At 46.9% G+C, this 57,649-nt stretch carries 25 protein-coding genes; 1 reads left to right on the top strand and 24 read right to left on the bottom strand.

The window, feature by feature from the left end; genetic code table 11:
- Window positions 1-80 precede the first annotated feature (80 nt).
- From K8S19_03175 to K8S19_03060, 24 genes are all read right to left on the bottom strand, one after another.
- Window positions 81-1,310 (bottom strand): T9SS type A sorting domain-containing protein, encoded by a 1,230-nt coding sequence (locus K8S19_03175; GenBank protein MCD4812678.1) that lies wholly within the window; start codon window positions 1,308-1,310, stop codon window positions 81-83.
- A gap of 307 nt (window positions 1,311-1,617) precedes the next feature.
- Window positions 1,618-8,631 (bottom strand): T9SS type A sorting domain-containing protein, encoded by a 7,014-nt coding sequence (locus K8S19_03170; protein MCD4812677.1) that lies wholly within the window; start codon window positions 8,629-8,631, stop codon window positions 1,618-1,620.
- Window positions 8,632-8,995: 364 nt separating this feature from the next.
- The gene (locus tag K8S19_03165) at window positions 8,996-9,943 is read right to left on the bottom strand and encodes a PorV/PorQ family protein (protein MCD4812676.1); all 948 of its coding nucleotides are present in this window, start codon (window positions 9,941-9,943) and stop codon (window positions 8,996-8,998) included.
- A 180-nt stretch (window positions 9,944-10,123) separates the two neighbouring features.
- Window positions 10,124-18,736 carry an SBBP repeat-containing protein gene (locus K8S19_03160; protein MCD4812675.1) on the bottom strand — a complete coding sequence of 2,871 codons (8,613 nt, stop codon included), beginning with the start codon at window positions 18,734-18,736 and terminating at the stop codon, window positions 10,124-10,126.
- 145 nt (window positions 18,737-18,881) lie between these two features.
- A complete protein-coding gene (locus K8S19_03155; GenBank protein ID MCD4812674.1) occupies window positions 18,882-19,460 on the bottom strand; it encodes an RNA polymerase sigma factor in 579 nt (192 codons plus the stop codon).
- A 228-nt stretch (window positions 19,461-19,688) separates the two neighbouring features.
- Window positions 19,689-21,071, bottom strand: a complete 1,383-nt coding sequence (locus tag K8S19_03150) for a sigma-54 dependent transcriptional regulator (GenBank protein ID MCD4812673.1) — start codon at window positions 21,069-21,071, stop codon at window positions 19,689-19,691.
- Window positions 21,068-22,324, bottom strand: coding sequence for a HAMP domain-containing histidine kinase (locus K8S19_03145; protein MCD4812672.1), 1,257 nt, complete (start codon window positions 22,322-22,324; stop codon window positions 21,068-21,070). Before K8S19_03145 ends, K8S19_03150 begins: the two co-directional genes overlap by 4 nt.
- A gap of 28 nt (window positions 22,325-22,352) precedes the next feature.
- Window positions 22,353-24,323 carry a PhnD/SsuA/transferrin family substrate-binding protein gene (locus K8S19_03140; GenBank protein MCD4812671.1) on the bottom strand — a complete coding sequence of 657 codons (1,971 nt, stop codon included), beginning with the start codon at window positions 24,321-24,323 and terminating at the stop codon, window positions 22,353-22,355.
- Window positions 24,320-27,091 (bottom strand): T9SS type A sorting domain-containing protein, encoded by a 2,772-nt coding sequence (locus tag K8S19_03135; GenBank protein ID MCD4812670.1) that lies wholly within the window; start codon window positions 27,089-27,091, stop codon window positions 24,320-24,322. The genes K8S19_03140 and K8S19_03135 overlap by 4 nt, the downstream gene beginning before the upstream one ends.
- Before the next feature lie 183 nt (window positions 27,092-27,274).
- Window positions 27,275-28,213 carry a PorV/PorQ family protein gene (locus K8S19_03130; GenBank protein ID MCD4812669.1) on the bottom strand — a complete coding sequence of 313 codons (939 nt, stop codon included), beginning with the start codon at window positions 28,211-28,213 and terminating at the stop codon, window positions 27,275-27,277.
- 234 nt (window positions 28,214-28,447) lie between these two features.
- Window positions 28,448-30,487, bottom strand: a complete 2,040-nt coding sequence (locus K8S19_03125; GenBank protein ID MCD4812668.1) for a hypothetical protein — start codon at window positions 30,485-30,487, stop codon at window positions 28,448-28,450.
- A 178-nt stretch (window positions 30,488-30,665) separates the two neighbouring features.
- Window positions 30,666-33,128 carry an AMP-binding protein gene (locus tag K8S19_03120; GenBank protein ID MCD4812667.1) on the bottom strand — a complete coding sequence of 821 codons (2,463 nt, stop codon included), beginning with the start codon at window positions 33,126-33,128 and terminating at the stop codon, window positions 30,666-30,668.
- A gap of 261 nt (window positions 33,129-33,389) precedes the next feature.
- Window positions 33,390-34,391, bottom strand: coding sequence for a Fic family protein (locus tag K8S19_03115; GenBank protein MCD4812666.1), 1,002 nt, complete (start codon window positions 34,389-34,391; stop codon window positions 33,390-33,392).
- A 262-nt stretch (window positions 34,392-34,653) separates the two neighbouring features.
- Window positions 34,654-40,842: a T9SS type A sorting domain-containing protein gene (locus K8S19_03110; GenBank protein ID MCD4812665.1), complete on the bottom strand. Its 6,189-nt coding sequence runs from the start codon at window positions 40,840-40,842 to the stop codon at window positions 34,654-34,656.
- 279 nt (window positions 40,843-41,121) lie between these two features.
- Window positions 41,122-41,472, bottom strand: a complete 351-nt coding sequence (locus K8S19_03105; GenBank protein MCD4812664.1) for a hypothetical protein — start codon at window positions 41,470-41,472, stop codon at window positions 41,122-41,124.
- A 1-nt stretch (window position 41,473) separates the two neighbouring features.
- On the bottom strand, window positions 41,474-41,827 hold the full coding sequence (locus K8S19_03100) for a hypothetical protein (GenBank protein ID MCD4812663.1): 354 nt from the start codon (window positions 41,825-41,827) through the stop codon (window positions 41,474-41,476).
- A 6-nt stretch (window positions 41,828-41,833) separates the two neighbouring features.
- Window positions 41,834-43,534 (bottom strand): hypothetical protein, encoded by a 1,701-nt coding sequence (locus K8S19_03095; protein ID MCD4812662.1) that lies wholly within the window; start codon window positions 43,532-43,534, stop codon window positions 41,834-41,836.
- 159 nt (window positions 43,535-43,693) lie between these two features.
- Complete coding sequence (locus K8S19_03090; protein MCD4812661.1) at window positions 43,694-46,645, bottom strand: DEAD/DEAH box helicase; 2,952 nt, start codon at window positions 46,643-46,645, stop codon at window positions 43,694-43,696.
- Between the two features lie 75 nt (window positions 46,646-46,720).
- Window positions 46,721-47,077 carry a hypothetical protein gene (locus tag K8S19_03085; GenBank protein MCD4812660.1) on the bottom strand — a complete coding sequence of 119 codons (357 nt, stop codon included), beginning with the start codon at window positions 47,075-47,077 and terminating at the stop codon, window positions 46,721-46,723.
- Between the two features lie 211 nt (window positions 47,078-47,288).
- Entirely contained in the window at window positions 47,289-50,747 is a 3,459-nt protein-coding gene (locus K8S19_03080) for a cellulase family glycosylhydrolase (GenBank protein MCD4812659.1), read from the bottom strand.
- Window positions 50,748-51,561: 814 nt separating this feature from the next.
- Entirely contained in the window at window positions 51,562-52,740 is a 1,179-nt protein-coding gene (locus K8S19_03075; protein MCD4812658.1) for an ATP-binding protein, read from the bottom strand.
- Window positions 52,741-53,011: 271 nt separating this feature from the next.
- Complete coding sequence (locus K8S19_03070; GenBank protein ID MCD4812657.1) at window positions 53,012-53,404, bottom strand: collagen-like protein; 393 nt, start codon at window positions 53,402-53,404, stop codon at window positions 53,012-53,014.
- Window positions 53,405-53,829: 425 nt separating this feature from the next.
- Window positions 53,830-54,090 carry a hypothetical protein gene (locus K8S19_03065; GenBank protein ID MCD4812656.1) on the bottom strand — a complete coding sequence of 87 codons (261 nt, stop codon included), beginning with the start codon at window positions 54,088-54,090 and terminating at the stop codon, window positions 53,830-53,832.
- Between the two features lie 381 nt (window positions 54,091-54,471).
- Window positions 54,472-56,148, bottom strand: coding sequence for an FMN-binding glutamate synthase family protein (locus K8S19_03060; protein ID MCD4812655.1), 1,677 nt, complete (start codon window positions 56,146-56,148; stop codon window positions 54,472-54,474).
- A gap of 366 nt (window positions 56,149-56,514) precedes the next feature.
- Between K8S19_03060 and K8S19_03055 the strand changes: the two genes are divergently transcribed.
- Window positions 56,515-57,522: an NrpR regulatory domain-containing protein gene (locus tag K8S19_03055; GenBank protein ID MCD4812654.1), complete on the top strand. Its 1,008-nt coding sequence runs from the start codon at window positions 56,515-56,517 to the stop codon at window positions 57,520-57,522.
- The last annotated feature ends 127 nt before the right edge of the window (window positions 57,523-57,649 follow it).

Here is a 57,649-nt window from a genome sequence, read left to right as displayed (position 1 = left end):
CCTCTCGTTTCCCGATTGCTTCAACTCCATTCTAACCTTTCCTCCTGATTGGAGGTCCGACATTATTTATACCCTTACAATCAACGTATTAAAGCCACTTTCTTCTTCTGGTTCAAAATCACCTTGCCGCTGCCATCCGTAATCACGATCCGACAGAAATAAATACCCGGTGCCACATTGACGGCGTTCCAGGCCGTGCTCAATGTCTGACCGGTGCCGCCATTGACATGCTCGGTGATATTGGCCACGCGCTCACCGGTCAGCTTGTAGATGTCAATGACCACTTTGCCTGCACCGCTGATGGTATAGGCAAAATTCACCTTACTGCGGGCCGGATTGGGATAGACTGCTACCTGTTTTTCTTCCACAAACGGTGTGCTTGTCGGGATCAGGGTGGGTGTGGATGTCAGGGTTATACTGGGAACGGAAGTACTGGCTATCACTGGGGTAGGTGTCATGGTCCTGGTTTTTGTGATCGGCCAGGTCGGTGTACACGTCAACGTGGATGTTGGCGTGGAACTCGCTGTCGGACTGGGTGTTACGGTCGGTGAGTAGTAAGGCGTATTTGTTGAAGTCGGTGTATTCGTAAAAGTAAGTGTATGGATCTGGGTCTGTGTATTCGTGGCTGAAGGCGTAAAGGTTGTCGTTATGGTTCGGGTGGGTGTGACCGTGACTGAGGGTGTCGCAGTATTGGTAAACGTCAGGGTGACAGTTGGCGTGGGTGTGGGTGGTGGTTCACGTATAGCGACAAAATCCACTTCAAAAGCAGTTCCAGGCAGACCTTCCACAGTCAACTGAATATAATATTGATGCATCCCGGTCCAACCCATGACCGTGGCGTAATTGAAAACGAATATCCCGGTGTTGCTCTGGCTTGAACACAAATCCCTATACTGCCAAGCACCATTTATTTCCTGAATGCCGATCTTCCAGGCGGTTGACGGAGAAACAAAAATCACCCGCACTTCCACATGGCTATAAACGCTTGTATTGCAGTAAATCTCCGGCGATTCAACTTTTCCCCAGGTGCTGTCCGCGGTGCGGGATACCGCTGCAATGGAAAATTGTTCTGTATAAGCGATGTCCGCATTATAGTTGGGAAACACGGTATCATCCCGCCAACCTGGCGGCTGCGCACCAGGCAAGCCATATTCAAAATCATCCCGCCAAAATTGATATGAAGGTGTGCTGGTAGGCGAAAGTGTTGGGGTTGGCGTCGCGGTCTCAGTAAGGGTAGGACTGGCGGTCCAGCCCGGGAGAGAGAGACCCATTATAAAGATTGTGAACAGGAGCAATACCCATCGGTTCATTGTATCCCTCCAGCAAAACATGTTTTTCATTATTTTGCGGGTTCACCTTAAGTATATCGTTTAATTGACCAAAAGTATATTCGATCCCCCTCCTATCAAGTTAGACTGGATAAAACCCAAATAATTTCAATGTTTTTTCAATAATTTTTTCTGATTTTTTTAAGTGAGGAACACCCAACAAGTGATCAGGCGTCCTGATCAGCAAGCATTCTTGCAGTCAGAATGTTATCCCGGTATATGGCATTGATGTTTATTGTATTAAAGCCACCCTGCACCACGTTGAATGCAGGGTGGCTGATGAGCGTTTTTACTGAATCAAAGCTACTTTCTTCTTCTGGCTCAAAATTACCCTACCACTGTTGTCCGTGATCACAATCCGGCAGAAGTAGATACCCGGGGCCACATCAACCGCATTCCAGGCCGTGCTCAACGTCTGACCCGTGCCGCCATTAACATGCTCGGTGATTGTGGTTACACGCTCACCGGTCAGTTTGTAGATATCAATCCGCACCTTGCCCGCACCCTCAATGGTATAGGCAAAGTTCACCTTACCGCGCGCGGGGTTGGGATAGGCGGTCACCTGTTTTTCTTCCACAAACGGTGTCCCGGTCGGAATCAAAGTTGATGTGGCGGCCAATGTCGGCTCCGGCTCAACTGTGGGTGTATCAGAGGATGGTGTGGCCGTGGGATCCGGTGTGAGTGTACCTGTCATCGTTGGAGAAGGCGTGAATGTTGGGGTCAGCGTCACAGATGGTGTTACTGATGTCGGTTCAGGTGTTGGTGTTGACGTCCACACCAAAATACCTGCTGCCATCGCAGCCTCTATTTCCTGCTCCAGCAATTCATTACCCACGGTCTCAGCTTCGCCATCAGTCTCAAAATTCATACTCTCAAATTCTTTTTCATCAACGACATCTACCGTGGCTGCACCAACCCACCATTCAGGAACAACAATGATCGGGAAATAGCGTTTGCCACCCAGGCCTTGGTTATCCACCCGGATGATATTGACACGCCACACCTCATTCCCGGCAGTAAAGACCGTACTGGCAGGTTCTCCGTTTGGCCCGGTGGTTGCATAGGCATCAACACTGCCATTGAACCGACCTGTACCGTGGCGCACATAATAATGCATCGCGATATTAGGTTGTCTAACCCAGTTGTAAAGGGAAACTGCCAACAGATCCTGCGAGTGGCCTGGATACATACGGTAAGAAATCGCCGGCCATGCTCTCACCTTCTGCGGGGAAAGCGGGGTCGATGTTGCTGTCGGTGAAGACACACCCGGTGTGGATGTCATGGTCGCACTGGCGGTCAGGGTTATGGATGCTGTTGCTGTGAGTGTCGGCGTATAGGTTGCCGTGTCTTCCGGAGTACTGGTTGGCGTAGCGGTATACGTTGCCGTGTCTTCCGGTGTATTCGTCGGCGTCACCGTATAGGTTGCTGTATCTTCCGGCGTACTCGTCGGCGTCACCGTAGAAGTTGCCGTGTCTTCCGGTGTATTCGTCGGCGTCACCGTAGAAGTTGCTGTATCTTCCGGTGTATTCGTCGGCGTCACCGTAGAGGTCGCCGTGTCCTCCGGTGTATTGGTTGGCGTAGTAGTATAGGTTGCCGTATCTTCCGGCGTATTGGTTGGCGTAGTGGTATAGGTTGCCGTATCTTCCGGCGTATTCGTCGGCGTCACCGTAGCGGTTGCTGTATCTTCCGGTGTATTCGTCGGCGTCACGGTTGAAGTCGCCGTGTCCTCCGGTGTGTTGGTTGGCGTAGTGGTATAGGTTGCCGTGTCTTCCGGTGTATTAGTCGGCGTAAAGGTAGCTGTCAATGTGATGGTTGCTGTATACGTCGGCGTTGGTGTTCCCAATACCGGTTCTTCATTGAAACGATCTCCAAAAGTGTCTTTTGCATAATTCCATATTTTCACATTATCCATTGAACCTCTAACACCGTCCCAGCCACCTGTGGTATCCCCGTCAAAATTACATAACCACAAATACGGTGTATCCATAGTTACTGGTATATCCGGTGTTATAGCATCATTCCAGGCACCAATCCGGGTCCCGTTTTGATACACAGCTAGAGTGTATTGCCCTTCAATCTGCCCGGCCTGATCCCATACAAAAGCCAGGTGATTTAACTCACCAGCTGAAAACGGAATAACTGTTGCATGGTGCTGATAACCGCCGATACCCTGATCATCCACATAATTATAAGTGATTGTAAAATGTTCCCACCCGGGATGATAAGAACCGCCAATTCTCATTTCTCCGTATTGAAGCACACCGCCATCACTGCTTCCCCAAAAACGGGAATTATTGGAAGCCGCGCCTTCATTGTAATTAAAATTAGGTTTCCACCAAAACTCCACACAGCCCTTTTTCTGGTCTAAAATCGAACTGGTGGTTTGTAAATATTCATTTTCAGAATTAAAATAAATTCCATTATTAAATTGATTTGGTTCGTAATTAGTTATTCCGTGAATTTCAAAACCGGGGCCAATCTCGCTTGTTTCAACTTCCGGATCAGAATCCAATTTGTTCCACAATACAATCCCAGGTGTGACTGTCGCAGTCGGTGTCTCGGTATAGGTTGCGGTCGGCAGCGGTGTGTCTGTCTCGGTCGGCTGAGGTGTGTCTGTCTGGGTCACGGTCAATGTTGATGTCACAGTCGGAGGCGGTCCGAGCCGGTAGATGCGCACCTGATCAGCTGTGATACCTGATCCGGTTGCGCCCTCCACAATAATCTCCACACTGAAGGTATGGAACCCGCTCCAACCTGTGGCTGTGGCAAAGTTATAACTAAACGTCCCAGTCCCGGTCTGGCTCCCGGACAGGTCAAAATGTACATAACTGCCTTCCTGCTCCTGAATGCCCAAACGCCAGGAAGCTGTGCCAATAATTCCGGTCATATCAATCTCAATCATGGGATACGCGGTCACATCCACGGTCTGATTCGGAGAGAGCACCTTCCCGTATGTGTTTTCAGCTGTGCGCGTGATTGCTGCCCAGGAATTCGTATACGAATAATCGATGTGCGCATCAAACGCTGCATTCTGATCTTCATCCGCCCAGTTGGTTACCTGAGTTCCGGCTGTACCCACAAAATGGTCCTGCCAATAGTTGGTCTCTGCTATCTCGGTTGGCGTCACGGTCGGGCTGGCAGTCGGGGAACTGGTTACAGTGGGTGTCGGCGTCGGGGTGGGCGTGATGGTTTCTGTCGGTGATTCTGTATGCGTCGCGGTCGGTGTAGCAGTCAGTGTCGGCACGCCGCCGATACGGTAGATGCGCACCTGATCAGCTGTGATACCTGATCCGGTTGCGCCCTCCACAATAATCTCCACACTGAAGGTATGGAACCCGCTCCAACCTGTGGCTGTGGCAAAGTTATAACTAAACGTCCCAGTCCCGGTCTGGCTCCCGGACAGGTCAAAATGTACATAACTGCCTTCCTGCTCCTGAATGCCCAAACGCCAGGAAGCTGTGCCAATAATTCCGGTCATATCAATCTCAATCATGGGATACGCGGTCACATCCACGGTCTGATTCGGAGAGAGCACCTTCCCGTATGTGTTTTCAGCTGTGCGCGTGATTGCTGCCCAGGAATTCGTATACGAATAATCGATGTGCGCATCAAACGCTGCATTCTGATCTTCATCCGCCCAGTTGGTTACCTGAGTTCCGGCTGTACCCACAAAATGGTCCTGCCAATAGTTGGTCTCTGCTATCTCGGTTGGCGTCACGGTCGGGCTGGCAGTCGGGGAACTGGTTACAGTGGGTGTCGGCGTCGGGGTGGGCGTGATGGTTTCTGTCGGTGATTCTGTATGCGTCGCAGTCGGTGTTGTAGTCGGAGTCACAACCTCATCTGCGACAGGCAGCATGGGTTCATGCCCGGCCTGGACAAACTGGAGATCCTCAATATAAGAGCGATACTTACCGGGATTGGACGGTTCGTCAAAACCAACCATCACACGCTCAATCACTTTACCTGCCAATGAGGAGAGGTCCACCTCCACATAGACCCATTGATTGTAAGCATCAAGTCTGGCAGCCGGATGGATGTTCACACCATGCTGATCTGTGATGCCCTGATTGCGCAGCTCGGTCCCATCCGTACAGGCAAAATCAATCGCAATGTGATTGTTGGTCACCTCGGCATTGGCAAAATGGTAAATACGGTAGACCATACGCATACCGGTCTCAATGGTGATGTTGTGATACGGCTGGAGGGTCTCATTGGCCAGCCAGTAATAGCAATGCGCCGGTGCTGCCGTCGCATTCCCGGCCACCATAAGATAATACTTGCCGCGATATGCCGACACCCCGGCATCACCATCCTGGCGCGGGCTGCACTCAGGTGGTAAATAAGACAAAAATCCCTCGACATTCCCTGAGGCAAACACTGAATTTCTATATCCGAAGATCTCACCGGTCTCCCAATTGGTGCGCAACGGTTCCACCCCCGGTGGATTACCCTGGAAGATTTTCAAGCGGTCGATAAAGGCCTGGTAATGTTCCCCATTGGCACCGGTGTCAAAACCCACCCGGATTTCATTGATGGTCAAACCTGCCAAACTGGAAAGGTCTGCTTCTACATAAGTCCACTCGTCAAATTCAACATTGCGGTACGCCGGATGCATCAAGATCCCGCGCTGATCTGCAATCCCCTTATTGCGCAAGGCCGTGCCGTCATTGAAGATCATGTCAATACTGACATGGGTATTGCCCTTGTCCTGTGCATCCTTTTTATTATAAATCCAGTAGGATAACCGTGTATCAGCTGTAATGGCAATCGGCGTATACCCGGCAAAACTCCCGTCATACAGTTGGTAATAACAATAAGCCGGATTGGCCGGGTTATCCACACTGCCGGAGACATAGAGATACTTGCCGCCTTCCAATGCTGTGACATCGGCATATCCCGAATCCTCTGCCCGGCAGACAGGTGATGCATCCGGTGCATACCCGGTTACATTCCCGGATGCGGCAATATTATTGGTATAGCCTTGAAGGTCGGTTACTTCCCAGCGGGTGAGCAAAGCATCTGTAATATGGAATGTTGGCAGCTTTGGTGTAACCGGCGTGATCTCTTTAACCAGACGCACATAATCCAGGTTCACAGTATCGCCAACCGTATCACCATTGAGCCAAATTTTGATCGAAAACCGTGTGAGAACACCCAGTGGAGTAGCATCATTAATATTAACTTGATATATTCCAGGTGCATTTAAATTGGAAAATGCCGGATAGGACTGATAACTTCCATGTTCGATCTGAATTTGAACATCGATATATGCATTTTCACTAACACTATCAATTTTTATTTCCAATGTATTGAAAACCTTGTTGTCATGCGCAGTTGTGGTGACATCCTCAAAAACCGGAGTCATCACGCTTCCATAAGCAGGCGACGTACTAACCAACGTCAGGTTCCCGCCGGTATTACCGTCGCCTGTCAGGGTGACATTGGTCAGGTTGCGCCATCCCGGCGGAATCACGCCACTCAGCATGGTGAAATCTTCATCAATCCCTTCCGGTTCACCCGGACCGCCGTACTGAAAAATATTGTTCGCATAATCGCCCAGCTTGGCGTAGCCATCCTCAAACAACTGACCTACGGTATACCAGCCGATTCCCAGATAACCATTGTCGCCCATCATCTGGAAAGCATCCGCCATCTCAAACTTATCATTGAACCCGGCATTTTCCCCATACTTCTCCATAGTATATTGATCCGCCAGCCAGGCATAGTAATGCGGTGCCGACCAGTCCGTATTCAGTTGACTGGTCTCCAGAGCCGGTTCATGTACCGGCGTGGTCTGCCAGTCATCTTCGCGCCATTGCTCGCCGCGCCAAATCGCCTGCATGGCGGTATTGGCAAACATCACATTTTTACGGTCTGTCAATTGCGCTAAATAACGATCCGGTACAAAACCGCGTGTCACCCAGTACTTATTTTTGGTCTGCCCGGTCAGATCACTATTCACCTCAGCCTCAACATCACCGGAACGCGTCATGTATCCGCCGCCCATTAAAATCAAGCGGCCGTCAAAGTGAGACTTGATCTCGGCAATCTGCCAATTGATAAAATCGGACATGCTCTGGTAATACCATTCAATAAATGCCTGAGCAGCGCTGGTATCATAAGTGAGACCGTCGGTAATGGATATCTGATCAAACTCCGCAGTACCGAGCATTGTTGTGCCGGTAAGATAAATATCAATGTAAGCTTTCGAAGTATAACTCACTGAGGTAAATGAAGAACTGGTGACGGTTGTCCAGGTACTGCTCGTGCTGGAAACATCGGCAACCGGTGTCCAGGTAAATGCCGCACTGGGTTGTGTTACTTCAATATGCGCCACGGTGTCTGCCGAGGTCACACGTACCGAACTGCTCAAGGTATAGCTGGTGTTGGGTTTCAAGACCACTGTCTGACGTAAATGATATTCACTCCCACCCGCATCCGGAGGACTACTATATTGTAAATAGTGAGAACCTTCAGGTGCAGCACCGGTCTGTATAACAGGTATCCAACCGGATGTATAAAATGTATCGAGCGTGCTTTCCCAATTGGCAATGGTGTTGCTGTACGCGGTATCTTCAAAACCGCCATTGACCACACGTTGACCAATCACGGTACTCAGATCAGATGCACCGGGTGTAAATGAGGCAGCCAAAGGATTGCTTGCAATTGCACTACGTGCATTGGCATCCCAGGCCCAATAACAATTACTATGGCCATAATAATCATTGGCCTCAGGATAAGCCACCTCTCCCCATTTACCCGGGGTGAGATAAACCGCCCAGAAATTGTTCCCCAAATCTGAAAAAACTTGGTTGATGTATTGACCGAATTCAGTCTGATAGGACGGATGCCAGATCGAAACAGCACCAACCGTCGGATCTGATCCGGGCAAAGAAGGATTTTCCGGGTCCCATTCAGAACCATATTGATTTTTAAAATGCGCATCAGGATATTGCGTCCAGTACCAGTCCGGTACTGGAAAAGGATTGATCCGCAAGATGATGGAAAAACCTTTTTCGCGAAGACGCTTGATCTCTTCTTTTTTCTGGTTGATGTAATCAAAATTGTAGGTACCATTGGCAGTCTCGTAGAGGTTCCAGCGGAGATAGACATTGCGCAACCGAATACCTGAGGTATATTCCTCATCCAGATAGGCGCTATCAGTGGGTTCACCGTGGTTGGAATTGCCTGGATTGGAAATGGATTCATCCCAGGCAGTGCCATAATAATAGGCCTGCGCCGGCGTAGTAAAAATCACTGCCATGAGAATAGCCAATACAACGAAAAAAGTAGGTTTTTTCATGAAAAATTCTCCCCTAAAAGTGGAATAACAATGTCTTACAATGTGGGAAGTAGAAAAAATCGGAATCCGTAAAGTATGAGAGGTGGAAAGTAAAACTATAGCATACTTTCAGAAAAATGCCATCACATCACTGACATTTTTCCATTGATTTCAAAGGTCAATCCTGAAAAAAACATCTTACGCGTGCTGCTATAGGTTGGACTCGGGAGGGAGAGAAATTATAACAAAAAACCCTGCACCACGCAGGGGCAGGGTTGGTACTTTAATTCAAAAAAATTACTCCACACAAAATCCAGTAGTAATGGCTTAATTTGAAAACCCTGCACCCAACGTGGTGCAGGGTTTTCAAAGAACAACATTTGTTCTAAAGAAAATTCACTGTCAGCGCAATCTGGTGGGAGATACCCAGATCCCCATAGGAAAGCATGGCATAATCAATATGAAACATGTTCAATTGCAGACCAACACCGGCGGTCAACCCGGTGACACCTTCTAAATCTCCGGTATCTTTAATTTTATAGCCCACACGAAGTGCCACCATTTTATTATAGATGTATTCGGTCCCGATATTGGCAGATGTGTAATTAGTATCCCCAAACGGCAAATTTACATCCAAGAGCGTACGCCAGATATCACCGGCTTTTAACTGGACTGGCAAAAGATACGCCACTCCAGCCTTCGCATTCATAGGCAGATCGGCATCCGCCAATTGCGTTCCAAGATTTTGTACTGCCAACCCTATCTGAAGCCCCTCAATGCCGGGCTTGATCATGCCGCCCAGGTCAACTGCCACTGCTGAATATGTTTCTGTATCAATGCTCTGAGAAATAAATTTCACGGCACCACCCACTGCCACACCCGGCATGATCCATTGTCCGTATCCAGCTGCAAATGTCATGACATACGGAGTAAATTCTCCAACAACCTCCGGAATTGTACCGTCGAAATCAACTTTTTCAAAAGTTCCGTAATTCAAATAGGTCATATTGATTCCCAACCCGGCGCCTTCAAACAGGGGTTGCGCGTACGCCAGATATTCCTGCGAGGTTTCCTGAATATAAATATTGTGCATAAAACCGACCTGATAATTGCTGATTTGTCCCAAACCGGATGGATTCCAGGCGAGAGCATTGACGTCATCTGCCAGACCTACAAAAGCCTCTCCCATGGCAACCGGACGGGCGCCCAGACCGAGTTTCAATTCCGATCCGCCGATCTGACCGATGGCATAATCAGTCTGGGCCGCCCAGACCACACCTCCGGAAGAAATGATAATAATCATTGCAATTAGGGAAACAATCATCTTTTTCATTATTCAATCCCCTCTCCATATTTTTTTCAGTTCCAGTCACGACTTCTACTTAATCAGACTGTTTTCCGGGATATTTATTACAATTTTTTTTATTTTATTTTCTACCCTGAACCACGTTGGGTTCAGGGTTTATTCACCATGCACCCAATGGAGTTCGTAGGGAATGGTCGCGACCATTCCCTACTTAATTAATGCGACCTTCTTCATCTGTCTAAACATTTCTTTCCCGCTGCCATCTGTGATCACGATCCGGCAGAAGTAGATGCCCGGCGCCACATCCACCGCATCCCAGGCAGTACGCAGGGTCTGACCGGTACCGGCATTGAAATGCTCGGTGACCGTTGCCACGCGCTCTCCGGTCAATTTGTAAATATCAATCACGACCTTGCCCTGGCCGCTGACTGTGTAGGCAAAGTTCACCTGACCGCGTGCCGGATTGGGATAGGCCATGACCTCTTTTGATTTCAACCAGGGTGTAGATGTCGCAGTGGGTGTCCGGGTCGCTGTCAGTGTGCTGCTCAACACTACTTGCGTTGGTGTCATTGTCGGGGTCAGTGTTGCGGTCATCGTCGGGGTCGGAGTGACAGTACAGGTTGGCGAATAGGAAACCGCAACCCCCATATAGGCTGAACCGGTGACCGTCTCTTCCTGACAAACCCTGATCTGATCCACTTCAATGCCTGCGCTTGAATCACCTTCCACTGTGATCTGAATGCGGAATGAATGCATACCCGTCCATCCGGTCACCGCAGCATAGTCATACGCAAACGTGCCGGTCTGGGTATGGCTCACATTGAGATCCCAGTACTGCCATGCGCCGTCCTCTTCCTGGATGCCCAGTTTCCAGGCTGTACTCGACAGCACTGTATCCACTTCGATTTCCACGTGGGTGTAGACCGAGGTGTCACAGGTAATAATCGAAGAGAGCACTTTGCCCCAGGTACTTTCCTGGGTACGTGAAACATCTGCGCTTGTGCCGCCGGTTGCATAGGCAATATGCGCATCAAAACCATAATCCTGCGATTCATCACGCCAATCCGCAGGTTGTTCACCCGGCGTTCCATCAAAAATATCGATATAGGCATTGGTCGCCACCGGTGTGACCGTCGGGGTGGGTGTCATACCCGATTGGCTGATGATAGAATCAAATACTGCTGTCCCGCCCTCGGAGATCAGCTGTATACCGAAATTTTTCACGCCACTCCAGCCGGTTGCCGATGGAATGTCGTAAGCATAAGTGCCTGCCACAGTTAATGATCCGCTCAGGTCATACTCTTCCCAACCGCTCTCCTGGCTGAATACCATGATCTTGGCCGTGCCTTGCGGGATATCGCTAATCACAACTTCCAGCATGGGATAGCTTGCCAGGTCCACACTCTGAGAATAGCTCAATACTTTGCCCCACTGCTCGCCGCTCACAGTCGTAAGTTCGGCCAGTCCATCAGTCACAGCATACTCAATCTCAGCATTATACCCTGCGTCATCAGTCTCATCGTACCATCCCGGCGGCTGATCACCGGCAACAGACGCCGGATTGTCATCAGAATAGCTAAAGATTTCATTCCAGATTCCGGTGGTACCCGGCGTAAACGTCGGTGTTACTGTCGGCGTAACCGTCGGTGTCGGTGTGGCCTGCAAACGCAATACCCGGACAAAATCACTTTCCACAAATGTCCCTACCGCGCCTTCCACACTTAAAACCACGCTGAAATTATGAATACCGGTCCAGGATGTGATCTCCTTATAATTATACACAAAGTTCCCGGTATCACTGCTGCTGGAATTTAAATTCCAGTACTGCCAGGCGCCTTCAGTCTCCTGAATACCGACTTTCCAGGTGGTGTCCGCTGAAATATTACTCACTTTGATCTGTACCATCGGGAAGGTATCCACATCGCAGTTTATCATGGAGGTTAATACCTTTCCCCAGGTCTCCTCTGCGGTCCGGCTTACCCGGGCCCAGGATGCGGTCTGGGAATAGTAGATGTCTGCATTGTAGTCACTATGCTCTGTCTCATCCTCCCAGGCTGATGGTTGCTCACCCGGCGTGCCGCCATTAAAATCATCCTCCCAGACATATTCCTGAGTAGGTGTGGCTGTCGTACTCGGGGTCGGGGTGGGCGTGTAGGTCGTAGCCGGTTGTCCAAGCATCGAGAGGAAGCTGTCTGACACACCACCGCCGTACGTGGATTGTTCAGCATTTGAGGTGACTGGGAAATTTTGCGAAGTGGTCCGCCCGGTCACGCAAAGCATATTATTCAATACCTGATACGCTGCCTTCAAATGGAAATTATCCAATCCCTCGTCCTGACTCCCGCCCAAACGTCCGGACCAGAGCAGATCACCGGTCGCGTTGAGATTGCTCACAAAAACATCATACCCGCCCAGACCGGTTTCTGATTCAGGGAAAACACTGGAATCGGTCATGCCTGTGATCCAGAGATTGCCTGACGTATCAATCGTGATATCCGTGCAGCCATCCTTTCCATCACCACCCAGGAAGGTGCTGAACGTAATGGAGCTGTAATTTGCGTTGAGTTTGACAGCAATACCGTCACGCGATCCGCCGCCAAAACCCGGCTGGATGCATCCGGCTGTGACAGCAAAATCCTGCTCTGACGTATCCCCCACCAGATAGATATTCCCTGCTGTATCAATCGCCATTTCAGTGAACGTCGTGGTCAAAGGACTGCTTTCCGGTCCGATGAACGTACTGTACAGGAAGGTGGAACCATCTGTACTGAGCTTGGTGAAATACCCGTCCGCACCCTGATTGGCACCCGGTACGCTGTTGGTTGAATCAAGCGCATCCTGAGTAACCGGGAAATTCGGTGACTGGGTATGGCCGGTCAGATAGGCTTCGCCATTTTTCACGATGATCGCATCAACCGGTTCCCAATACTGGCCGCCGAGGTACGTGCTATAAACAATCGTACCGGCCGCCATATTGAACTTGGTCACAAAGCCGTCGCCCATGCCGCCGAAAGTTTCCTGTGCCGCGCCGGATGTCACCGGGAAATTGCCGTGCGTGAAACCGCCCACATAGACAACATCACCCACGCTTTCGACATCAATACAGAATCCATAGTCATAAGCACTGCCACCTAAATAAGTACTGTATAACAATGTCTGACCGTCACTGGAAAGTTTGGCAATGAATGCATCACGCGCACCTCCCAAGGCGGTGTCATACGCACCGGCTGTGGTCGTGAAATCACTCGACCAGGTCGTACCGGTGATATAGATGTTGCCTGCACTGTCAGTTGTGATGCCGCGCACATTGTCATTGTCCGAGCCGCCGAAATACGTGCAGAAGACAACCGTCTGGCCGTCCGGCGCGTACTTGACCACAAACCCGTCATTGCCGCCGCCGTATGTTTCATCTACCACACCTGTGGTCACAGGCAGATCATTGGAGGTGGTAATACCGGCAATATAGATGTAGCCATTGGCATCCACATGCATGTCCTGCACCTTTTCCTCACTGCTCCCGCCATGGTAGGTGCTGTAATCCACGAAACTTGGAATCGCGGTCGCAGTGGGTATTGCGCTTGGGGTCGGGCTGACTGTCGAACTTGGACTCGTGGTTGGGCTTATTGTGATCGTCAGACTGGGACTCACCGTCGGGGTCACGGTACTGGTTGGGGTTGGGGTCGGAGTGGCTGTCATTGTTATAATTTGTGTCGGGGTCATTGTCGGCAATCCCTGCGTCAGGGTTATCCAATCGACCTTAATCGCCGCATACATTCCTTCGATGGTTAATTGAATATAAAAATCATGTTCACCTGACCAACCGGTTGTTTGTTGATAATCCAAATAATAGATGCCTGTACTATTCAAACTTGTCGTCAAATCCCAATAATTCCATGCACCGCCAATTTCCTGAATACCAATTTTATACGTTGCACCTTCTTTCACCCAAGAAACATCAACATTTAAATATGAATAAACACCGACATCACAATGCATTGGCGGCGAGAGGACTTTTCCCCATGATTCCATATAGGAACCAACATAGACCTCGCCGGCGCCATTGTACTGAATATCACCGTCGCATCCAGAATAATTAGAGTAGTCCTGCCACAAAACCGGTTGAACACCGTCGCTCCCATTGAAATCTTCCCGCCAATACTCACTCGGTAATGGCGTGGGTACAGCGGTGGGCGTTGCGGTCGGCACTGTGATGCCTCCTTCAATAAAGCGGCTGACAAATACTTTACGCCCATCATTTTCTTCCGTATATCCCACATACGGCAAACCCATACCATTACAAACATCCACACCGTGGACAACCTGACCGGATATACGGTCAAGATCCGGATCGGTCCGTTTCCATTCAATGCCATCCCATGCAAAAAGATACATCAATCCATTGCTCTGACAGACAACCGATAATGTGCTGGTTGTATCTGCCATACTTAGCCGGTCAATTGTGTTATTAGGATCAACCTGTAATGGTTGTCCAACCCACTCCCATGTCGAACCATTAAGCCGTTTGATCTGAACCGCCCGGCTTTCCAACCAAGCCACATGGATCATATTATTCCACAACACAATTTCCGGACCGGTGGCTGGATCGGCGCTATTCCGATTGAGAACACCACCATCCGCCGCCCAACCACTTCCTGTCCAATGTTTTACATAAATCTTATTTCCCTCAACCCACGTGACGTAAGGTGTTGTATTGAACAGTGCGATATCAGGATTGCCCGCATCATCGCCACTCACAATATTCAACCTCCCACCCATTTGCTGCCAAGTGCTACCGGACCAGCGTGTGACATAAACTTTCCAATTATTTGCCGGATAGGAGCGACGCTCCGCCCAGGTCACATAAGGGGTGTTGCTCATATCGACAGATAATTGGGGGTTCTCTGATTCATAATGTTCCCACTCGCCAATCAAACCTGGCAACTGCGTCCAGACCGCACCATTCCAGCGTTTGACATAAATACTTTCATTGAGATACCCGCCCTCTGCCCAGGTTGCATAAAGATAACCACCGGCAGAAACAAGCTCAGGAACAGAAGCCTCTCTTGTGTGATCATTTGGATACATATTCAGTTTGGTGCCGCATAATTCCCATTGACCTTGGCCGATGTATTGTTTTACAAAAATGTCCTCAACCAATCCGCTGTGCTCTATCCAGGTTGTATAGGGGTCATTCTGATATACCTCAATTGATGGCCCACTCGCATTAAGCGTAATATTGAAATTAAACGAATCACCTATATTTTCCCAAGTGCCGTTCACCCGAGCGGGCGCGGCTTTAATCTCAATATAGTCAAGAACAGCGGTGCCGCTTTTTTGCGTATCATTGGGCCAAAACTTGATGGAAAAACGAGACATATCCGTGCCGGACGGCACTACGGTGCCTAAATCAATGGTATAAACACCCGGCGCCGAAACACTCACACCGGAAAAACTCTGAAAGGAACCGGTTTCTTGTTGAATGTTAACATCCAAGTGATCCAGGTCCATGGCAGCGATCTTGAATTCCAAAATGGAATAAGCGGCAATATCCAAATTTTCAATTATCGGGGTGATGACATCGCCGTAGGTATCGATGGACCCCAATGTGATCACAGCCTGATTCGTGCCGTTTTGCTCAATCCGGGCATTGTATTCACCCCAGGCTTTACGGTCCCGCCAGCCGGTTGGCATTTCGTTTGCCGCGCCGGTAAATTCCTCGGCCCAACCACTCGGAGAAGGTGTTGCCACCGGAATGGGTGGATGCTGGACCAATTTGACATAATCAAAATCAACTGTATTCCCGGCAATTTCTTTCAACCAAAATTTCATGGTGAAAGCAGACGTATCTTTTCCCGGCGCAAAATCGCTGAAGCGCACACGGTAAAGACCGGGCACATCAAAATAATTAAACTTACTGTTATATAAATACTCGCGATTGCTTTCCCGCTGTTGCTGCAATCCAAATTCCAGAAAAGCTCCAGGGGTCATATCGGTAATGAGAAATTCAATCGCGTCGTAGGTTCCCTGATCAAAATTAGCCACCACCGGACTCTGGATATCACCATAGGTTCCCGATACCAGTGTGCCTTTGGCTGTGGTGACCCCGTCACCTGTAAAAGTGATGTGTGACCCGCCGGTTTTCCAGGTATCCGGCGTGGTATCAAACGCGCCAATAAAATCTTCGTCAAACGTCTCCGGGGTATTCGTGAATTTCAAATCATCAATGTACACCCGGTATTTGTCCCCGTGGCTGCTGTAATTCGGATCATCAAAAGCCATCCAGACCTGTTCAATGGTCTGACCGCTCATGGCGGAGAGGTCGACCTCGACATAATTCCAGGCATTGGGGGTGAGGTGATCATGCCGCTGCGCCGGATGAACATAATGGCTGTTCTGATCAAGCAGCACCGGGCTGATCGCACCTGAGGGCACGGAATGGTCACGCAAGGCCGTACCATCGGAAAAAATCAAATCAACCGCTACCGAGCGGTTGCCGTCATCCGGATCACCGGCATCATCATACGGATAAATCCAGTAACACAACTTCGTCTCTGCGCCAATGGTGATATCGTGATAAGGCAGGAGAAAATCATTGTACAGCCAGTAATAACTGTTCGGATTACTTGCGCCGCTGCTTGCCTTTCCGGCAACTACCAAAAACCCATCCCCAGTACGCGTATCAACGCCTTGACTGTTTCCCTGCCATGTACGGGTACACAAAGGCAGGCCAAACTCGGCAGGATCATAAGATTCTACATTATAAAGGGAGTTATAAATATTATCGTATCCCTGCGACTCATACCACTCCCAACCGGTCTGGAGAGGCAAAATGCTTCCACCTGTGGGTGCTTTGGGCATGAGGTTATTATATTGCGTGATCTGGTCTGCGTAATTGAGAATATTGGCACCCTGAGACGGTTCAAACAATTGTCCCAGCGTATACCAGCCCAAGCCTTCATAATTATTCTCCTGCATATTCTGAAACACATCATTCATCTGATCGAGATTATTGGCACCGCCGTTCTCACCATACAGGGAGGTGCCCGCACCCATGATTTCACGCGCGATCTCGGCATAATACTTTGGCGCCGACCAGTCACTTTGCAACAGACTTTGGTTCCACGCCGCACCGGCTGTGCGATTGGCATTTTCCCAATCATTCCACACAACTTCCATGCCGGTATTGGCAAAGTAAACATTGGTCAGATTGACTGTCGAATCATCAACCAGTAATTGTAAATATCGGTCCATGGCAAATCCGCGGCTGACCCAATAGGCATTCTTGGTTTTACCGGAGAGATCATTGTTGATCTCCGCTTCAATATCACCGGGCCGGGTGGCATCACCGCCGCCCATGAGAATTAATCGTCCGTTGTAATGCTCGCGCAGTTCTGCAATCTGCCATTTCACAGCATTGGCCAGACCTTGATAATACCAGTTAATGAACTGCTCCGCCTGGCTGTGGTCTGCCGTAGGATTGACTGTATCCAATACTGAAATGGCATCAAAATCAACTGTGCCTGATCCGCCGGTCAGATAAAGATCGACCTGCACATAGGCGGCATCCGCCTGCGTGGTAAAATTCTGACTGACCTGATTCCAGGTACTTAGCGTGCTGGTAAGCGTAATGGGTGTACCCACCGTACTGCCCTGATCATCTGTTTGCCGCAATACAATGGTACCCGTCTCTCCGCCTTGCGCGCGAATATAACCACTTAAATCATAATTTGTACTGACCCGCACAGGCATCTCCTGGCGGAGATAATATTGCGATCCACTCAGGCTCTGATAACGTAAAAAATGCGATCCCGTGGCAGCCTGGGCAACATCATTGATCACGCTTGGATTCCACGCACCCTGATTATGACAATCACGCGAACTCCACCAGTTGGCAATCGTATTGGAATACGTCGTATCTTCAAACCCGCCATTAACTGTACGCTGTCCCTGACCTGCCATCTCCGTTGGTTCCCAACCGGCTACCGGACATGCAGCCTGGGCATCCATATCAAATCCCCAATAGCTGTTCCAATGGCGGTAATAATCCACTCCCAAACCGTCCTGATTGGCAGGATCAGGCGGCGGCATGGTAGCCTCATTGTACCTTCTGGTTCGCTTCACAGGATTACGGCCCGGAAAAGCCACTTCCCCGAACTGCCCGCTGGAAATATAGATGGCCCAAAAATTATTTACATTGATTTCCGGATCGCTATTAAGCGTAGTGATGACCTGTTCAATATAAGTGCGTACACGGCTCTCATAATTGCTGTCCCAGATACTGACCTGGGAATTGTCTTTTTCCATGTAATCAACATTGTATTCCGCTTTCATGAGCGCCTTAACCTGTTCCTCATCACCTGGCAGGGAGAGGCCATGGGCTGTGGCGACCTGCTGCATTAATTGTGGAATATAAGTGTCCGGTTCCCATGCCTCATCATATTGGTTCTTGAACCGGCTGCCGCTCTCATTAAGATACCAATCAGGCACAGGAAACGGATTGATACGCAGAACAACATCAAAATTACCGTCCTGGAAATGTTTGATTTCCGCCTTTTTTTGATTGATATAGTCCGTATCCCAAGTGCTGATCCCGGTCTGGTAGCTGTTCCAGCGGATGTAGACATTGCGGGTTGATATACTGCGGTCTTTCTCATCCGCCAGATAAAGATGATCCACCGGTTTCCCGTGCCAATTGGTGTCACCGGGGTTGTAATGCGATTCATCCCAGGCGGTTCCGAAATGATACGCGTTCCCGGGTACTATAAATGCAAATACCGTCGCAACCAAAATGCTCATCACTACTAAAGATTTCAATTTCATTTCCCCACCCCCGGATTAATCTCTTTACAACAAACTATTTCATTTCCGACTACTATGTGACTAACCAAACAAATTTTTATAACCACAGTTTCGATTTTTTTTAGGAAGAGTCTCATGCAACCACCTTGGAATTTATTTACCCTGTTCAGGATACGTACAGTTTTTTTAATTCCTGGTTTTTATTCAGCAGGTTCCGGCTCCGCATGATCTGCATGCCGACCCGGTCCCGGGTTATTTTTAGTTTTTTCGCGATTTCCTTATACTTTTGGCCCTCATAATATCTGAGAAAAAGGCATTTTCCGTACAGACCGGGAAGGGTATCGAGGGCTTCGCAAAGGTGTTCCAATTTTTCATGGGTTTCGAGTTTCCAAAGCTGGTCCACATTTTCACTGGTACGGCTATTGAACTCACGGCATTCTTTTAAGATCAAGCGCTGGGTTTCCTGCCTTTTCATTTTTTTCCGGATAAAGGAAAGTGAGTGGTTGACAGTCACTTTGTACAGCCATGAACCCAATTGGGAATCTCCGCGAAAAGCCAGTATTTTTTTCCTGACCAGGACACGCATAAACACTTCCTGGGCAATATCCTGGGCATCATCTGTTGAGTGCAATACCTTCAGGGCAACCCGAACTGTCATAGCATAATACCGTTCATACAACACGCGGGCCGCGTCGGGATCATTATTTTTAATGGCTGTGATGAGTTCCCGGTCGCTGCGATCCACATTTCCCCCCACAATTGAAATACTTCTTCAATATATGAATAGCAACGTTCGTGCCACAATCACTGCACACGGTAAACCTTTGAAAATAAGCTTTTTCTGAAAATGGTCTGTGGAAATGAATGATTTTATACAAGGCTGGTGTTATATAATAAAAGGCTGGATTTTTATTTCCCCCTGAACCACGTTGGGTTCAGGGGGGGCTGCGTAGGGGCGGTTCGTGAACCGCCCTTATTTCGATATTTTCAACCGCTGCATGATCTCAGTCAATTGCTGATAGTTTTTCAACCCGATCGCCTGGGCGGTTTTGACAATTTTGTATTTATTTTTTTCCAGATGGTGCGTGATATAGTGTCGCTCAGTTTCATCAGCTTTATTTTTTATAGCGTCTTTAATTTTTTTATAAGTCCAATCCGGATCAAATTCCGGTTGACCGGCATCGGAGGTATGCAGCGCCTGTTCGCCATGCTCGATATAAGACTGCACATCTTTCCATTTAATCTGCTGCCCGCGGCAGTTGATCATCCCGGTTTCAATGCACTTTTCCAGTTGCCGTACATTCCCCGGCCACAGGAGCGCCTGAAATTTTTCCAGCACGTCGGACACAATGCCCTTTATGTCCTTCTTCAGTTTTTTATTATATTTTTTCATAAAATGCGCGGCCAATAGGGGAATATCCTCAAGACGGTCCCGCAAAGGCGGCATGATGATGTTATTGCTATGCAGACGAAAATATAAATCTTCACGGAACTTCCCCTGCTTGACCATTTCATATAAATTTTTATTGGTCGCAACTAAAATGACAATATCCAAAGAGCGCGGCTCGACTTCGCCGATTCTCAAAAAGGTTTTATTCTGAATAAAATTCAATATTTTGGCTTGCTGAGATAAAGAAAGATCCCCGATTTCATTCAACAACAGAGTTCCCTGGTCAGCCATTTCACTCCTGCCTTTTTTGTCCTTTACCGCACCGGTAAACGCATTGGCGGCATGCCCCCAGAGTTCGATTTCACTTAAGTTGTCCGGGATATTGGTGCAGTCAATGGCGTAAAACCGCTCTCCATGCCGGGGGCCCATCTCGTGAAACAGCTCGGCGATCAGGTCTTTGCCGGTCCCGTTTTCCCCCAAAATCAAAGTATCCAGTTCAGCGCGCGTTAGCCGCCCCACATGCAGCATAAGATCCATCATCGCTTTGGAGTTACCGATCACTTGTTTTTTCCAGATCGTTGTGTCTACCGGCGCAACCTGGATACAGCCGGATATTTTTTCCAGCAGGTCACCTGCGTCAATGGGTTTATAAATATAATCGTTCATCCCGCTTTTAACCAATTCCCGGAGCTTAACCGTATCCCCAGTGCCGCTGATGATGATGATGGGTAATCTTTTTTCATTATAGCGGCTTCGAATTTCTTTTAAAATGGCGATACCGGCCTCTGACTGACTCCCAAATTCCAGGTCCAGGGTCAAAAGATGCGGTTGAAAGCATTCTATTTTTCCGATAATTTCGTCGTGCCGCAATGCGGTCTCCACTTCAAACCCGCCTTCATTTTTTAATATCCCTGCAATGGTGTCGACAACGCTGATGTCATCATCTGCAATTAGTATCCGGTTCATGCCTTCACTCCTTCGCTAGCCGGAAGGGCCAGATAAAAGGTGGTGCCCTGCCCAGGCACACTCTCCACAATACCCAGCTCCCCGCTCATCAGCTTGGCCAGTTGCCGGGAATTGGCCAGGCCAAGTCCCATACCTACACTGTTGGCATCAATCTGATAATAGGCCTGAAATATTTTTTTCCAGTATTTTTTTTCAATGCCGTGTCCCTGGTCGCTAATATATATTTTAACCTGCCGGTTGTCCGATTCCGCCTGGAGCCGGATCATTTCTCCATTGTCGGAATATTTGATGGCATTGTGGACCAAATTCATAAGGATTCTTTTCGCGATCTGCGGGTCAGCCCAGACCCAGAGCGATTCTGATGTCAAATTCCGTTCAAACCGCATTTTTCGTAATGCCAGGTTCTCCTCGAATCCGGACATAACGGTATGGGCAATTTTAATAATATCCACCCGGGCAGACAGCAACTCAACCTCGCCTTTTTCCATACGCTGCTGGTCATTGAGATTGTGCAAAAACCGGTCCAACGCAATCGTACTTTCATGGGCGGTTTTCAAATCCTTTTCAACATTGATGTGTTTGGTTCCCTTTTTTCGATTCCGCAGAACTGACGTCAGTTTCCCCTGGACCACGGTCAAGTCCTGACGCGCGTCATGCGTAATACGGTAGATGGTGTCCGCCTTGTTCTTCCGGGCATATTCGAGCTTGCCCAGTGTCTGGCGGAGTTTGTTCATCACAACAAGAATCACGATCAAAAGCAGCACAATAAAACCGATGGCCCCTTGAATAATACGGATCGGTTTTTGGTATTCTTTTTTGGAAAACACAATGGTCAAAACACCATCCCTCCCCTTTGCAGGGTACAGGGGCTGATTCACATAATATTGCCGAATTTTTCTTGCATGCCAATCCGCATCACTGCCGGTTTTATTTTGATCGATCCACTGCTCATTAACCCGGACGCTTTTTTGCGTTTCCAGCTTTTTGTGGCCATTGATGTGGACCGCCAGGTAATCCACAAAAGATATTTTTGTCAGCAGTTGCAATAATTTGTAGAAGTAGGTGAGCTGGCCGGCCTGCATGAACTGATTGGATGTCTCCGCAATGCTGGCAGACAACTGCCTGTGCTCCTGCTCATGCTGTTTCTCCATTTCACTCACATTAACCCAGATGACCGCAATTGCGGCAATGGATAATACAACGACCAGCATGGCTGCCAGCGTTATTTTGTATACACTATTTTTCTTTTCCACATCTCATCCTTGGCAATCCGGGCAGCGGCTAGCGGCCACCCAGATAATGATGGTATTTTTTTTCATCAAAAGAAATCAAGCGGTCAATCCCCAGCTTATTGAGAATATCCCGGACCCTTTTGGTCTGGTGTGCCAGAAGCATCAATTCAACGATCCTCCGGAGACCGGCCTGTTTTTTTTCATTCCCGGTCCACTTAATCCATACGGGACTATTGGGTATGGGCGGAGACTGGGCGATAATCTTCAGCCCGCCGTGGATTTTAACCCCCTGCGCTTGGCTATCGCCTGCATCCAACTGATACTCCCGGTCCATGCCAAGCAGCGCATCCACCGTGCCCATCTGCAGGGCCAGGACTGCTTCCATCGGCGTTGAGTATGCAACAATTTTATCAAAATATCCGGCTGCATTAAACTCAGGAATATTGTCATACATGATTGTCTTCAAATATTTTCTCTTTTCACCACCCAAATATCCCAAACGCTTCCCTTTTAACTGCTTCTTATTCACGACCGTGCTGTCCTGGCTGACATAAAGATAGTATAGAAAATATGGTTTTCCCTGACTGCGAATCACGATTGCCGGCCGGATCAGACCGTTTTGGTAGAATTCGTAAAAATATTCATTATAGGAGACAACCATGTCGAGTTCGCCCAGTAAAAACTGTTTTTTCAAATCGTCGATCGTGAGCCGACGCTGCTCAATTTTAATACTGATTTTTTCGTTCAAATAAGCCAGGATATATGCCAAATCGGATTTCATTTCCGCTGCCTTCTGATTAGACAATATTTGATCAATCCCTATTACAATTTTTTTTGGATATTTATCCGGGATCACCGATCCGAGAGGCGCTTCTTGCCTCGTGGGCGGCACGACGGCCGGTACAGGCAATACCGGTGCAAGCGGCATGGGTCCGAATACCGGCCCCGTTGCTCCCGCATCCCCGGGAACAGCTGTTTCTTTCCTATACGTTCCCGGCTGCTCTTCCTTTAACTGTTTGGAAAGTATTGGTGTTGCCTGATGGTCCCATTGACCTTTCAAACCGATTCGGTGCGAGCCCCCGGTACCGCTCATCTCAAACGGATAGGTGAACGCATAATCCAGTTGCACCCCCAGCGGGGTTTGCGGCACCTGGTAGTAAATGCCCAGTCCGGCGGAAACTTCATTGAATGTGGTGCCGACACGTAATGCAAACAAGTCAAGATGCGTGGATTCCAGCCCCAGCCGGGGATTTAATATTTCATCAGTCGCATCTTCGCGCAGATCAATCTCACCGGCAACCAGCAGGTGATCAATGTAGCGATTTTCCAAAACCAGATGATAGGCGGCCCCGGCTCTCACCACCATGGGCACGATCTCTGTCCGGGTAATCCCCATGTCCACGGGTATACTATTTTCCACACTCGCAGCAATCGTCAAGTTTTTATCCAACTTATATTTCACCCCGATATCTGCCGTCACTCCGGTTTTGCCAAACTGGGAATAAGGGTAAAAACTGTTTTGGGTGGTAAACTCATTTTGAGCGACCTGCCATTGTAATACTTTGAGGGTGATCCCCAGATCAATCGGAACCAGCGGCAAGGTTCTCCCGTAGCTCAAAGCATAAACATTTTCCGTATAGATCAAAGAATCAAGCTGGATCCAGGCCAGGCCAACCGTGCCGATTTCAGGGCCAAATGGAAGTGCAACAGATAGAAAATTGTATCCGGTACGGTCAAGCTCTCCGGTAAAGAGCCGGGCGTTCAATCCGGCATACAGTTCAGAATACATGCTGACCATCTCGATTTTCTCCAGACCGGCATATCCTGCCGGATTAAACAATACTGCATTGGCATCATCTGCCACTGCCACAAACGCGCCGCCCAAGGCTGCCGGTCTTACCCCCAATCCGGCCGGGATAAAATACGCACCCACCGACACGCTGAATAAAATTGTTGTCAGAAAAAGAAAAACAATGACTTGAAAATTCTGTTTGAGGAAACAATTGCGGAATTCCATCATTTTAGGACGACTACTTTTCCGTGAATGGTCCGGTTCTCAATTTTGATTTGATAAAAATACACTCCGCCTTCACAATAGCGACCATTTTGATTGCGTCCGTCCCATTGCCCGGCATTGTCCAGGATTTTTATAAGCTTACCGTTTAAGTTGAAGATTTTAATTTGATAGGCTGTCCCCGCCGAATAATACGCATCCACACCAAAATCCAGCGTCTGCCCCAGGGTCGGGAGGAAAGGATTAGGCACTGCCGCACCAAGCGGATATTTGTGTACAGGTGTCGGTGTCACGGTCGGCGTGGCTTTCAATGGATCGGCAAAGCGTAAATCATCAATATACACGCGGTACTTTTCCCCGTGACTGAGATAATTGGGATCATCAAAAACCGCCCAGACCTGCTGAATGGTTTGACCCGCCATGGCGGACAAATCAATTTCTACATAATTCCAGGTATTAGGTACGAGATGATCATGCCTTTGTGCCGGATGTGAATGATGACCATTTTGGTCTGTCAATTCCGGATGATTGCGCAATGCTGAGCCATTAGAAAAAATAAGATCAATCGCCACACAACGGTTGCCATCCGTAGCATCTCCCGAATCATCGTAAGGATAAATCCAATAACTTAGCTTTGTGCCGCTTTGAATTGTAATATCATGATAAGGAATCAGCACATCATTGAAAAGCCAGTAGTAACAATTGGGACTCGTGGCGCCACTTGTGACTTTGCCTGCCACAAGTAAATAATACTGTGAATCTGCATAGGGCGTAACAGGATTGTATTGATTAAAATCCGGCTGCGCCCGCGTACACAGTGGCATGGAATATTCAGCAGTATTATAGGATTCCACATCAGTGATCCAGTTATAAACATTATCATAGCCGCGCGGTTCAGCATCCCCTTCCCACCCGGTCACAATCGGGAGAATGCTGCCGCCGGTTGGTTGTTTGGCAGCCGGTCCGCCATAGGCGGTGATAAACTCAGCGTAATCTTTGAGCGAAGCGCGATTGAGATAAGGTTGGTACAACTCATACGGCTTGGCCCAGGCCAGACCTTCATAAGCGTAGTCCTGCATATTTTGAAAAGCGCGTGACATCTCCCAATAATCATTGTTGCCTGCATTTTCCCCAAATTTCCTCAACCCAAAAATATCCGCCAATTTAGCAAAATAATGGGGTGCTGAAAAATCCGTATACAAGGGACCCGTCTCCCAGGCGGTTTCACCATTCCCTTGATCAATTTGTTCCAGCGCAGTGTTGAGAAAATACAAATTGGTCCGGTTGCCTGGTAGAATCCCTGTCAAATACCGGTCCGGCGCTGCCCCGCGTTGCACCCAGTGATTATTTTTACTATTCCCCATAATGTCCTGCTGAATTTCATCCTCAATGTCACCCGCCATACTGGAAAAACCGCCGCCCATGAGAAACAATCGCCCGGCGGGATAGTACATACGCACAGTGGGAATGAGCCAATTGATATAATCTGCCAAAGATGTGTAGTACCAAGCCAAAAATTTCTCTGCGGCATAATGGTCTGTCACTTGGGCATCGTGTAAAGAAATCGAATCGTATTCAACCAGCGTACTTCCCGTGTCCAGATAAACATCAATATTGGCTCGTATCGTGCTTGCATTCATGGTGATGCTCTGATACACATGTGTCCAGCTCTCGGCTGTCGAAAATAAAACCAGGGTGTCCACCACCGCATCTGAAGCATTGAGCTGTTGAATACGCAGCATCCCTTGGCTCGTATTGGAAACCTTCATATAGCCTTCAAACGTGTACGGCCGCCCTCCGACCACCGGGACGCGCTGGCGCAGGTAGTACTGGTTCCCACCTTGGCCGTTTAGGCGCAGATGCTGATTTCCTGACTGACTGTCTGTGCTTTGGATTTCCGGTTGCCAGCTTCCGGGTTTATCTGAAGCTATCTGTGCTGAATGACGCCAATTGGCGATCGCCCGGGGTTGGTCTGAACCAAGCAAATCAAGATAATCGGTATCCTCAAACCCGCCATTAACCAACCGTTCCCCGGCATAGGGGTCTTTGCCGCCGGGCAGCCCGGGTTTAAAATTTTGAATATCCGTCAAACGTGGGTCAGCGACATACGTGGCAGCCAGCGAGGCACGGGCATTAACATCCCAGGCCCAATAGCAATTGGTGTTTCCCAAAAAATCCGCCCCACGGGTATCACCATCAGCTGCAACCAATATTGGATAAGATACTTCGCCATACTGCCCGCAGGATAAATAAACCGCCCAGAAATCGGTTCCTAATTCTGAAAAAACTTGCGATAAATAATCATCAAGCTGAGCTTGATAAGGATTGGTAACAGCGTTGTTCCAGATACTGACCGCGCTTGTGTCCCTTTCGTCATCATTCCAGCCGCGCTCTTCTGGTTTCCATTCCACATCATATTGATTTTTAAAACGGGACTGAGGATAAGCAAAAAAATACCATTCCGGAACCGGGAAAAAATTAATCCGGATAATAACATCGAATCCGGCTTGTTCATACGCTACAATTTCCGCTTTTTTCCGGTTGATATAATCGGTATCCCAGACATTGTCCCCTATGTTTTCAAATTTATTCCAGCGGATGTACACATTGCGGAAATTTACGCCACGGTCGTGCTGGTCGTCCAGGTAAATATTGTCCGTAGGTGTCCCATCATTTTCGGATTCATCCCAGGCAGTGCCAAACTGGTACCCGAGCGCGGGCCGGCACATAAATACCAAACTCATTATCAAAAATAGATAGAAAAATTTCTTCACGCTTAATTCAGCCCCCCGGGTGCTGTCTCAAACATCTTCGCTATACGCCTTATAAATAGTAATACGATATGGATTGACATACAAATACTTTGATTCAAAAAAGACTGGACTTATAGCCATTTTGCAAAAATAAAAAAAGCCCCCTGAGAAAACCCCAGGGGGCTTGACTATATGCTTCCTATATCAAAAATGTACGCCAACCGCAAACTGGTGGGTCAGGCCCAGTTCACCGTAAGATGCCATGGCATAATCGAGACTGAGCATATTGCCTTTGATACCGAATCCCAGCGTCAATCCGGACACGCCGCCCAGGGCACCCTGCTCCTTGAATTTATACCCGGCACGCAGTGCGTATTCAGCATACCAATACTCTGTCCCCAAATTCACGGCAGTATACGTGCTGTCACCGAACGGCAGATTAACATCCAGCAGCACATTCCAAACATCCTGACCAAAAAAATGAAACGGAACAACATACGCAGCCCCGGCAGTGGCTTCCATAGGAATGGAATATTCCCCGATCTGTGTTCCCAAATTTTTCACCACCAGTCCGACTTGCAGGTCTTCAATCCGGGTCTTGTACAAACCGCCGATATCCACTGCAAACGCAGTATAATTTTCTGAATCAATGGTCTGGCTATAATATTTCACAGCAGCGCCTACAGCCAGATCATCGATGATCCGCTGTCCATAGCCGCCGGAAAAAGTCATGACATAAGGAGTAAACTCACCATTGGATTCAGGAATGCCGTTGACCACTTCCAGTTTTTCAAAAATTCCGTAATTCATATAAGTCAGATTGACACCGATCCCTGAATTTTTTAATAATTTCTGCGTATAGGCCAGATATTCCAAAGAGGTGTCCTGAAGATAAATATTATGCATAAACCCAATGTTATATTGTTCCATCCGGGCCAGTCCGGCAGGGTTCCAGGCAGTGGCATTGACGTCATCCGCTTTGGCCACAAATGCTTCCCCCATGGCAACCGGCCTGGGACCCAGCGCGATCCCCAGCTCGGCCGCCCCCACCTCACCGACGGAAAAATCCGTCTGGTCGGCATGGGTATTGACGGCAAGCAGTGCCGCCATAATAATGATCGTAAAAATGTGATTTTGTTTCATTGAAAACCTCCTCAATTCATTCAATGCAAATGCCACACGCAAAGGCGCAAAGATGAATCTTCATTCTGGATTTTTTCCTTGCTTTGTGTTTCTATCCCGCTCCGCAGAACACCCCGGGCTTGCCCGTGGGGCTCCATATTTAAGTGCCTCACGCCAAAACACTAAATAAGGTAAAACCCTTCCATCCAACTTTGCGTCCTTTTCATTTCTTCGCGGCTTTGCGTGATGCAATCATCATTTTATTATAGCCACCTTCTTCACTTCATTAATCACCTTCACACCCCTGCTGTCCACAACCACCATCCGGCAGAAATAAATGCCCGGCGCCACATTGACCGCATTCCAGGCTATTTCCAACACCTGGCCCGGCGCTCCAACTTTATCTTCCGCAATATGCGCCACCCGTTCACCTGTCGTGCGGTAGATATCAATCGTAGCTTTCACGCTTCCCGCAGCCACGAATCCAAATGTAACCAGATCACGCGCCGGATTGGGATAAGCCTTGAAGTCTTCGGCATCCACAAACGGTGTATTGGTCGGTGTGGGGGTATACGTTGGTGAGGGCGTGGGTGTATAGTGCATATCAAACCCGTAGATCCGAATATAATCCACCTCAATATATTCGCTGGGACTACCTTCCACCACCAAGACAACCTGGAACGCATGATCCCCACTCCATGCTGTCGCTGCGGCATAATCATGACTAAAAACACCAGTTGCATTGGTTCCGGTTGCCAAATCATAGTAATCAGAACCTTCCCGGATTCTCACTTTCCAATTCGCACCGCTCGATACACCGGTAACAGATATTTCCAGCATTGGATAGCGGGTCACATCGAGATTTTGCATTCGTACAACCTTACCCCACATGTCATCCGCCGTACGGGTCACCGCCACCCAAGAAGGCGTGCTGGAATAAAAAATTTCTGCATTGAATCCTGAATCATCAGATTCGTCAAGCCAATCCGGCGGCTGTTGGTCGGAAACACCACTTTCAAAATGATCTTCCCAGGCCACGGTGGTCACCTGCATGGTTGCGGTCGGTGTAATAGTGGATGTCATCGTCGCTGTATTAATCAAATCCGGGGTCTGTGTCACGGTCGGGCTGGGTGGCGGAGTTGTCCCATAAACCCTGACAGAATCCACTTCAATATAGGTTCCGCCGTTGCCCTCCACAATAATCTCCACGCTGAAGGTATGCGATCCGGCCCAGCCGGTTGCTACAGCATAATCATATTGGAATGTCCCGGTACCGGTTTGCGAACCGGAAAGATCAGTATGCGTATAACTTCCTTCCTGTTCCTGGATACCCAACCGCCAACTGGTACTGGCTGAAATACCGGTCACCACAATCTCAACCATGGGATACAGGTCCACATCCACACTCTGATTAGGTGAGAGTACTTTGCCCCAACCTGTCGCATCCGCTGTGCGGGTTACTGCCGCCCAGGTAGTATTGTCCGAATAAGCAATCTCGGCATTGTGCGCGCTGTTGTTGGTCTCATCTTCCCAGTTGGCAACCTGATTACCGGCCGTGCCGCCGGTGAAATGGTCCAACCACAAATTAAACTCTCCTGCGATTTCTGTCGCAGTCGCAGTTGGTGAGGGGGTTGGCGTGTGAGTGGGGGATGCCCCGGGATCCAGGGTCGGTGAAATCGTGGCAGTCATAGAGGGTGTGCCAGTGAGGGTAGGCGAAAACACCGGGCTGGGTGTAATGGTCATGGTGAGTGTCGGTGTATCTGTCGGTGTACCTGAAGAAGTGCCGTAAATCCGCACTGAATCGGTTTCAATATAGGTTCCGGGATTCCCTTCTACAATAATTTCCACACTAAAAGTATGCGTCCCGCTCCATCCGGTGACTGATGCAAAATCATACTGAAACGTGCCCATCCCGCTCTGTGCGCCGGAGACATCCCAATGCGTATAACTGCCTTCCTGTTCCTGAATACCCAATCGCCAGCCAGTGCTGGCCGAGATCCCGGTCACCACTATCTCCACCATGGGATAAATATCCACATCCACAGTTTGGTTGGGTGACAATACCTTACCCCAGGCACTTTCTGCGGTCCGGGTTACTGCTGCCCATGATTCGGTATCTGAATAACTAATATGAAGATTAAAAGCTGAATTTTGATCCTCATCCGCCCAGTTGGTGACCTGCTCTCCGGCAGTACCGGAAAAAACATCCTGCCAAAAAGTGGCTGCCATAACTGACGCGGTCATGCTGCTGAATAAAAGCACGAATAAAACCGGAAGGTACTGTTTTATTTTCATAAGGCCTCCTGAAATCTATTTCTCGATACCTGAAGTATTCATTGCCTATTGATTAGACTGATTTGTGCCTAAAAAAGTATGATTTTTTTTTACTTTTTTGCCGCTTGGATTCAATATAAATGAGACGTCGCTGCACGGTAATTTATTTCAATTATTCAAAAAAAGCAATACTAAACCCCTATTTTATCCCTGACTGTATCAGCGTCAGCACTTTTTCCCGGATCTCTTCGTAGGAAAAACGTTCAGGATATACCGGTTTTAAAAACCGGACCCGAATGGGTTTAAAAAATTTTGGAAAAACACTGCCCGCCGGCAGCGCTTGATAGGCACCGCTAATGGCCACCGGCACGACCGGCACATTGAGTTCACGGCTAAGAATTGCAAAAGTCTTTTTGAATACTCCGATCCTGCCGTCCCGGGAACGGGTTCCTTCGGGAAAAATAATCACATTCTTCCCCCGTTTGAGTGCCTCTGCCATTTTTTGCATCGAAAGTTTTAAATTTTTATCAATATCCATAATAATAATATTATTCGTTCCGGCCAGAAACTTGAGCCACCAGTACCGGACATGCTTGGCTTTGGCGTAAAAATAAGTACGCTTCAAAAACTTAAATTTAAAAAACATGGCCACAAAGGGTCCGTCAAAATAGCTCTGATGATTGGGCGCGATAATACAGGGCTTGTCCGGAAGATTCTCAATCCCTTCACCCCGGACTCTGAAATACATATACAAAAACCAGGCCCCGAACACCCGGATGACCGACAGCGTGAGCCAGGTCCGGGGAAGCCGGACCGCAAGCTTTGTTTTAAAAACATCCCCCCATTGGATGGCTTCCACGGTTATCTTCTTTTTATTTTCCCGGATAAAGTCCGCCATTTTGCCGACTGTCGGATAATCCAGAAAAATATTTTCCTGCTCATCAATTCCAAACGTATTTTTCAAAAAAACCTGCAAACTGACACGGTCCAGAGAATCAAGTCCCAGATCAATCTCCAAATGATCATCACAATAAATCGTCTGGTGGGTCTGCTCCTTAAGATATTTCTTTAGCACCAAAAGCTCTTCAAACTCTTGTTCCGGCACAGCCGATCGTTTGCTCTCTTTCCCCTTTTCTATGATGAATTCCAGTTCAAAGCGTTTAAGCTTACCCAGCCGGGTCTTGGGCAATTCTGTTTTACAGATCCCAATATTGCGGATCCGCTTGTAATCCGAGACATTTTTATTATACTGGTCAATCACTTTGGAAAAAAACATCTCCTTAATATTCACCACACCCTGATCGTGCAATGCCTGAAAATCAGGAAAAATGACGGCCTGAAGCAAATCGCCCCGGGCATAGACCCCCACTTCCGTAATCAAGAAATTTATTTTTTTAAGTTTCGCCTCAACCTCAGCCGGATTAATGTTTTTTCCGGTGGAAATCACAATGATCTCTTTTTTCCGGCCGGTGATGGTCAGAAAACCATTATCATCAAGCTGCCCCAGGTCACCGGTATGCAGCCAACCGTCTTTTAAAACCTCAGCTGTCTCTTCCGGCCGGTTATAATAGCCCTGCATAATATTGGCACCCTGGGCCAAGACCTCACCCTGCTCGATTTTCACAGTGGTACAGGTCAGGGACTGGCCGGATGCACCGCTCTTGCCGGTACCCGGCCGGGTAAATGTAATCATGGGTGCTGCCTCGGTCATGCCGTAACCAAGTAGCATGTCAAATCCCAGTGTCCGGTAATCGCGCTGGGTCTCCGGATCAATGGCTGCACCGCCGCAAACCAGATACATTATTTCTCCACCCATTTTGGCATGGACCTGTTTAAATATTTTTTTTGAGAGCGCCGGTGAATTGATCAATGCCGCCAGTTTAAACACCAGCTTGGCCACAATACTTTTATTGATTTTATCCCGAACTCCCTTACGAATCTTTTCATAAAATTTCGGCACACCGATGATAATATTCACCTTGTGGTCCTGCAAAGTTGCCAGGACGTCTTCCGATGCCAGTGACGGGCACATCACCGCTGTGGCACCGACATACAGCGGACAAATCAAGGAACCCAGCAAGGGTAAAATATGATGCATGGGCAAAAGGACCATGACACGGTACTGCGGTTTATAGATCGGGATGTGTTGAGAAACATCATTGATATTGGTATACAGATTTCTATATGAAAGCATAACCCCCTTGGGGCTGCCGGTGGTGCCGGAGGTATAGATAAAAACCGCTGTATCATCGGCCTTCACTTCCGGAAAATCCGGGGCTGCGGCCTCACTCCGTCCCGGATCTGCGGAGATTTCTTCAAAAACATACATGTGGGGTTTATGCGGACTCTGACTGATCGCCTGTTCCATCACCACCCGGCTTTTTTCCGAACAAAAAACAATCTCCGGCTGCGCATCCTCCAGAACATAGGCGACTTCATCGGCCGAAGACATGGCATCAATCGGGATATTAATACAACCTTTTTTCCACCCGGCATAAAAAGCATACACCCATTCCAGCCGGTTCTCCGCAAAGATCGCGACTTTGGTACACGGTTTATTATCCAGCAAACTCGCATAGCCGGTGATTTTTTCATGCAGCGTCTGGTAGGTTATTTTTTGGTCTTTCCAAATCAGGGCAATCTGATCATGTTTCCGGAGCATTTGCAGGGTTTGAACAGTAAGCGGTTCCATAGCAACTCTTTTCTCAATGAATTTGAAACCCCAGGGAAAAACGATGGAAATGGCAGGATTCGGTAATTCTGCTTTATATTTTTTTATTTTATCATATTGTCGTTCATTTAAACGATAAATAAAAAACACGTGTTGAGATTCCCCTCTCCCACGTGCTTTTTATTTCCAATGTATTTCTCCGTGCCCTCTGCGTCTCCGTGGTGCAAAGATTGCTGGGAATAATCGCGACCATTAATTTATCAAATGGTATTTCCCGGATCGATACCCGCCTTGTCTTTCAACCAAGCTGTTTTCCAAAAGGTTCTTAACAATGGCATGCGCCCCTGACTTTGTCACACCCAATTCCTTCATGATATCCTGAATGTGCATTGACTGGTTTCTCAGCATGGCCAACAGCGTCTCTTGTTTTTCCGTTAATACTATTTTTTTATCAATCCTTACCTTATCCAGTCTTTTCCATGTTCTTTCCAAAGACCACTCAATGGCTTCCGCCACAAACTCAATCCAACCGGTTATATCCGCATTCTCGCCTTTATTTTGATGTCTTGCTAAAGACCTGTAATATTTTTTTTTATTTTCCAGGTATATTTCATCAATGGCAAATATATGGTTCGTATCAAATCCCCTTCTATACAATTCCCAAATCGCCCAGGCTCTTCCCAATCGCCCATTGCCGTCACCAAACGGATGTATCGTTTCACATCTGTAATGAATAATTGCTGATGAAATGATGGGTGACTTCTTAATACCCTCCTGGTTACTCCACACCAACAAATCATCCATCGTTTTTTTCACCCGCGAACTGCTCATTGGCTTATACTCACCGACATACACCTGATAGTTTCGATATTTGCCGATCGGTTCCCTATCCAACACATTTTTCTTGCCGATAATTGAGTGCATCCATAAAATATCACTTTCCTTGAATTCCTTATGCGCGGCGTTATTTTCAATATATTTCATTAATTCAAGATAGTTGAATACCTCTTGCTTTTCCCTCCGGCTTTTATAGGAGATGTCCTTTCCATCTGACAGCAACATGACTTCTTTTAAGGAAAGTGTATTTCCTTCTATGGCAGTAGAAGAATGAGTTAATCTCAACAGCGCATCTTTTACCAATTTGGGTATCCAGCCAACGCCCACCAAGGAGCTTTCGATTTTCGATTTCAAAGATGCGATAGACTCAAGCTTTCTTATCAAATGATCGGTAAGGCTGTATTTTGGCAGATACATAATAACCTCTTATAGTGTAGTCATCGTACACTTAATAGTGTACCAAGCCTAGAGGTTATCGTCAAGTAATAGTACAGTCAATCGTACACATGATTTATGGAGGTATGATCGTCGGTCTGGCGTAAGGGCGACCGGCGACCGAAGGAAGTCCCGTACGATCCCCCCTCCGGTCGGGGCCGGTCGCCCCTACCATTTCCGCCATGCACCCAACGTGGTCGTAGGGAATGGTCAGCTTGCCGGGCGAATGCCGGGCGACCATTCCCTACTTGATTAATGCGACCTTCTTCATAATCTTGAATACCTGCTTGCCGCTGTTGTCCGTGATCACGATCCGGCAGAAGTAGATGCCCGGCGCGACATCCACTGCGTTCCAAGCTGTGCTCAGAGTCTGGCCTGTGCCGCCATCCACATGCTCGGTGATATTCGCCACGCGCTCGCCGGTCAGTTTGTAGATGTCAATCACAACCTTGGCCTGACCGGAGATGGTGTAGGCAAAATTCACCTTGTCACGCGCCGGATTCGGGTAGGCCATCACATCCTTGGCTTTCATCCATGGTGTCGGAGTCGCGGTCACTGTTTTTGTCGGCGACGGGGTTGCTGTTGCAGGTACTTGCGTCGGTGTCTTGGTCGGGCTCACTGTAATCGTCGGAGTAATTGTTGGGGTCGCGGTATCCACTACAATCACAACGCCGCCCTGCGCGGTCTCATCGCCGCCTACACGCAGGTGATCCACAGTGATGGAAGTACCGCTGCCGCCTTCTACTGTGATCTGCACCTGGAAGGTATGCACACCTGTCCAGCCCGTGATATTGGTGTAGTCAATGTGATATGTGTCCGTGCCGGTCTGCGAGGCATGGAGATCCCAGAACTGATAGCTTCCCTCAGCTTCCTGGATACCCAGTTTCCAGCTGGTATTGGCATCAACATTGGTGACTTTGATCTCTAAGAAGGAATAGACATCCACATCACAGGTCATGGCATCAAAAAGTACCTTGCCCCAACCACTCTCCGCTGTTCTTTCTACTTCCGCGATGCTGCTGGTGGTGCTGTAGCTGATCTCACAGTCAAAAGCACTGTTGTCCGTCTCATCCTGCCAGTCACCGGGCTGCTGCCCGGCGGTGCCGATGAAATCAGTCCAGTACACATTGGCCGGGGTTGCAGTTGGTGTTACAGTAGCAGTTTGCGTTACAGTAGCCGTCGGTGTCTGGGTAGCGACAGTTCGACGGACCCTAATAAAATCAGACTGAATATACTTCCCTGGATCGCCTTCAACAATAATTGTCACACTGAAGTTATGTGTCCCGCTCCAAGCGGTGACTGTTTGATAATTGAAACTAAACGTCCCGGTATCTTGCATGCTCGAACTAATATTCCAATACTGCCAACTCCCCTCAGTCTCCTGGATACCAATTTTCCAAGTTGTATCCTCAGAGATCTCACTGATATTCACTTGAACCATGGGGTATGTATCCACATTGCAATTAATCCCAGTGGTTAACACTTTACCCCAAGTACCATCCGCCGTACGTGAAACCTGAGCATAAGAATTCGATGCTAGATAATAAATTTCCGAATTAAAACTGCTATTGTCGGTCTCGTCTTCCCAGCCGCCGGGCTGATTCCCCGCAACGCCTCCAACAAAACCCTCAGACCAAGCATAATCCGGTGTGGGTGTAATCGTCGGCGACACTGTCACTGTCGGAGAGACTGTAGATGTCATCGTAGTTGTTGACGTAGGAGTCATTGTTGGCGTCGGTGTTCTCGACTGAATTGAATGAATAAAATACTGAAGATCCGTCTCTGCTTGTACATAATTTCCCTGCGCAATATCCTCGCTAGCATCATCAGCTGCTTGCTGTACGACCGCATCACCTGGGAACCCTTTGCGAACTGTATAGCCCCAATAAGGCAGCACGACATGATCAGTATTGACCGAGCTTGATGAACCGGTCTTCATCTCGTCAATCTTTTGTCGCGCATTATTCACAGGCTGGAACAACCGTCTCATTGTTTCATTTTGACTGGCAGAAGCTCCCCATATTCCGCCAGAAGCATATTTTTCATAAAAATCAACTGATGGTTCGACATTGGCACCTTCCCACCAATCATTGAACGTTACCACCTGCTTGACCGGCACATCCATGCTCTTAACACGATCTAAATGATAATTGTAGGTATAGATGTATGGTATTCCAGTATCAGTAGCAGTCGAACGTCTGGGGATTTTCCGCCATTCATTTGCTCCCCAATTTTTTATTTTTTCATCATCAAATCCTGGCCAGGCACCGCTTCCAAGGAAGCGTATTTTACCAAGCTCCAGGTCATAACGGGAGATCAAGTTATTATAATTCCACCGTTTGATTTCCTCAGTAAGATCGTGATATTGATCATAAGGACTGTGCGGGCCGCCAAATATTTCAGGCCATTCGAAATAACCTTCAAAAATATCACTATACCGGTTATTTTCGTCTTCCATCATAAAAAGTTTTGTATCATCTGTTCCTGGATTATATATTTCTTCAGGATCATAGGGATAATTCGTTTTCTTCATATTTGTAACCAATATAGGCTTGGGATCTGGTAAGGCATCATACCAAGCCTTGAGTTCAACCGCTGACAACCGTGTAATCCCACGGCCATCTGGTGTGTTCCGGAAAGATATGTGGTCATCGGAAGGAAATCGCGATTCTTCTTCATAGCAGAACATATAAATAACAGGACGCATCTGACCACCATCATTGATTTTATATAACAAACTATCGTAACTCGTACTAATAATACTCCACCAGGCACTTAAATCAGCTTTTGCTTTTGCAACGGTATCATCCCGGTCTACATAACCTGTTTTATCATGATGATGATTGACGAACTTCCATTGAGATTTATCTTCATAAACCGGAATAACATATTTGATACCATCAGGATTAACTGCCAGATTGTCATTAATAGCGACCAAGTATTTATCAAAGACTTCTTTGCGCCAAGCATAACCGCTTTGTAATTCCAATACTTTTCGTTGCACACCTCCGATTTCTTCAAAGCTCTCTACAATCTCATTCGCAGTACCCAAATCAAACATGGCACCATTCAAGCCCAATATATTGCAAATATCAATATGCCTCTGAACCAATTCAGTACTATTTTGGTTATAAGGTGCATCTTCATCAGCTACCAAATCAGCTTCTGTTTCAGGAAACAGCTTTTGACTTGTATGCTTGTAGGGATAGTAGGTTGCTGCTATCTCTCTTTGTTCTCCATCAACAAAGGTATTTGGATCATGCCCCATAGCATTCCAACCCCGCCACGCGGAGCCTACTCTTCCAAATTCCAACATAAAGTGACCAAAATACAAAGACTCACCCTGCATTAAATCCGGGAGGGAATTTGCCTTGGTTGTATAAGGACACAACTGATTGACACCACTAGAGGAAAAATCTACAATTTTCAATACTACATCATCCGCCCCGCGAATTTTAATACTGTCAACAACAATATATTTTCCCACATCACCCATTACATTAATTTCAATTGTGAATGTCACAGTGGGTGGTCCGCTCCAGCTAGCGCTGGTAATATAGTCGACCTCGAAAATACCACGTTCCAAGGTATCCGGAATGACCAAAGTATTATTATCATCACTTCTTCTCACTCGAACGCTCCAGTATGTATCTGGAGAAATATCAGCAACTGATATTTCCAAATAATTCAGGTTCGTCGTGCTGACAGTATGCGAAGGCGAGATAATTTTCCCCCATCCCGAACCGCTTGTCCGCGTTATTGCTGCGTAGGTTGGATTTTCTGAATAACTATACTTCATATCACACTGATATTTCCCACTTCCCCAACCACTCGGTTCTGTTCCATTTGCGGATGGCGAATGGAAAAAATGTTCTTCCAATCCCATCTGCCATTTCACAGCACGAATAAAATCAACATTGATATAGTCTCCCGAAGTTCCGGTGATGTATAACACAAAACGAAGTTCATCGCCATCTGCCGCTGAATAAGTCCCGCTAAATTGGCCGGAACCCGTTTGCGTGGTGATAATATCCGTCTCCGTAATTGTCGAAAGATTCTTTAATTTCAAAGTCCAATTTGTGGCAGTGCATTCTGTTACATCAACCTGCACATTTCCATAGATATCGCTTGAGTCATATACAAATTTTCGAGTTTCAACATAACCGCCGCCATCAACCGGAACCTTGATCTTCGCCAAAGAATTACCGGCATACGTTATAACAGCCTGATCAGCTGCCACATGTCCATCTTTATAGTCCCAGCCATCTGGAACAGTACCGACATTCATGCTATCAAAGTGATCCTCCCAAGGCAGGCTATCGTAATAATGGTTTGTATTAATATTAATATAATCCAGGACAATGTATTTCCCTTCACCACCTGCAACGGTCAGCTCCATTCTTATGGATTGACCGTTCCAGTTTTTTCCATGGTTCGCAAGCACATCAACATAATTAACTTCATGAATTCCTGCTTTGGTGTTCGCAGTTATCAAATCAACCGGATTGTCATTATCCTCTTCGAGATAAATTTTCAATGACCATTCCGCACCTGTTCCAATTTGATCAACATTAATATGCATCCAAGGAATATCATTTTCACATAAAATATCACGGCTATTGACATCTCCTTCGGTTTCACCTGCTGCTACTTCAATCCGCGCTTGTGAACTTCCTAAATTTGTAAAAATAGCCCGATTACTATTATGATCAGTTTTATGCTCCCACCCGCCAGGAACATCTCCAATGTCTTCATCGATAAAATCATCTTTCCACGGCAATGGTACTGCCGGGGCTTTAATATGTGTGATAACACCATCATAGGACCCGGTATGCGTCGAAAGCGGCGGGCCGCTAAGATGAGTGCTTTGGATCGGATTGACAGGCGGATTGACATTGGCAACAGTAGGGTAAGCAACACTCGTCGGTTCAAGACTCACACCTGAAAACCAAAGTGTATTGTCCCGCTCATCGACATCAGCCTCAACATCCAAATGAGCCTTCATCTCATCAGCGTCTCCACCATAGCGTTTGCTCCAAAGAATGTTGCCATCTTTATTCATATATAAGACAAAAATATCATAATCACCGCCAGTCCCATCACCGGGATTCGGCCAATCGGGAGAGTTTGTAAATCCAGTGATCCAGTAATTCCCAGTATTATCCATGACAATATCGTTACATTTATCATCGCCTGTACCGCCAATAAATGATGCGTATAGTATCGTTTGATAATCCGAGCTCAATTTAACAACAATACCATCGCGACCTCCCTGATGCGTTGTGGGCATGGAATAAAAACTACTCCAATTGATTTCTTCAGTAGAACCAACAATAAAAACATTACCATCTGCATCCAGTGGATTATTGTCATTATCCACATGAATACCTTCAAACTCTGTCCTTGCCGGACTTTCTTCCGGACCAATAAACGTACTATGAATTAGCGACAGACCATCCGAATGGACCTTTGTAAAATATCCATCACTCCCTTGATTCGCACCCAGTGTATCATTGACACGATCGAGAGTTGAACCATCTGGGATAATGGGAAATGGATTGGTTGCACTGGTATTGGGTCCCCAAGATTGAGTGTGACCAGTAGCAAATATTTGATAATCAATAACATTAAAATCATCAACCGGTTCATGTAAATCTCCAGCGATGAGACCACTATATTCAATATTATAATCAGCAGCGCCATTGGGACTAAACTTCATAAAAAATGCATTTGTACCACCGCTATTCGGATTGCCGACCCCTCCAGGTGAAACAGGAAAATCGGAATGACCAAATCCGCCAATATATGCTGCACCATGATTATCAGTTTGAATACACAAGCCATATTCCCAACTAGATCCCCCAAAGTACGCTCCATATATTGGATATACAGGTCCAGGTCCGGGTGCATAATCCTGAGCCAGTTTAATGAATATACCGTCTCTAGTTCCACTGAGTGCCACACCCGTACCATCGGTCTCAGTAATCAGGTTATTAAAATCTCCAGACACGCCTGAATATGTGTGGCCAGTAATATATAGATAACCCTGGCTATCAGTTGTGCACGCATGAAGGGCATCTGTGTTATCTCCACCAATATAGGTAAAATATTCTAGCGCGCCGTTTTCATTTAGCTTTGCAATAAAACCTTCTTGATTATCTACTCCACCGTTATAGGAGTCATCCAGTCCAACAAGCCCACTGTGCTTTGTTGTCATCCAGTTTCTTGTGAACCCAACCACATAGACATTTCCATCTTTATCAACATGAATATCCTCAATTCGTTCATCACCATTATCACCAAAATAAGTACTATAGATAATCTCGGGATGAGCGGCTTGTGTCGGGGTTGACGTGCTGAAGAAAATGAAAAAACTAATGATAATTCCTAGAACTACTCTGGTCAAACATGTGAATTTGGATGATAACCTCATGGTGCCCCCCTAGTACAGTTTGATGAACTCGACTTCAAATTAAATACCGATATCGAAAAAATAGGCATTGTTTATACACTCGATACAAAACAACCAAATTGAGATTTTTAGTTTGTATCAAATAATTGGACGTTGCAGGCTGAAATTTGTAACATTTATTTTACTTTTTTTAAAAATGGTACTGCGAAAGTCATGAAACAAGCTTATTTTTCAGCATATTCACAAACCGCAGGTGCATATTTTTTTTGTATTTAGGGGATATTCCGGAGGTTTCAAGTATTACTTTTGATTTATTTTTTGGATATACAGGAAATTGCTGAGTCCGAGGAAAATGCCGGCCCCCAGGATACAGAACATGGAGACGGTTTTGAGGACATACATCCGGATCAAAAGGTCCTGGGCTGCACTCTTGAGATATTGTGGAGAGAGATGGTGATAAACGTGAAAGTGGTTAATCGCGCACACTGCCAGGAGTACTGCGCCTGCTGCGGACCAAATCCAGTACGGCGGGTGTTTCAGTGCCCGGTTGATTTTCCACATCGAAATGCTGTTATAAAACAAAGCAGCTGCCAGCATCAGAAAACTGATCTCATAAAGATAAAAACTGGCGCGGTAAAAAAAGTCACCCATATTATGCATGCTCCTGTTCGAGCTGACGAATAATTTTGAAAAAACGGTAAGCGCCCCAGATGCAAAGGACCGCTGACCAGACCAACAATGTATAGCCGGTCCAAAGTTCAATCGCACCCATATTTTTATGCCGCAGCGAGGCAATGGATTGCATCAGCAAGTAAATAAAGACCCCGGCCGGTGCGATCATCTGGAAGAGCCAGTGGGTCACCACGCCATACGCCTGTTCAAAGCGCCGCGAAACCAGTCCCATGCCCACAAAACCCGCCCAGAGGGTCAACCCGCCGATAATGGCAACAAAGCTGGTCACATTAACAAATAGAAAATGTTGCGATGCTGTTAAAACACGTTCCATGGCGGATTAGCCTCCAATCTCATTTTCAATCTCAATCATGATCCTCTCAGCCGTCTTTTCCCCCACCACCAGACTGGTGGTATGAAAAAGCCGTTGGTTCAAACTTTTTATTTGGGAAGGACTCATGGCTCGGCCTTCCGGGATTTCTATTTGCTTTTTTTCGCGATCAATCAGGGCCTGACCTAAAAACCCCATATGGGACATGACCACACTTTGAATAACCGCCAATCCGGGATCCGTGTTGGTCTGCTTTTGAGAGGATGACACTTCAGGTATTGCGAATTCACCGGCATTTAATTCCGACCCTTCAGGGCCTGCAACAGATGCCTCCGGCGCAGTCGCTGTTTGTTCCTCTCCCATAGCTGATCCGCTTTTTTCTGCTGCCAGGGGCGTTGATTCCTGTGCGTCCTGGGATTTCGCCTGGGGCACTATTTTTTTCGCAGAAATTCCGGGTTTTTCTTCCTGCTTGATGGTATCCGGCTTTTTTTCTCGTGAAATAGGGGTTGGTTCTTCCCCAACTTTGGTCGTGATAATATACTCCGCCGCTTTGGCAAGCCCGGCAGGGATGGCAGGTTTACTTTCCCGCGTCCGGGATTGCGCCGCTTGCTTTTCCTGCTTACTGACCAACTCATCCAACCAGGACAAATTTTTATCCGCTGCCTCTTCATCCTCCACCACAGGTGAAGAAGGATGGGGATGAATATCCAAAATCAAATCATCCGCCTTGAGCATAAAAGTCTCGTGGGTTAACTCCTGGATCACAGAATCAGCCCCGGGTTTTTTCAATGTAATGTTATCCAACAACGAGGGCACCTTGGGCACAGCCGTATCTTTGGTGGAGACCGGTTGGGCGGATTCTTTTCTTTGGGTTACAGCCTGGGTGTCCGGATGCAAAATACTTTTCACATCCAAAAACTGCGGCAATGCCCCGTCAATGATATCCATTAATATTTCGGAAACCGCCAGCCATTTGATAACTTCCTGTTTATCTTTAATCAACGCCTTATCTGAAAAACGGTATCCTCCCAAAAACTCACCCGCATGAAACACAGCCAACGCCAGTTCCAGGTCCGAACCTTTCCGTGTGACATTTTGCCGGTCCAGCGCCTCTTCAATGCCCTTTTCATCAATTGCACCGATCTGCTTGAGCGCATCCCCCAGACGCAGCGCGCCCTCCCCGGACAACTGAAGCCGAATGGCATCGCGCAACTGTTCTGCGGTAATTTTTTCGAGACGCAGCAAAATATTTCCCAAACGCGTATTATTCCGTATGCGGTAAAAACGCAGATTCCCGGTAAATTTTTTGCGCGCAAATGTTTCAAACAGTTTCCCCATGTCCAGAAAGACTGTTTCCAGCTCACGATGAGCCGGTGTCCGCGATTCCAGTGCACTTAGCGCTGTGATAATTTGCGGGTCCAACTCAGCAACATTGATAATCGTTTCGCGTTCAGTAGTCTCTGTCCGTAAAAAGTGTTCAATGATTTGCGTCCGGGAAAGTTCCAGGTCTTCGGTGCCCTCGTAAAAACAATTATAGACACGGCCATTACAAAAAACAATCAACCCGTGTTCATGCGGCGCTAAAATTTCAACATAGCCGCTGAAATCCTGAGCAAGGAGTTCTTCCAACAGTGTGGATAATTTGGTAATACGATAATTAAGCTTCTCATATTTAAGCTTTCCTACCGGTGTATAGAGTGAAGCCCACACAAGCGATGCTCCTTTGTTTATTTTCAAAAATAGTACCATTGGATTCCTGCCAGCGTCAACTGGTAAACGCCATAGAAAACTCCCTTAAAAAAAGGTTAATCTGATTTTATCATCCGGCCGATTTGTTGCTCTTTTTTGCAGCACCTGGCAGGTCATTTTTCAGGGCACCAATATCTCCGGAAAACGGTCATGCCAATCCACCGGGACTTTGAGCATCTCGCCCCGGCGTTCATAGAGAAGATAGCCGAATTTGATGCCAAAATAAAAGAGATCGCGGGTGACCGCCACATCGGCTTGACAGTAAGCTTCCAGCTCGGCCCATTTTCCGTTTTCAAACCATGTAATCGCCTGCAACCCTTCCGCCGTCTTGCCGCGCCCCAGGGTATGGGTTGCCAGATGGTCCAGGGAGAGGCGGTACCCTAAGACCCGGTGCACATCTTTGAGAATATCCAGTGTCTTCATCCGATCCACATACGGACTGTAAGGTGATAAGACTTTTAAATCAAACCCATCAATATTAAACCCAACCACCACATCTGCGGAAAGCAGATGCTGCATAAGTTCCTGGGTTTTTTCCTCACGATACGTCGTGAAAGTATCCTGGGTATGGTCGTACACCACGCCCAAAGACATACGCATTTTATGCGAATTGTTCCAGCCGCCGACATCGGCGGCACTTTTTTGGGTTTCCAAATCAAATACCAGCATATGATATCCCTTTCTTTTGTCCAGTGATTGCTTGTACGGTGCAATGACCTCCGTGTGATCCGACACAGCCGGGTGTTCCGCTTTCCGGGCTGTCTGTACCGGTGCATATGAAAACACGCCGTGCTTGGCAATGGTCAGGCTGCCGGGTAACTGTTGGGTCATGGCAGTTAGAATCATTTGACAAGCCTGCTTATCCAGCGGTTGATTGCGACTGCCGCATTTGGGTGAATGAATACAAGCCGGGCAGCCGTCCTCGCAGGCACAGGTCTCCACCATTTCCTTGGTTGTCTTTATCCAGCTTTCCAACACTTCCAGGCCCTTGCTTACCAAGCCAATGCCGCCGGGAAAACCGTCATACACAAACATGCAGGGCTGGCTTACCTGAGGATGGGCCAGCGTGGACAACCCGCCCAGGTCCCAACGATCACACAGCACTTTGACCGGCAGGGCTGCAATCAAGGTGTGCTCCACCGCATGCAGACCCCCGCCAAAATCCATAGCATGATCCAGGCATCGCTTACGCCAAACCTCCGGTACGGTGAGAAGAATTGCCTGGGTCTCAAAAACTCTTGGGGGCAGATCAAGCTTATGCTCCGAGAGCAGCGACTGGTCTTTCATCCGACGGCGTTCGTAGGACACAATTTTTTCAGTAACCCGTACATGCACCAGCCCTGCTTGAAATTTTTCAGCAGAAGCGCGCACCTGCTCTGTCTCGGCAAGTTCCAAAATAGCCACTTCTTCCGAGGCAGTATATTGGGTATACCAATCCGCCTTGGTTTCCCGAATCATAACCACCTTGTTGTCCAGATCCAGACCGACCACCTCATACTGCACACCGGCATGCAAATACACCGCACCGGGATGGCATTCCTTGAAAACCCGCGGTTCATCAATACTCCCCAGCACAATGCCGTCACGGTCCTGTTTAATCATGTACTGTGCTCCCACCGAACGGATATCCATGAGCCGGTGGGGCCGTTGGAGAGGACTCATCCAGCGCTTGCCATCTGCTGCTTCGTGGAGCAGCCCTTCCTTTACCATCTCCTTCATGCTCTCCCAGGCTGTCTCGCCAAACAGTATTTTATCTTTTTTTGTCAATACCATTTCCGCAGATGCACAGGGAAGATGTTTTTTTAACAGCTGAACATTGTTGGGATCCAATACACAATTCTCAAATTTAGAATCAAAAAACGCATCCGGATGCCGGAGAAAATACTGGTCCAATGCATCCGGTAAAGCAATGAGAATCATCACCGCATCACGATCCTGACGTCCGGCCCGGCCCACCCGCTGCCAGGTACTGATCATGGTGCCGGGATATCCGACCAGGACGGCGGCATCCAATCCGCCGACATCAATACCGGCCTCCAAAGCACTGGTACTGATCACCGCTTCCAGCTTATTCTCAAACAATTGCTGCTCGATTTTCCGGCGTTCTTCCGGCAAATAACCGGCGCGATAGGCCGCAATTTTTGCGGCAAATTCCGGCATGCCTTGCTTGACCCAGATATGAATCAACTCTGCAATTTTACGTGATTTGGTAAATAGAATGGTCTTGACCGATTGCTCCAGACACTTCTGAAGAATCACTGCGGCATCCGAGTAGGGACTCCCCAGCGGATTGATGAGAATCACATGCCGCCCTTGGCGGGGCGCTCCACTTTTTTCAACAATGGTAAATGGCAACCCGGTCAATGTTTCCAAAAACACCTGCGCATTGGCCATGGTGGCTGAGCCGGCAATCACGGTAAGCTCTTTTTCATGACAGAAGCGGCGCAAACGGCGCAGGATCATGGCGACATGCGAACCAAAAACACCCCGATAAGTATGTGCCTCATCAATCACCAGATACCGGAGTTTGCTGAAAAAAGTCTTCCACCCTTCCGGATAAGCCAGCATACCGAAATGCAGCATATCCGGATTGGTAAAGATTACCTGTGGGGGATTTTTCTTGATCTTGCTGCGCATGGACGCAGACGTATCCCCGTCATAAACCGCTGCATTTAGACCTGCTCCGCCAATTTGTTTAAAAAATAGCTTCAGGGTTTTCAATTGGTCCTGGGCCAGTGCTTTGAGGGGAAATAAATATAGCGCATGCGCATCAGGATGTTTCAAAAGCATCTCACTGACAGCGATATTATAAATCAATGTTTTTCCGGAAGCCGTAGGAGTGGTGATGCCGACATGCCTGCCCTTGCGCAGCAAATCCAGTGCCTGAACCTGATGGGAAAATAATTTGGAAATCCCCATTTCTGCGACAGCCGCGCGAACCGCTGAGGGACATTGCTTATCCAATGGTTTGTAGGATGCCTTCACCGGATCAAGATAGCGGTAATGCGCGATCCGCTTGGAAAACTCCCGATCTTGCGTAAGTTGTTTGACCAGTTGTTTGATATGAGTCATCGAGGATTTCCTTTTCATACGTGTAGAGACGTTGCACTGCAACGTCTCTACAGCCCTGCAACGTCTCTACGTCTCCTATTTCAACCAGGAAGGATACTCACCATATTTATCTTGCCAAGCCTGGGCTGCGGCAGCGGCTGTACGGTTCACATCTGCCGGACCGCTTCCCTGAGGATCAATTCCCTCGCGGGCAAAGCGGCGTGCCTGGCCGTGATCAAACTCAAATTTATCCGAGCAATCCACGCAAACCAGCCAACCTGCCGCCTGGATGGCTTGCTGCTGGATGTATAGCAGCAGTGTTGTGTCATCCAGACTATGTTGGTCAATCATATCAGCCCAATAGGCCGGGGTTTCCACCACTTGCTTGGTTGTCAGGGCAAACCCATCCTCAATTTTGGTTGGCTTGCTGCAAATATCACAGACTGTCATCACGGTTCCTTTTTAATATGTTTATTAAATAATCACAAAATTGTAATCTTTTTGAGGGTAATTGACAAGCAGTTACTATGCGCCCTCTCCACTCGGGAGCGGGATGGGGGCATGATTATTTAGTCATTCGCATATGTTTTAGAGTGTTATTCAAAAATCCGAACTCCAACACCGATTCGATTTCGTTTCAATCTCACCACTTGATTCTCGAATATTATTTAATAATTGCGACCTTCTTCATCTGTTTCAGAATCACCTTGCCGCTGGCATCTGTGATCACAATCCGACTAAAATAGATGCTTGGTGCCAGGTCTGTTGTATGCCACTGAGTAACCACGGTTTGGCCAGAACCTGCGTAATGATGCTCCACAATATGACCCACTCTTTCACCCGCCACTTGGTAGATATCAATCACCGTCTTGATTGATCCACTCACGGTGTAGGCAAAATTAACATAATCCCTAGCCGGATTAGGATATGCCATAACTTGTCCTTCCGGCATCCAGGGAGTAGGTGTTATTGTTACCGTATCTGCCAAGGTTGGCGTCACGGTCAAGGTTGGCGAAATGGTCATGGTTGGCGTAGGCGTCGACGGCACACTATTGAGACGTATAGCATCCAGTACGCAATAACTACCGCTGGCACCCACTACACTCATCTGGATGTTGAATTGCTGCTGACCGCTGAGACCGGTTGCATCAGGGATGGAAAACCGGAATGTCCCACTCTGGGTTTGATCAGGACACAGATCCCAATTTGATCCGCTGCCACCATTCTCCTGGATACCGACTCTCCAGACTACTGCGGGTGATATATCTGTCACGACGACCTCAACTTGATTATAAGTATCAACATTGCATTGAAGCACTGGCGAAAACACTTTACCCCAACTATCCTGGGCAGTGCGAGAGATTACTGCATGTGAGGATGCAGCAGAATAAGCAATCTGACAATTAAACGTGCTGTCCTCAGTTTCATCACGCCAACCTTCTGGTTGCACCCACATAGTGCCGTTGAACTGTTCCATCCAATATGTATCGATTGGCGTCGCTGCCGGTGTTGGTCTTGCGCCTGCAGCCACGCTCACATTTTCCACCAGCACATTTGCAACATCCATACAATACATCGCTTCCACACCACCAATGGCGAGGGTAAAGTATTGTTGACCATTTTTCAAAGAATCCGGTACGTAATCTTTAAGATTATAGACAAACGCCCCCTTCACCGGCGAGTCATATTGAAGACGGATTTGATATCCGGTTGGGGTGTTTCCCAAAAATGCATACCAACGCCCAAACAGATCTTTGATATTGATTCTCAAATCATTTTCTTCATCCATATTCACATCAACCGCATAGACGGTTTTAATATGACCATAGCCATAAGTTTCCGCACCGCGAACAATGTTATAAATCAAAACACCACCATCCTGTGCTTGGTGATCTGCCCGGTTTGCTTCCGGCGTCCATTTAGCTTCTACCTGCGGGAGTTGGCTGTTAAGAAAAACGGTTTCCTGATCAAAAACCGGATATTGTGTTTGTACGGATGAGGCTGGTCGTCCAACAAGAATCGGAGCATATAAATCACTGCCAGTATACGCTGATGCGATAATTGCGACACCATCACGCATGATGCCACTGGCCGTGTAAATCCCCCATAGATGGGGTGTGCCGTCTTGCTCCGTATCATTTAAAATCCAGACAACACCACCGGCAATATCGGTCTGATAAATCGCATCCCAAACAAGTGTAAAATAATCGCTCACTTCCGTTTCTGTAGGATTCGTATTGTAATCAAGTCCAAACTCTTCAAGCAAAATCGGTTTTACACAATCCTGTTGTATCATCAACACCCGGGTGCGCATCATATTCCCTTGATAGGCTTCCAGGGGGCCGTAGTAATGGAGTGAATAAACATCAATCATTGAAAGATCCAAGCTCCGCATGGTATCCGGCCACGAGGTGGGGGCAATCACCAAATGATTGGGATCTGTTGATTGCATAAAGGCTGCCATATCATGGAACCAATCCAGCGCATCAGAATGGGCCGGCATATCCCCATTGAGCAAAGCTACGTGTACATCCAGTTCATTGGTCATGCCCCAACCAAAAATACGCGAATCATTTTGAAACCGCGCCAAAATTGTACCCACATGATTTTTCATATCCTGTCGCACAGCCGGAGAATAGTCACGGAAGTAAGGAAAAAATGAGAACTCGACCTGTAAGTTGTTCTTGGCCGCAATGTAGAGAAATTCCTCCATCCTAGCCAACATCTCGGGTTTGACATCCGGACCACCAAATTCCGAATAATGAATGCATGCGCGGATCATATTAATCCCCAACATCTGCGTACGCGCGAGCTCAGCATGAATTAATTCCGGTTCCCACTCAAGCCACATTTTTTGCCAACCATGGGTCGAAGGATAATAATTAGCACCCTTGATTTTTACAACCGTCCCCTGAATGCTGAGCTGATCTGGTTCAATAGCATTGACCTGAGTAAAATCCGTATCCATACGCCGATTCCCCATAACCTGAATCTGATCAACCTCCACCCAAGTCCCTGCTGCCCCTTCAATGATCAATTGGAAAACAGCTTGCTTTTCACCAAACAGACCTGTGATTTGAGCATAGTTGAATTCAAACGCACCCGTTCCCGTCTGACTCGTACACAGATCCCACTGATTGCTGGTGCCGTATTCCAAACAGCTGATTTTCCAACTTGTGGTGGGACTTAAGGCATTAACGGTGATCGCAACCCGTGGATAGGCATTCACATCACAACAAATTGCCGGCGAGAGCACCTTGCCCCAGACATCTTCAGCGGTGCGTACAATAGTAACCGCTTCTTGAGAACTGGCATAGACAATCTCTGCATTAAACGAGCCATCATTGGATTCATCCTGCCACCCGGAAGGCTGTATCCCTGTGGTTCCCTCAAAACCTGTAAACCAAAAATCAGCAGTCAAAACAGCTGCCGTAGGTGTTGCTGTGGGTGTATCTGTAGGACCCGTCGGAGTCAAGCTGGGTGTCACCGTGGGTGTCGTGGTTCGCGTGTGTGTAGGCGTTGCCGTGATAGGTAGCCGACGGACATTCACATAGTCCACAACAACATAATCACCGCTTCCGCCTTCGATAGTGAGTTGAATTGAAAAATTTTTAGTACCGCTCCATCCCATGACTGAAGCATACTCAAAAATAAATGTACCGGTTGTATCTTTACTTGTACAGAGATCTTGGTGTTGCCAAGCACCATTAATTTCCTGGATTCCCACCTTCCAGGTTGTCAGCGGATTGATGTCTACAATCCGAATTTCAACAGCATTGTAATAACCAGCATCACAGTTAATCACCGGCGAAAGGCTTTTTCCCCAGACATCCTCTGCTGTTCGGGTTAAAGCCGCATTTGCCACAGTATAAGAATAGAACATTTCTGCATTAAAAGCGGGAGTATCCGTCTCATCCTGCCACCCTGACGGCTGAATCCCCGGTGTCCCTCCTGAAAAATCATCACTCCAGATAATATCCGCGCCAGTATTGGTGGGGCTGGCTGTGACTGTCATGGTAGGCGTATGCGTTGGAGATGCCGCCATAATTCGACTGGCAATAATTCCTATTATCAGTAGAGACCAAATAAAAAACCGCCATGCGCACTTAAAAGACAGACACACGTTCTCATCTCCCCAAGAGGATACAAGTTACCTATCTCCCCTATAGTGTATTGTACTAGTGGCCATTGGTCGTAAAAGCACATTCAGTAAGCTCCTCATTACTATGGGGCGCATAATCCTGACTGGCTTGATATGGAATGATATCCACCGCTGCTTGTAAAACAAAAAAGAAAAATTTTTCTTTTCGTGGAGGTTTTCATTTTTCCCTCCATTGACTTTTGAATGGAAAAACACCTGTAACTCACCTGGTTTCTACCTATAATAATATAGACTCATCCTTCGTATAAAATATTTGCAAAATAATATATTAGGTACCAATTACATCTTTGGGGTGTATGCCAATGGCAGGTATAATGAGCAATAATTCAATTTCCCCGCTCTAATTCGACATCCGCCGGACAGGTTTTACGCCTACGGAAAAAACGGCTTATTATGTGTCAATGCAAGGATACTGGAAAATGCATCAAATTTCCTTATTCCTTCACACAAACCGCTCAAACGGCTCATCAAACAATTTTGCAAAACGCTTTACAAATCCCGTCCCTGTATTTTGATACCAATAAATTTTACTTTTCTAAAAATCAGAAACGATAATATCTTTCCGTCCACCACTATCAAAATCAATAATTTGAAAAGATGAAGAATAGCCAAGCGTACTGTCGATAGAGACCCTTGTAAATATCATCCCAGTGTTTTCCAGATACAAAAGGTTGGGATGAGGACATGATTATCCAGTCATTCGGAGTATATCCCCGGATTATTATTTGAACATTTGAACTCCGGCATCTCGCCGTTCAAAAATTCACCCATTTTTTTACAACAAATATTTCTTTTGAAATAATTGCATCCAGGGAATACTGGTTACTGTTTTGGAATATACTTGCGCTTCAGAAGCAAAACTCATCAGGTAAGCCTTGGAATTTTTGATCAGCGGTTGTAATCGCGCCAGCGTTGTCAGGTGTTCTTTTTGAGGTGTTGATGTATTTTTAATCTCAAGACAAAGGAGCGAACTCCCCTGATCAATGATTATATCTATTTCATTGTGATTTGAATCACGATAAAAAAAGAGTTCAAACAACTTATTATGATTAAATTTGTATTTCAGCAATTCCACCACAATAAAGTTTTCAAACAAACTGCCGGATAGCGGCCCGCTTTGCACGGTTTCCGGAGTCGGATAACGCAAAATCGCCGCCAATAATCCTGTGTCTGAAAAATACAATTTAGCGCTTTTTATAACCCGCTTGGAAATATTTTTAGTATAAGGACGCAGTAAATACACAATCCTGCTTGTCTCCAACAATGACAACCAGCGTTTCGCCGTGGTAAAGGTAATGCCGCATTCTTTGCTAACTTCATTTAAGTTAAGTAAACTACCGACACGTGCTGCCAGTAATTCCAGATAATTCTGAAAGACTTTTAAATCATGCACCGAGGTTATCTGACGTATATCCCGTTCCAGGTAGGTTTGTAGATAACTCGAATAGAAGCGATTGCGATTGGCGCCATGCACAATCACTTCCGGATAAAAGCCGTCAAACAAAGCCGCAAAACAGAATTTGGGAATATCATAATCAATCCAGGGCGCTTCCTGATGTGAAAATCCCAATAACTCAAACAGTGCCGCTCTTCCTGCCAACGACTCACTAATACCGTGCATCAGCGGAAAAAATTGGGAACCTGTCAATATATAACGGCCGTTTTTACTGCGATCCTGATCCACCATGATTTTGATATAAGGCAACAATTCCGGCAGATACTGTATCTCGTCAATAATGACATGCTGATGTCGGCTTAAAAATAATTTCGGATCTTCCTGCGCCAGATTTCTTGTCAAAGGATCATCCAGGGTTATATAGGTATACTTAGAAAAAAGTTTTTTAAGTAAAGTGGACTTCCCAGTCTGACGCGGCCCGGTTAATACCACAACCGGAAAATCCCGGCCGGCAGACTTGATTTGTTTTTCAATTGTTCTTGGAATATAGTTTTTCATAGCACAATTACAGTATCACACCTTCTATGTAAAATCAATATTATATGTTGATTTTACATAGAAGGTGTTTGTTGTAGAAAGACAAATTAATCTCATCTTACTGCTCCGGCTGAACACATACCGGAATAACAAGGCCGGTATGTGGCAAAAACAGACGAAAAATTAAAATCAATTTATTGAAATAATTATGGTGTTCCCGAAACTCGAACTCCTTCTCCCACGTGGGAGATACCCAAAATTCTGGCAATTAAACAGCAATGATGAAATTATTTTAGTTATGCTGAAATACTTGAACTAAATAATAATCACCAGCATCCATTTCATAAAAATATACTTGTCCGGCAGTCCATGATACGCTAAAAATACGTGAATTAGATGAATCCAGCCACCCGTCAGTCATAGGTGTCCAAACATCGGGAACACTGGAAAAAGCCCAGTAAGCCATTACAAAAGTAGTCGTTCTTTTTCCAGTGATTTCAGAAACGTTCAAAGTATAATTTCCAGCTGCTGCAAACTGGCCCGTATATTCATGTAGCAAGGTTGTTCCGGCCGGACCCGTCGGTCCTGTTGCCCCTGTATCACCCGTTGGCCCTGTCGGCCCTTGTGGCCCCGTGCAACCTGCCAATAAAAAAAATAAACAAACCACCATAAATAAATTTTTCATAAATAACTCCCCATTACAATTTATTTGCCTTATCCAGTCTTGGAAAAATATTTCTATTATTGTGTAGACCGCTTTATGAAAACTCCAGTTGTCAGAATAACCGATTATCGCCTCCCTTTCGACCAACCCACCATTTCCGATTACTTTGGTACCACGGATTTATAATAACGCTATGCGCATAAATTGCAATAATTTTTGTGCATATTTGTGTTTGATCTGACAATTCGTACCCTTGTGGGCGATTCATGAATCGCCCCTACGAATAACATAAGGGCGGACACAAGGTTCGCCCTTACAACATGGCGTGGTCTAACATTCTAAAATGCTATTCGGACGCGATAAATCGCGCCCCTACGGAGATCATGGTTATTATATTCCCTGGATTTTTAATATATCAATAAATGTTCGCTGGTTTTTTCAGGCTTTCAGGCGACTTTATTTTCCAACCGGGTTACACGTTTTTCAAGCTCTTCTATCACTTCAAAACCTGGTTTTAGACGAAGTTCTGAACGAATCATTGTTTGGCCTTCATGCAATAATGCAACTTGTTCTTTGAGCGATTGCCGCTCTTCTCCGGCATTTTTAAATTCATACAGCATGACTTCTGCCATCTTCTTTTGATTTTCTTCAAAGTGTTCAACAACTGTTTTAAATTCACCCATGTTAATGCTTCCTTGTTCTGACATTTTCAACCTCCCAATTTTGTGATACCCAGCGGTTTCTGTCAACCGCCAATCCCCCACAAATTGAGACCGAAAAACATCAAAATCCTTACATTGTTTTACGCTTTATTCACTGAAAAATTGATCCGTGATCCGGGACCGATTAACTTATTTTGCGGGATGATGTTGAATCGTAAGGTTTCAAATATCACCCTATCCTAACTTCCGAACACCATCCCGGATCCCCACAGAGAATTTTCGGATGATCTGACGGCAGACTGCCGGCGCGATCAAATGTTTGGAAATTATATTAAACAAGCTACAGTCCTTTCTTTAAAAAGGCGGCAAGGCCGAATGGCCTTGCCGCCTTTTTAATAGTGCCATAGAATAAAGATAAGAGACTAATTAATTATTGCTTACCGGAATTTCGGCCCTGCTTTCCGAACCGCTGATGATTTCTTTTGCCAAAGCATCATCCGCGTCCGAAATAAAGGGGATCCCGGTCTCTCTTTCAGTCTCGCGGTTCGCTGAGAAAACTTCTTTGCGGGTTATTTCCGCTAAGGAGAATTTCCTGGCTCCGGCCATTAATTGCTGCAAACCGGCGGTGAGCTTATCCGCTAAGGTCCAACTGGCAATGGCGCCGAAAGGAATATTTTTCATTTCATCCTTACCGACTTTTTTCTGTACATCATAATAACCGGCAAATATTTCATCCTCTTTAATACCACATTCCTCCACCGCTGCCGGTAATTTATCCCAATTACCGTGGACTTTTTCTCTGTCCTTCAGATTCAGTGCGCCTTGCACGTTCGCTCCCAAATATGCCGGTATCATTAACGATCTTCCCATGCATACTAATTTGGTAAACGGCGCGCCCAAAGCCAGCGCCTTAAATATCTGGTCTTCTTTGGCCAAGCCGCCGGCAAAAGCAAGATCTACGACTTTTTCGCCGGTATCAGCCAGCAGCTTGGCATATTCAGCTGCTTTGGCATGCAAGAGAATTGAAGGCACACCCCAGCTTTCCATCATGTTCCAGGGACTCATCCCGGTTCCTCCGCCGGAGCCGTCAATAGTCAATAACTCCAACTTAGCTTCACTCGCATATTTTATTGACATGGCCAAAGTTTCCATGCCGTAGGATCCGGTTTTCAAAGAAATTCTTTTATAACCGATTTTGCGTAAATAAGCGACAGAATCCATAAAACTCTTTTTCACTTCATCCCGCGAGGACAAGCTGGTATAACCCAGACGGCTGTGACGCGCGAATGATTTAATGGATTTATTTTTAAAGGCTTTTTGTACTTCCGGAATAGTTGGATCGGGATCAACCACATAACCCCGATTTTTCAAGAATAAGGCATATTCTAAGGAAGTAACCTGGATTTCACCGCCGATGACTTTGGCGCCTTGGCCCCATTTCAATTCAATAATTACTTTATCACCGTATTTATTAATAATGTATTCAGCCACGCCGTTTCTGGTATCCTCGACATTCATCTGAACAATAATTGCTCCATAACCGTCATAATAACGCAAAAAGGTATCGATTCTTCTATCCAGCTCCGGCGCCTTGGAAATCTTGCCATTTTTGATTTCGGATTCCTTATCCACGCCAACTACGTTCTCTCCCACCACAATGGGATATCCTACCAAGGCAGCGCCAATAGCAAATGACTCCCAATATTTCGCGGCAATAAAGGTGGAACCCAAAGCGCCGGTCATTATGGGCACACGGGCTTTAGTTTTTATCTCAGTTCCAAATTCCAGCTCGGTATTGACATTGGGAAAAACACAGTCATCTTCCGAGGTCGAAAGACCTTGGGGCACACCGTTCGCACCGTAAACATACCCATTAATCCTCAGCGAATTATAGGATACACCAACATGGGTGGTATTAGCGCTTCCGGCAGTTATTACTCCAAAATCTCTGGGATATAAAAGCTTACGGCCTTTCAGGCTTGAAAGCCAGGTTTCACATTTCCCCTTACAATCAGCTCGACATAAAGTACATAATCCTGATTCACAAGCGTTTCCTCGATTTACGGTCCCTATTGCATCATTAGTTTTTGGCCATTGAATCATACTAAACCCCCTTCAAAATTAAATAGGCTGCTTATTGCCAATTTATATCTCCAGATATTTTTTCACTGGCAACAGCGTGCCTATGATTACAAACTAATATTTATTTGTCAATTAATTATCTGGGTATTTAACATATTTTATAAATATTTCTAATATCCCTATGAGTATTAGGTATATTTGCCAATAAACTAAAAAAGATAGGCACAATCCATTACTTTGTTGCCAATTACTATTAAGCAGGTCATGCTATAACACTATTGTTTTTATAAAAAAAACTCAATTTTTATTGTAGCTCCAACCACATTATTGGCAATATTGCCAATAATGTGGTTGACAAATTATATTTTCAGCTATATATTTTTACCCATGAGTGACAAAACCGAGAAGAAAAGACTGTCCATATTAAGAATTCTTCAGGATTCCGAAAAATGCCTGAGTAGTTCCAAAATTACGCGTCAGCTCCAATCTATGGGGTATGATATTAGTGGAAGAACTGTTCGGTTGTATCTTATGAAACTTGACCGCGAAGGACTGACTAATAACCATGGTAAGCGGGGCCGCCGGATTACTGATCTGGGTGTAAAAGAATTATCAAACGCAAAGGTATACGAAAAAATAGGTTTAATGGCGGCAAAAATCGATCAACTGACTTACCAGATGAATTTTAACCTATTGCAAAAATCCGGTTCTGTGGTTATTAATATCAGTATGCTGGCTATTGACAAACTCCTGCAATCCGTTCCCTTAATTAAAAACGTGTTTGAAGCCGGCTATGCCATGGGGAAGCTTCTGGCCCTGTTCGGACCCGGGGAGAGGGTGGGAGAACTATCCGTGCCTGAAGGATTTGTTGGTATCGGCACTGTCTGTTCGGTTACTTTAAACGGCGTTCTGCTCACCCATGGTATCCCGACCAACTCGCGTTTCGGCGGACTTTTAGAAATCCAGGATAAACATCCTACCAGATTTGTTGAACTTATTCATTATGAAGGCACAACTTTAGATCCGCTCGAAATTTTTATTCGCAGCGGCATGACAGATTATATCGGGGCTACAACCGCTGGGAATGGACGGATCGGCGCCGGTTTCCGGGAAATTCCGGCAGACAGCCGTGATCAGGTGATTAAGCTCGCGCAGCAATTAAAAAAAATCGGTCTGGGCGGATTTTTGGCCATTGGCTGGCCCGGTCAACCGTTGTTGGATATTCCTGTCAGTGAAGGCCGGGCTGGGATTGTGGTAATCGGAGGGTTAAATCCTATTGCTATTTTAGAGGAAAACGGTCTCAGACTACATTCGCATGCGATGGCAAGCTTGGTTGACTATCAATCCCTGTTTTCTTTCAAAGAATTAAATACCCGTATTTGTGATTTTATCTAAGCTAAATATACAGGTTCTCGTCTTCTCTATCTGCTCTAAAATACATAAACCCGCCTGGCGGCGGGTTGGGGTGAACAGCGGAACAGCGGAACAGCGGAACAGCGGAACAGCGGAACAGCGGAACAGC

It is taken from the genome of bacterium (genome assembly GCA_021108215.1).
Classification (GTDB): Bacteria; Oederibacteriota; JAAXVQ01; order JAAXVQ01; family JAUVAV01; genus JAIORK01.
This window is presented reverse-complemented; position numbering and strand designations above follow the sequence as displayed.

Bases quoted from the DNA above. Each gene is read 5' to 3' on its own strand.
- K8S19_03175 (MCD4812678.1), bottom strand. From the start codon at position 1,310: ATGAACCGATGGGTATTGCTCCTGTTCACAATCTTTATAATGGGTCTC.
- K8S19_03170 (MCD4812677.1), bottom strand. From the start codon at position 8,631: ATGAAAAAACCTACTTTTTTCGTTGTATTGGCTATTCTCATGGCAGTG.
- K8S19_03105 (MCD4812664.1), bottom strand. From the start codon at position 41,472: ATGGGTGACTTTTTTTACCGCGCCAGTTTTTATCTTTATGAGATCAGT.
- K8S19_03065 (MCD4812656.1), bottom strand. From the start codon at position 54,090: ATGTCAGAACAAGGAAGCATTAACATGGGTGAATTTAAAACAGTTGTT.
- K8S19_03110 (MCD4812665.1), bottom strand. From the start codon at position 40,842: ATGAGGTTATCATCCAAATTCACATGTTTGACCAGAGTAGTTCTAGGA.
- K8S19_03150 (MCD4812673.1), bottom strand. From the start codon at position 21,071: ATGAACCGGATACTAATTGCAGATGATGACATCAGCGTTGTCGACACC.
- K8S19_03055 (MCD4812654.1), top strand. From the start codon at position 56,515: ATGAGTGACAAAACCGAGAAGAAAAGACTGTCCATATTAAGAATTCTT.
- K8S19_03115 (MCD4812666.1), bottom strand. From the start codon at position 34,391: ATGTATCTGCCAAAATACAGCCTTACCGATCATTTGATAAGAAAGCTT.
- K8S19_03060 (MCD4812655.1), bottom strand. From the start codon at position 56,148: ATGATTCAATGGCCAAAAACTAATGATGCAATAGGGACCGTAAATCGA.
- K8S19_03160 (MCD4812675.1), bottom strand. From the start codon at position 18,736: ATGAAATTGAAATCTTTAGTAGTGATGAGCATTTTGGTTGCGACGGTA.
- K8S19_03120 (MCD4812667.1), bottom strand. From the start codon at position 33,128: ATGCTCCGGAAACATGATCAGATTGCCCTGATTTGGAAAGACCAAAAA.
- K8S19_03125 (MCD4812668.1), bottom strand. From the start codon at position 30,487: ATGAAAATAAAACAGTACCTTCCGGTTTTATTCGTGCTTTTATTCAGC.
- K8S19_03165 (MCD4812676.1), bottom strand. From the start codon at position 9,943: ATGAAAAAGATGATTGTTTCCCTAATTGCAATGATTATTATCATTTCT.
- K8S19_03075 (MCD4812658.1), bottom strand. From the start codon at position 52,740: ATGAAAAACTATATTCCAAGAACAATTGAAAAACAAATCAAGTCTGCC.
- K8S19_03130 (MCD4812669.1), bottom strand. From the start codon at position 28,213: ATGAAACAAAATCACATTTTTACGATCATTATTATGGCGGCACTGCTT.
- K8S19_03100 (MCD4812663.1), bottom strand. From the start codon at position 41,827: ATGGAACGTGTTTTAACAGCATCGCAACATTTTCTATTTGTTAATGTG.
- K8S19_03090 (MCD4812661.1), bottom strand. From the start codon at position 46,645: ATGACTCATATCAAACAACTGGTCAAACAACTTACGCAAGATCGGGAG.
- K8S19_03070 (MCD4812657.1), bottom strand. From the start codon at position 53,404: ATGAAAAATTTATTTATGGTGGTTTGTTTATTTTTTTTATTGGCAGGT.
- K8S19_03140 (MCD4812671.1), bottom strand. From the start codon at position 24,323: ATGATGGAATTCCGCAATTGTTTCCTCAAACAGAATTTTCAAGTCATT.